Origin of the sequence: Actinosynnema sp. NPDC023794 (assembly GCF_040639675.1) — a bacterium.
Classification (GTDB): domain Bacteria; phylum Actinomycetota; class Actinomycetes; order Mycobacteriales; family Pseudonocardiaceae; genus Actinosynnema; species Actinosynnema luteola.
In genome coordinates, this window is the sequence record NZ_JBFAFR010000038.1 from 1 (window position 1) to 57,068 (window position 57,068).

The 57,068-nt window shown below is 70.2% G+C and carries 46 protein-coding genes, 10 tRNA genes and 1 pseudogene (1 of these 57 running past the window's edge); 40 read left to right on the forward strand and 17 right to left on the reverse strand.

All coding sequences use genetic code 11. From position 1 onward, the window contains the following. Positions 1-112: 112 nt before the first annotated feature. A complete protein-coding gene (locus tag AB0H12_RS39820; RefSeq protein WP_499630303.1) occupies positions 113-1,165 on the reverse strand; it encodes a fatty acid desaturase family protein in 1,053 nt (350 codons plus the stop codon). Positions 1,166-1,844: 679 nt separating this feature from the next. Between AB0H12_RS39820 and AB0H12_RS39825 the strand changes: the two genes are divergently transcribed. Further along, entirely contained in the window at positions 1,845-2,075 is a 231-nt protein-coding gene (locus AB0H12_RS39825) for an RGCVC family protein (protein ID WP_499630304.1), read from the forward strand. On the opposite strand, the gene AB0H12_RS39830 is transcribed toward AB0H12_RS39825, so the two are convergent. Further along, positions 2,043-2,522, reverse strand: coding sequence for an STAS domain-containing protein (locus AB0H12_RS39830; RefSeq protein WP_499630306.1), 480 nt, complete (start codon positions 2,520-2,522; stop codon positions 2,043-2,045). The two genes, AB0H12_RS39825 and AB0H12_RS39830, sit on opposite strands and share 33 nt — an antisense overlap. Before the next feature lie 360 nt (positions 2,523-2,882). Between AB0H12_RS39830 and AB0H12_RS39835 the strand changes: the two are divergent. From AB0H12_RS39835 to AB0H12_RS39845, 3 genes and pseudogenes are all read left to right on the forward strand, one after another. Next, positions 2,883-3,289 (forward strand): annotated as a pseudogene (locus AB0H12_RS39835) (DUF5994 family protein). A 337-nt stretch (positions 3,290-3,626) separates the two neighbouring features. Further along, positions 3,627-4,346, forward strand: a complete 720-nt coding sequence (locus AB0H12_RS39840) for a GAF and ANTAR domain-containing protein (protein ID WP_499630308.1) — start codon at positions 3,627-3,629, stop codon at positions 4,344-4,346. Between the two features lie 57 nt (positions 4,347-4,403). Continuing rightward, positions 4,404-5,150: a GAF and ANTAR domain-containing protein gene (locus tag AB0H12_RS39845; RefSeq protein ID WP_499630310.1), complete on the forward strand. Its 747-nt coding sequence runs from the start codon at positions 4,404-4,406 to the stop codon at positions 5,148-5,150. 21 nt (positions 5,151-5,171) lie between these two features. Here AB0H12_RS39845 and AB0H12_RS39850 read toward each other — a convergent pair whose 3' ends face one another. The 3 genes from AB0H12_RS39850 to AB0H12_RS39860 form a co-directional block, all read right to left on the reverse strand. Next, positions 5,172-5,936 carry an AfsR/SARP family transcriptional regulator gene (locus tag AB0H12_RS39850; RefSeq protein ID WP_499630312.1) on the reverse strand — a complete coding sequence of 255 codons (765 nt, stop codon included), beginning with the start codon at positions 5,934-5,936 and terminating at the stop codon, positions 5,172-5,174. Positions 5,937-6,309: 373 nt separating this feature from the next. After that, the gene (locus tag AB0H12_RS39855; protein ID WP_499630313.1) at positions 6,310-6,777 is read right to left on the reverse strand and encodes a calcium-binding protein; all 468 of its coding nucleotides are present in this window, start codon (positions 6,775-6,777) and stop codon (positions 6,310-6,312) included. 216 nt (positions 6,778-6,993) lie between these two features. Beyond that, a complete protein-coding gene (locus AB0H12_RS39860) occupies positions 6,994-8,307 on the reverse strand; it encodes a hypothetical protein (protein WP_499630314.1) in 1,314 nt (437 codons plus the stop codon). Positions 8,308-9,262: 955 nt separating this feature from the next. On the opposite strand from AB0H12_RS39860, the gene AB0H12_RS39865 reads away from it, so the two are divergent. Further along, positions 9,263-10,126: a hypothetical protein gene (locus AB0H12_RS39865; protein WP_499630315.1), complete on the forward strand. Its 864-nt coding sequence runs from the start codon at positions 9,263-9,265 to the stop codon at positions 10,124-10,126. Positions 10,127-10,350: 224 nt separating this feature from the next. Here AB0H12_RS39865 and AB0H12_RS39870 read toward each other — a convergent pair whose 3' ends face one another. Next, positions 10,351-10,734, reverse strand: coding sequence for an HPF/RaiA family ribosome-associated protein (locus AB0H12_RS39870; RefSeq protein WP_499630316.1), 384 nt, complete (start codon positions 10,732-10,734; stop codon positions 10,351-10,353). A 69-nt stretch (positions 10,735-10,803) separates the two neighbouring features. After that, entirely contained in the window at positions 10,804-11,751 is a 948-nt protein-coding gene (locus AB0H12_RS39875) for an acyl-CoA desaturase (protein WP_499630317.1), read from the reverse strand. 427 nt (positions 11,752-12,178) lie between these two features. Between AB0H12_RS39875 and AB0H12_RS39880 the strand changes: the two genes are divergently transcribed. From AB0H12_RS39880 to AB0H12_RS39900, 5 genes are all read left to right on the forward strand, one after another. Further along, positions 12,179-12,733: a DUF5994 family protein gene (locus AB0H12_RS39880; protein ID WP_499630318.1), complete on the forward strand. Its 555-nt coding sequence runs from the start codon at positions 12,179-12,181 to the stop codon at positions 12,731-12,733. Continuing rightward, positions 12,730-12,885: a DUF6307 family protein gene (locus AB0H12_RS39885; protein WP_499630319.1), complete on the forward strand. Its 156-nt coding sequence runs from the start codon at positions 12,730-12,732 to the stop codon at positions 12,883-12,885. The genes AB0H12_RS39880 and AB0H12_RS39885 overlap by 4 nt, the downstream gene beginning before the upstream one ends. 152 nt (positions 12,886-13,037) lie before the next feature. After that, positions 13,038-14,171 (forward strand): glycosyltransferase, encoded by a 1,134-nt coding sequence (locus tag AB0H12_RS39890; protein ID WP_499630320.1) that lies wholly within the window; start codon positions 13,038-13,040, stop codon positions 14,169-14,171. Continuing rightward, entirely contained in the window at positions 14,168-15,178 is a 1,011-nt protein-coding gene (locus AB0H12_RS39895; protein ID WP_499630321.1) for a hypothetical protein, read from the forward strand. Before AB0H12_RS39890 ends, AB0H12_RS39895 begins: the two co-directional genes overlap by 4 nt. Continuing rightward, entirely contained in the window at positions 15,175-16,656 is a 1,482-nt protein-coding gene (locus tag AB0H12_RS39900) for a glycoside hydrolase family 130 protein (protein WP_499630322.1), read from the forward strand. The genes AB0H12_RS39895 and AB0H12_RS39900 overlap by 4 nt, the downstream gene beginning before the upstream one ends. A 166-nt stretch (positions 16,657-16,822) precedes the next feature. On the opposite strand, the gene AB0H12_RS39905 is transcribed toward AB0H12_RS39900, so the two are convergent. Both AB0H12_RS39905 and AB0H12_RS39910 read right to left on the reverse strand, forming a co-directional pair. Then, complete coding sequence (locus AB0H12_RS39905) at positions 16,823-17,410, reverse strand: DUF1349 domain-containing protein (protein ID WP_499630324.1); 588 nt, start codon at positions 17,408-17,410, stop codon at positions 16,823-16,825. A gap of 265 nt (positions 17,411-17,675) precedes the next feature. Further along, positions 17,676-18,200 carry a GNAT family N-acetyltransferase gene (locus tag AB0H12_RS39910; RefSeq protein ID WP_499630326.1) on the reverse strand — a complete coding sequence of 175 codons (525 nt, stop codon included), beginning with the start codon at positions 18,198-18,200 and terminating at the stop codon, positions 17,676-17,678. 21 nt (positions 18,201-18,221) lie between these two features. On the opposite strand from AB0H12_RS39910, the gene AB0H12_RS39915 reads away from it, so the two are divergent. The 3 genes from AB0H12_RS39915 to AB0H12_RS39925 all read left to right on the forward strand — a co-directional run bounded on the left by AB0H12_RS39915 (position 18,222) and on the right by AB0H12_RS39925 (position 20,854). Then, positions 18,222-18,809 (forward strand): helix-turn-helix domain-containing protein, encoded by a 588-nt coding sequence (locus tag AB0H12_RS39915; protein WP_499630327.1) that lies wholly within the window; start codon positions 18,222-18,224, stop codon positions 18,807-18,809. Positions 18,810-18,972: 163 nt separating this feature from the next. Continuing rightward, entirely contained in the window at positions 18,973-19,980 is a 1,008-nt protein-coding gene (locus AB0H12_RS39920) for a TerC/Alx family metal homeostasis membrane protein (RefSeq protein WP_499630329.1), read from the forward strand. Between the two features lie 118 nt (positions 19,981-20,098). After that, on the forward strand, positions 20,099-20,854 hold the full coding sequence (locus tag AB0H12_RS39925; RefSeq protein WP_499630331.1) for a hypothetical protein: 756 nt from the start codon (positions 20,099-20,101) through the stop codon (positions 20,852-20,854). Between the two features lie 201 nt (positions 20,855-21,055). Here AB0H12_RS39925 and AB0H12_RS39930 read toward each other — a convergent pair whose 3' ends face one another. Beyond that, positions 21,056-21,544 carry a hypothetical protein gene (locus AB0H12_RS39930; protein WP_499630332.1) on the reverse strand — a complete coding sequence of 163 codons (489 nt, stop codon included), beginning with the start codon at positions 21,542-21,544 and terminating at the stop codon, positions 21,056-21,058. Between the two features lie 383 nt (positions 21,545-21,927). Here AB0H12_RS39930 and AB0H12_RS39935 point away from each other — a divergent pair, with 383 nt between their 5' ends. Then, the gene (locus tag AB0H12_RS39935) at positions 21,928-25,674 is read left to right on the forward strand and encodes an nSTAND1 domain-containing NTPase (protein WP_499630334.1); all 3,747 of its coding nucleotides are present in this window, start codon (positions 21,928-21,930) and stop codon (positions 25,672-25,674) included. Between the two features lie 153 nt (positions 25,675-25,827). On the opposite strand, the gene AB0H12_RS39940 is transcribed toward AB0H12_RS39935, so the two are convergent. Then, the gene (locus AB0H12_RS39940) at positions 25,828-26,847 is read right to left on the reverse strand and encodes a S66 peptidase family protein (RefSeq protein ID WP_499630336.1); all 1,020 of its coding nucleotides are present in this window, start codon (positions 26,845-26,847) and stop codon (positions 25,828-25,830) included. A 296-nt stretch (positions 26,848-27,143) separates the two neighbouring features. Next, positions 27,144-28,190, reverse strand: a complete 1,047-nt coding sequence (locus tag AB0H12_RS39945; RefSeq protein ID WP_499630338.1) for a saccharopine dehydrogenase family protein — start codon at positions 28,188-28,190, stop codon at positions 27,144-27,146. Between the two features lie 70 nt (positions 28,191-28,260). Here AB0H12_RS39945 and AB0H12_RS39950 point away from each other — a divergent pair, with 70 nt between their 5' ends. The 3 genes from AB0H12_RS39950 to AB0H12_RS39960 all read left to right on the forward strand — a co-directional run bounded on the left by AB0H12_RS39950 (position 28,261) and on the right by AB0H12_RS39960 (position 32,434). After that, a complete protein-coding gene (locus AB0H12_RS39950; protein ID WP_499630340.1) occupies positions 28,261-29,205 on the forward strand; it encodes a GlxA family transcriptional regulator in 945 nt (314 codons plus the stop codon). A gap of 413 nt (positions 29,206-29,618) precedes the next feature. Beyond that, the gene (locus AB0H12_RS39955) at positions 29,619-30,590 is read left to right on the forward strand and encodes an aldo/keto reductase (protein WP_499630342.1); all 972 of its coding nucleotides are present in this window, start codon (positions 29,619-29,621) and stop codon (positions 30,588-30,590) included. A gap of 362 nt (positions 30,591-30,952) precedes the next feature. After that, the gene (locus tag AB0H12_RS39960; protein ID WP_499630343.1) at positions 30,953-32,434 is read left to right on the forward strand and encodes a non-reducing end alpha-L-arabinofuranosidase family hydrolase; all 1,482 of its coding nucleotides are present in this window, start codon (positions 30,953-30,955) and stop codon (positions 32,432-32,434) included. Positions 32,435-32,568: 134 nt separating this feature from the next. Here AB0H12_RS39960 and AB0H12_RS39965 read toward each other — a convergent pair whose 3' ends face one another. Continuing rightward, positions 32,569-33,468, reverse strand: coding sequence for a DUF6801 domain-containing protein (locus tag AB0H12_RS39965; RefSeq protein ID WP_499630345.1), 900 nt, complete (start codon positions 33,466-33,468; stop codon positions 32,569-32,571). A gap of 136 nt (positions 33,469-33,604) precedes the next feature. On the opposite strand from AB0H12_RS39965, the gene AB0H12_RS39970 reads away from it, so the two are divergent. The 15 genes from AB0H12_RS39970 (at position 33,605) to AB0H12_RS40040 (ending at position 42,284) form a co-directional block, all read left to right on the forward strand. After that, positions 33,605-36,610, forward strand: a complete 3,006-nt coding sequence (locus AB0H12_RS39970) for a KAP family P-loop NTPase fold protein (RefSeq protein ID WP_499630347.1) — start codon at positions 33,605-33,607, stop codon at positions 36,608-36,610. Positions 36,611-36,671: 61 nt separating this feature from the next. Beyond that, entirely contained in the window at positions 36,672-37,283 is a 612-nt protein-coding gene (locus AB0H12_RS39975) for a TetR/AcrR family transcriptional regulator (protein WP_499630349.1), read from the forward strand. Positions 37,284-37,307: 24 nt separating this feature from the next. After that, a complete protein-coding gene (locus tag AB0H12_RS39980; protein WP_499630351.1) occupies positions 37,308-38,273 on the forward strand; it encodes a serine hydrolase domain-containing protein in 966 nt (321 codons plus the stop codon). Positions 38,274-39,119: 846 nt separating this feature from the next. Next, positions 39,120-39,194 (forward strand) — tRNA-Arg (locus AB0H12_RS39985). 34 nt (positions 39,195-39,228) lie between these two features. After that, positions 39,229-39,302, forward strand: a tRNA-Asp gene (locus tag AB0H12_RS39990). A 170-nt stretch (positions 39,303-39,472) separates the two neighbouring features. Next, positions 39,473-39,544, forward strand: a tRNA-Glu gene (locus tag AB0H12_RS39995). Positions 39,545-39,612: 68 nt separating this feature from the next. Further along, positions 39,613-39,684, forward strand: a tRNA-Thr gene (locus tag AB0H12_RS40000). 265 nt (positions 39,685-39,949) lie between these two features. Next, positions 39,950-40,038 (forward strand) — tRNA-Ser (locus AB0H12_RS40005). A 1-nt stretch (position 40,039) separates the two neighbouring features. Beyond that, positions 40,040-40,116 (forward strand) — tRNA-Lys (locus tag AB0H12_RS40010). A 3-nt stretch (positions 40,117-40,119) separates the two neighbouring features. Further along, a tRNA-Arg gene (locus AB0H12_RS40015) sits at positions 40,120-40,192 on the forward strand. Positions 40,193-40,208: 16 nt separating this feature from the next. Then, positions 40,209-40,285, forward strand: a tRNA-Asn gene (locus AB0H12_RS40020). A 19-nt stretch (positions 40,286-40,304) separates the two neighbouring features. Beyond that, positions 40,305-40,377, forward strand: a tRNA-Val gene (locus tag AB0H12_RS40025). 234 nt (positions 40,378-40,611) lie between these two features. Beyond that, positions 40,612-40,684, forward strand: a tRNA-Cys gene (locus tag AB0H12_RS40030). 207 nt (positions 40,685-40,891) lie between these two features. Further along, the gene (locus AB0H12_RS40035; protein ID WP_499630353.1) at positions 40,892-41,728 is read left to right on the forward strand and encodes an alpha/beta fold hydrolase; all 837 of its coding nucleotides are present in this window, start codon (positions 40,892-40,894) and stop codon (positions 41,726-41,728) included. Further along, on the forward strand, positions 41,721-42,284 hold the full coding sequence (locus AB0H12_RS40040; protein WP_499630355.1) for a TetR/AcrR family transcriptional regulator: 564 nt from the start codon (positions 41,721-41,723) through the stop codon (positions 42,282-42,284). The genes AB0H12_RS40035 and AB0H12_RS40040 overlap by 8 nt, the downstream gene beginning before the upstream one ends. Positions 42,285-42,387: 103 nt before the next feature. Here the strand turns inward: AB0H12_RS40040 and AB0H12_RS40045 are convergent, their stop codons facing one another. Further along, positions 42,388-43,932, reverse strand: coding sequence for an alpha/beta hydrolase (locus AB0H12_RS40045; RefSeq protein ID WP_499630356.1), 1,545 nt, complete (start codon positions 43,930-43,932; stop codon positions 42,388-42,390). A 396-nt stretch (positions 43,933-44,328) separates the two neighbouring features. Between AB0H12_RS40045 and AB0H12_RS40050 the strand changes: the two genes are divergently transcribed. From AB0H12_RS40050 to AB0H12_RS40070, 5 genes are all read left to right on the forward strand, one after another. Next, positions 44,329-44,853, forward strand: a complete 525-nt coding sequence (locus AB0H12_RS40050; protein WP_499630358.1) for a hypothetical protein — start codon at positions 44,329-44,331, stop codon at positions 44,851-44,853. Positions 44,854-44,983: 130 nt separating this feature from the next. Next, complete coding sequence (locus AB0H12_RS40055; RefSeq protein WP_499630360.1) at positions 44,984-45,505, forward strand: hypothetical protein; 522 nt, start codon at positions 44,984-44,986, stop codon at positions 45,503-45,505. 265 nt (positions 45,506-45,770) lie between these two features. Then, positions 45,771-45,974: a hypothetical protein gene (locus tag AB0H12_RS40060; RefSeq protein ID WP_499630361.1), complete on the forward strand. Its 204-nt coding sequence runs from the start codon at positions 45,771-45,773 to the stop codon at positions 45,972-45,974. A gap of 82 nt (positions 45,975-46,056) precedes the next feature. Further along, positions 46,057-46,473 carry a DUF6892 domain-containing protein gene (locus AB0H12_RS40065; RefSeq protein ID WP_499630363.1) on the forward strand — a complete coding sequence of 139 codons (417 nt, stop codon included), beginning with the start codon at positions 46,057-46,059 and terminating at the stop codon, positions 46,471-46,473. Positions 46,474-47,069: 596 nt separating this feature from the next. After that, positions 47,070-47,459 carry an ATP-binding protein gene (locus tag AB0H12_RS40070; RefSeq protein ID WP_499630365.1) on the forward strand — a complete coding sequence of 130 codons (390 nt, stop codon included), beginning with the start codon at positions 47,070-47,072 and terminating at the stop codon, positions 47,457-47,459. A 213-nt stretch (positions 47,460-47,672) separates the two neighbouring features. On the opposite strand, the gene AB0H12_RS40075 is transcribed toward AB0H12_RS40070, so the two are convergent. Next, positions 47,673-48,044 (reverse strand): STAS domain-containing protein, encoded by a 372-nt coding sequence (locus AB0H12_RS40075; protein ID WP_499630367.1) that lies wholly within the window; start codon positions 48,042-48,044, stop codon positions 47,673-47,675. 752 nt (positions 48,045-48,796) lie between these two features. Here AB0H12_RS40075 and AB0H12_RS40080 point away from each other — a divergent pair. Together AB0H12_RS40080 and AB0H12_RS40085 are read left to right on the forward strand one after the other, a co-directional pair. Continuing rightward, positions 48,797-50,014, forward strand: coding sequence for a PP2C family protein-serine/threonine phosphatase (locus tag AB0H12_RS40080; protein ID WP_499630370.1), 1,218 nt, complete (start codon positions 48,797-48,799; stop codon positions 50,012-50,014). A 159-nt stretch (positions 50,015-50,173) separates the two neighbouring features. Next, positions 50,174-50,446, forward strand: a complete 273-nt coding sequence (locus AB0H12_RS40085; RefSeq protein WP_499630373.1) for a GlsB/YeaQ/YmgE family stress response membrane protein — start codon at positions 50,174-50,176, stop codon at positions 50,444-50,446. A gap of 525 nt (positions 50,447-50,971) precedes the next feature. Here AB0H12_RS40085 and AB0H12_RS40090 read toward each other — a convergent pair. Together AB0H12_RS40090 and AB0H12_RS40095 are read right to left on the reverse strand one after the other, a co-directional pair. After that, positions 50,972-53,656 carry an ATP-binding protein gene (locus AB0H12_RS40090; RefSeq protein WP_499630376.1) on the reverse strand — a complete coding sequence of 895 codons (2,685 nt, stop codon included), beginning with the start codon at positions 53,654-53,656 and terminating at the stop codon, positions 50,972-50,974. 367 nt (positions 53,657-54,023) lie between these two features. Continuing rightward, the gene (locus AB0H12_RS40095; protein ID WP_499630379.1) at positions 54,024-55,826 is read right to left on the reverse strand and encodes a family 43 glycosylhydrolase; all 1,803 of its coding nucleotides are present in this window, start codon (positions 55,824-55,826) and stop codon (positions 54,024-54,026) included. 396 nt (positions 55,827-56,222) lie between these two features. On the opposite strand from AB0H12_RS40095, the gene AB0H12_RS40100 reads away from it, so the two are divergent. Further along, positions 56,223-57,068, forward strand: partial view of a VWA domain-containing protein gene (locus AB0H12_RS40100; protein WP_499630382.1) — the 5' portion only. It continues 1,146 nt past the right edge of the window; the window shows 846 of its 1,992 coding nt (coding positions 1-846); its start codon is at positions 56,223-56,225; the stop codon falls past the right edge of the window.

The window sequence follows — 57,068 nt, forward strand, 5'->3', positions numbered from 1 at the left end:
CGCGGTCATCGCCAAGGCGCCCACCGACGGCGGCGTCAGCTGCCTGACCCTGGCGATCGCCAGGCACACCGGCCCCGGTCGTGGTCGCTGGTGGAGTTCGCGTCCGCCGCTCTCAGCCCAACGGCGCGCGGTGCCCGGAGCGCAGGGGCGCGCCGGCGTCGTGCAGGTGGCGCAGCACTTGGGCGTAGGAGGACCGCAGGCCGGCCTTGCTGTAGGGGATGCCGTTGCGGGCGCAGAAGTCCTCGACGACGGGCTGCGCGCGGCGGAGGTTGGGGCGGGGCATGTGCGGGTAGAGGTGGTGCTCCACCTGGTGGTTGAGGCCACCGAGCAGCGCGTCGACCCACCGGCCACCCGTGACGTTGCGCGAGGTGAGGACCTGCTTGCGCAGGTGGTCCAGGCGCTGTCCCTTGGCGATGATGGGCATCCCCTTGTGGTTGGGGGCGAAGGAGCAGCCCAGGTATACGCCCATGAGGCCCTGGTGGACCGCGATGAACACGACCGCCTTCAGCGGGGACAGCAGCAGGAACACCGCCGTCAGGTACGCCGCCGCCGGGAGGAGCTGCAACGCGGCTTCCCGCCAGGGGTGCTTGAGCTCGCCGTGCCACAGCGCCTGCAGACCCGAGATCCGCAGCACGACCGCCTCGGCCAGCAGCAGCGGGAAGAACAGGAAGGCCTGGTACTTGGTGATCCACCGGTACAGGCCGCGCTTGTCGCCGGCCTGCTCACGGCTGAAGGCGATGGCGTGGATCTCGATGTCGGGGTCGTGGTCCTCGTGGTTGGGGTTGGCGTGGTGGCGGTTGTGCTTGCCGACCCACCACTGGTAGCTGATCCCGGTGACACCGCCGTGCAGGTGCCCCACGAGGTCGTTGTGGCGGTGCGAGCGGAAGATCTGCCGGTGCCCGGCGTCGTGGCCGATGAAGGCGAACTGGGTGAAGACCACGGCCAGGAGCACCGCGGTCAGCACCTGCCACCACGAGTCGCCCAGCAGCGCCATCGCCGTTGCGGCCATCGCGAGCAGCAGGACGTTGATCGCCATCCTCGTCGCGTAGTACCCGCGGCGCCTGTCCAGCAGGCCGGCGTCCTTGAGCTGCCGCGTCAAGCGGGCGAAGTCACTGCCCTGCCGGGCATCGGGAGGTCGTGCCTCGGCGGTGGGTGAGGAGGTCATGGACATCTGCTTTCCGGGTGGACGGACGCGTCCGCTCCACTACCCCGGTGTCCGCGACCTGGGGGTGGAGTGGGGCCTGGGAGGGGGAGGTGGGTCGGCCGGCGTGGCCGTTCGCGAGGATCACAAGGCCGCCCGCGGAACTGCGGGCCGTTGGACGCCCAGGGGTTTTCGGTGGGCGGGTGCGCAGCAACCGGATTTGCCCGTCATCGAGCCAACGCGGCCGACAGTCGGCCGGTTCCCACAATCGTCCCCGTGTGCCGCACGGCACATGCCGGTCCGTTCACCGCAAACCCCCGATCGCACCTGGTGTGTCCACAGGCCGCCAGGGTCCGGGGCGGGATGTCCCACGGCGGGCGACGCCGTTGAATCCCAGGGCGCCACCGCGGTGGACCTCTACGGTCGCACCGGCCGCTCGTCTCCGCAAGTGGAGCGGCTGCTCACCGATCGGACGACCGGGCGGGCGGACAACGACCCGCCGCGAAATGGCGGAAATGACGTCCGGCGATAATCGGTCGCGGTATTCGGAGTACCCTTGAGGTGTCGCCCCGGCCCCCGGCGAAGTCGATCTCATTCGATGTGTTCCCGGAGAACGAGTCGGGGGAATCCTCCCGCCCGCGGTCCCACGTCCGCGACGGCAGCGCATCGGACACCACGCCTCGACCACACGAAGGACGGACCGATGTCGACGACCCACGTGCCGATCGCCCCCCTGGCACCCGACGCCGCGAGGCAGGCCGAGGGGTCCTGCCCCGCGTGCCCGCATCCGGCGGACGCCCACGACGCCCTCGCACAGCGGTTCTGCGCCGCGACACGGGCGGGCGACCTGCACCGGGGTTGCCTGTGCTCCACCGAGTCGAGCAGCGCGACCTACGGCAAGTCAGGCCAGGGGAACGTCAGCGACCGCGCCTGATGCCGGCGCTGGACCTCGGCGCGCGGAGGACGCCTCAGCGGGACCCCGTGACGGCACGTCGTCGACTCGGGGAAACACCTTGAACTCGACGTCCAGTCCGGTGACGGCCAGCGGCCGCAGCACCGGACGGGTCCGTGCCACGACGTGCAGTCCCACCCCGGACGCCGCAGCCGCGGCCCTGGCTTCCACCAGGACGGTGAGACCGGCCGCGCCGAGGAAGCCCACCTCGCTGAGGTCGACCACCACGTCCGGACCGTGGGAACTGATCTGCTCCAAGAGGTGGTTGCGCAGGTGGGACGCGGTGGAGAGGTCCACTTCACCGGACACCGCGCACAGCACGGCGTGAGCCGACAGCGACCGCACCGCGACCGCCAGGAGTTCGCCGGGCGACGGGACCACGGCTTCCCGCAACGGCGGTCGAGCGGCACTTCGGACGTCGGCACTCACGGGCTCTCCTCGCCGAAGCGTGGCGTCCGCGGGGTCCGGGCGGCTGACGAGTTTCAGGTTTCGAGCGTATCGCCCGGCGAGATCCCCGCACAAGGCGTTTCCAACCTCATCCGAATGAATTTCGAGCACTCCGGACTCTTCTGCACCTCGTGCCGAACGCCTCGAAGATATTTTCGAGGCGTTCACCGGCGTAATGTGGGAAGTACCGGGGGCGCGTCGAGTGCCGGCATTCGAGCCGGCACCGCCTTGGGCGCACCGCGATTCCGGCCGGTCCGGCCGGAGACGGGAACGCCGAGTTGACCTCGAACCAGCCAGGCCCCCACCACCCGCCCGACCACAGGGCCTCGATGCCGGTGGGCGGTGAAACCTCACACCGGCGAGTCGGGCTCCGTCGACGGTGGCTGGTGGCCGTGGTCCACCGACCCGGCGACCGAGTTCCCCCCGCTGATCACCGCCATGGCCGCCCCGGGGCTGCCCGTGCAGCGTGTTTCCCACGACCTCGATGCGTGGGACGCCGCGGACAGCAACTCACCGTGCACGGCACGGTGGTGCGCATGGAAGGTTGCCGCACCACGCAGCCGCACACGGTCACCATGGTCGGACCTGACCGCGTCCGGACCCGGCTGCTGGTGATCCCGCCGGCCACACCGGGTGGCGCCGCACGGGCCGCGATGCGCGCCGCCGCCCTCCCGGGCCGGCGGACGGTCGAGCGCGGCCCTCGACGGGACATGCTCCTTCACGAGGACGAGGACGAGGCCGCGTCGTGACCGCCCCCACCCCGTCGGGGCGGAGGCAACGCCTCCTCCAGCGGCGGCGCCCGATTCACCGATCGGCGTCGTCGCGTCCCGCGCGCCGCTGTGGCGCAGGCGTGTCCGGGTGAACGTGAGCCGGCGTCGGCGACCGCCTCCCGCCCAGCGCTGATCGCCCTCGCCGGCCGTCCGGCCGCGCGGGTCGCACGACCTCGCCGCGCATTCGGGTGAGAGTTCCGGCGCCCCGCTCCGGTCGGCGGGTTGCGGGGTTGCGGCGCGTAGAGTGGGACGGTCGTGGTCCACGGTGCGGGAGGTCGGGTCGTGCCCTGCGACCAGGTGACTGGGAGGTCTCCGGATGGCCCGGTACACCACCAGTCGGTTGGCGCAGGTGAGCCGCTGGATCGCAGAAGCGGCCGCCGACCTGGGCACGCCCGTCTCGGTCGGCGCCCTCTGCCAGGCCGCCGTCGCGCGACTGGGTGTCAGCGGCGCCGTGCTCACCGTGGACACGTCCGGCTGGCCGGAGGTCAGGTGCGCAACGGACGCGATGGGTGAACGCCTGGCCGAGTTGCAGGTGACGGTGGGCGAAGGACCGGCCGTCGACGTCTGGCGCGGAGGCGGACCGGCGCTCGTCGCCGATCTCGACGCCCCGTCCAGCCAGGCCCGGTGGCCGATGTTCGCGCCGCTGGCCGTCGAAGCCGGAGCCGCCGCGCTGTTCGCGCTCCCGCTGTGCGTCGGCGCGATCCGGGCCGGGGTGCTGTCGCTGTACCGGCTCGACGTCGGCCACCTCGCCGCCGCGGCGCTCACCGACTCGCTGGCGTTCGCGGAACTGGCCCTGCGGCTGCTGCTGGACGAGCAGGCCGACCTGAGCCCGGCGGACGTCGCCGAGGACGGCCTCCCCCTGCACAACCCCCACGTGCACCAGGCCACCGGGATGGTCGCGGCGCAACTGGACCTGGGCATGGCCGACGCGTTCGCCCACCTGCGCGCCCGGGCGTTCGCCGAGCAGGTGCCGCTGAGCGCGCTGGCGGCCGACGTCGTGGCCCGCCGACGGCGATTCGCCCGCGACGGAGGATGACAGTGAACACGTACGGAACAAGACCGCGCTCTGAGCACACCAGCGGAGGTGGCTGCGATGGACGGTGACCGTCTCGTCGACACGTTCGTCGAGTTGGCCGACACCCTGGTCGACGACTTCGACGTCATCGACTTCCTGCACATGCTCGTGGACCGGTGCGTCGAACTCCTCGACGTCGACGCCGCGGGGCTGCTGCTGGCCGACCAGCGGGGCAGGTTGCAGCTGATCGCGTCGTCCAACGAACAGGCCCGGCTGCTGGAGCTCTTCCAGCTCCAGAACGACGACGGACCCTGCCTGGACGCGTTCGCCACCGGCATCAGGGTCAGCCACCCCGACCTGGCGGAGGCGGGTGAGCGGTGGCCGCGATTCACCGCGGTGGCCGCCGAGGCGGGGTTCGCCGCCGTGGACGCCGTGCCCATGCGCCTGCGCAGCGAGGTGATCGGCGCGCTCAACCTCTTCCGGAACCGGCCCGGCGAGCTGGACGCCGGCGCGTTGCGCACCGCCACCGCGCTGGTCGACGTCGCCACCATCGGCCTGCTGCAACAACGTTCGATCCACCACCACCAGGTGCTGACCGAACAGCTCCAAGCGGCGCTGAACAGCCGGGTGGTCGTCGAACAGGCCAAGGGGCTGGTGGCAGAACGCCTCCAGGTCGACATGGACACCGCGTTCGCCGCGCTGCGCAGCTATGCCCGAGGGCACAACCTCAAGCTGAGCGGCGTCGCCCACGACGTCGTCGCGGGCGACATCGACACGCCGCAACTCCTCGACGCGCCCGCCAGGACCGGACGGCTTCGACGCTGACCGGACGGCGGCACGGGCCGGTCAGCGGCGCGGTGGCCTCGTCCGGCCGCCGACCAGGTCTCGGAGCTGCGGGGTGGGTGCCAGACCCAGGTCCACGTGGAGGAGGCGGCTGAACCGGTCGAACGCGTGCACCGCCTCGGACTGGTTGCCCTCGGCCAGGTGGACGCGGATGAGGGCGGTCTGCGCGCTCTCCCGCAACGGGTCGGCGCGGACGACCACGCTCGCGGCTGCCGTGGCATCTCCGAAGCGCCTCGCCTCCACCAGACCGTCCACCACCGCCTCCAACGCGTGGAGCCGGAGTTGGCGCCAGTCCTCGACCTCGAAGGCGAGCCAGTCGTCGTACCAGAGCGGCAGCAGTTCCGACGACAGGGTGGCGACCGCCTCGACGCTCAGGTCCCCCACGGCGTGCGGACCGGCTTCGAGCAGGCGGTGGGCGAGCGCCTGGGCGTCGCGCAGGTCGACCGAGACACCGGGCGCGAGCTCCAAGCTCGACGGCGTGACCAGCAGCGTGTCCCGGCAAGCGCGGTTCATGCGGATCAACGTCGACCTCAGGGCCGCGTAGGCGTGGCCTTCGGTGGCGTCCCCCCACAGTGAACTCGCCACGAACAGCCGCCCCACCGCCCGCCGGCGCATCGCCATGAACGCCAGCAGGCGCTCGGCTCCGCCCGGGACCGGAATGGCGTCGGCTCCCCCGGTGAGCCGGAACCCGTCGAGGAGCGCGACGTGCAAACCCGCTTGGTGCCCGTGGGACGCGAAGCGCGCTCCCGGCGCCGCGAGTGCGGTCATGAGCCCGGTGTCGAGGTTGTGTCGAAGAGGCCCGGAAGAATGATCACGGAAGACCTTTCGGCTTTGACTTGCAGGTGTGCGCGGAGCTGCGCGCTCGCGGCCGAATCGGAGCCGGCTGCGGTGGAACCGTCGACTGACGTCCTGCGGACCAGCTTACCAGCGCGGGCACGGGCGAGCGGCCCCACTCGGGGGTCAAACCCTTGCCACCGCTGGAATCCGTCCTGTGTGAGGCAGGGTGCGCCGCCCCTCAAACCACCCGTTCGGGGGTTCGCTGCCGGAGCCCGGACGACACGAGGAGCGACCCGGTCCCCATCCGGGGCCGGGTCGTCGACGGTCTGTCGTGTTCACGCGTCACTCGGTGGGTGCCCGAGCGCTACGACTCGCAGCTGCTGCGGAGGTCCGGCGGCACGCCGACGGGTCCACAGGAATCGGTGTTGTCACCGCCGTTGAGGGTGTCCTGCGCGGCATCGGTGCCCGGACCGCTGAGCGTGTCGTTGCCCGCGGAGCCGTTCAGCGTGTCCGTGCCGAGGTCCCCGTAGAGCAGGTCGTCGCCGACCTGGCCGGTGAGCGTGTCGTCGCCCGCGCCGCCGTAGATCGTGTCGATGTAGGCGGTGCCGGTGATGGTGTCGTTGCCACCGCTGCCGTAGACGGTCTTGCCCGGGTTGGCGCTGGTGCAGTCGATCGTGTCGTTCCCACCGGAACCGAACACCGTGGTGTCGTTCTGCGTCACGTTGGGACCGATGGTGCACGGGACCGCCGCCGAGGCGACGCCGGTTCCCATGAAACCGCCCACGACCAAGGCGCCCGCTGCCAGGATCGGGTAGAGCTGTCGAGTTCGCATGTCGTCCTCCGCTTCGTCTCCGGGAATCCGGATGACCACAGCGTGTTCCCTTGGGCGTTACCGGCGCGTGACGCCGTCGCGGCGCCCGCCGAGGACTGGCGGAGTCGACACTTCGTCACGTTCGGCGCGCGGGGCGTTAGCGCGTCGCGCCGGTCGGGCCCGGGCTCGCGGCGGCGTGGCCGGCGAGCCCGGGTGCTTCCGCGTGACCGCGGTCGATCAGCAGGAGCAGATCCCGCCGTTGTTGACACCGGCTGCGCCGTTGGGGCCGACGGAGCCGCTGCTGCCGTTGACCACGGTGGTGCCGGCTTCGACGGTGCCGGTGTTGCCCGGGCCGCCCGCGCCCGCGGCGCCGCCGAGGCCGCCCGCGCCACCGGGACCGCTGCACCCGGTGCCGCCGTTGCCGCCCGCACCGCCGTTACCCCCGTTGCCACCGGTGACGGTGATGACGTCGACACCCGCTTCGCCGTTGACGGCTCCCGAGTTGCCGGCGCCACCGGCGCCGCCCGCACCCCCGACACCACCAGCGCCACCGGGCTGGGTCGCGCTGATGCCGTTGCCGCCCTTGCCACCGACGCCGCCGGCACCGGCGACGCCTCCGTTGGCCTTCAAGGTGTCGACTCCGGCGCCGCCGTTGACGGTCCCGCTGTTGCCGATGCCACCCGCACCCCCGGCTCCGCCGACGCCACCCGCTCCGCCGCCGCTGCCGCAGCCGCCGACGCCACCCGCGGCGCCGGATCCACCCGCACCACCGGTCGCGGTGACGGTGTCGAGACCGGCGTCGGTGCCGCCGTTGACGGTTCCGGAGTTGCCGACGCCGCCGACACCCGCAGCACCACCGATGCCACCGGCGCCCGCGCCTCCCGCGACGAGGCCGCCGTTGCCGCCCACCGCGCCGAGGCCGCCGTTGCCGCCTCTGCCCCCGGTCGCGTTGACGGTGTCGTTGCCCGTGCCACCGTGGATGGTCCCGGTGTTGCCCGCACCGCCGACACCGGCTACGCCACCGTTGCCACCGGCACCACCGGCACCACTGTTGAGGCCGGTCCCCCCGGTGCCACCGTTGCCGCCGTTGCCGCCCGCACCACCGGTGACGGTGATGCTGTCCGTACCCGTGCCGCCGTCGATGATCCCGGAGCCGCCCACCGCGACACCGCCCCCGGTGCCGACGCCGCCGTTGCCACCGGCGCTGCCGGCCGGGGTGCCCGCGGTGCCGTCCGCTCCGGGAGCGCCGTTCGAGCCGGCGACGCCCGCCACTCCGGTGACGGTGATGGTGTCGTTGCCTGCGAGCGAGTTGACGGTCCCGTTCACCGGTCCGCCGGTGATGGTGATGGTGTTGTTCGCCGACGTGCCGGTGAGGACGTCGCCGGCGGGAATGCCCGCCGTGCAGACGAAGTTGTTGCCGGTCTGGGTGCACCCGACCGGGAGGGCCAGGGCCGTGCCCGGAGCCACCAAGGCGAAACCGGCCACCGTGCCCAACCCGACCAGGACGCGACCCCAGCGCGCGGCCGTGCCGGTGCGCAAGTTCAATTTCATGATCAATCTCCACCCGTGAGGTGGGTCCGAGCCGATGCCGCGGACCCGCGGGGGGGTGATCGGATGACCGGGGTCCGGGGTCACGTATCCGGTGCCGATGAACGAGGGCACCGGGACGACCAACACCCTCGAAGGCTCAGCGTGCGCGTCTCTCCGGAACCAGCGAAAGGCACAACGCCGCCGGTCACCCGAATGCGATACGCACTCCCCTGAATGCGAACGAGTCCGCAGTTGGAGGGTTGTTCCCGACTATCCGTGCGGACGAATACCGCCCATCACCCGATCAACAGGTCATGGGCTCACTGGTCGGGTCGACCTGTTCCGAATCGCGCGTTGGTCCGATCACCACCGGTCAACAGCCGCACACCCCGCTGTGGGACTGCGGGATGTTCCGGTCGTTCGCCCGGACCCCGGTGAACCACCGTCGTGTCGTCTCGTCGGCCCGCGCGCGGGACGACTCAATTCGGACGTCGGACGAGCCCGTGCCCGCCTGGGGCGGCGTTCTTCGCCGCCACCGACTTCGCCGCGATCACCGGTGTCGTCTGCACCGAACCGGCCCGGCCCGCGGACCCGCGGTACGTCGGGTTCGCGGCGGCCGTGCTGTCGACCGCCGTCCACGGCTACGCTCGCGCTGCCGCGCCTTCCGCCCGCCCCGCCACACGGGGAGGGGCGGCGACGCGAGCCGGCGGGCCGGTCCCGTCGGGACGTCGACGACCGTTCGGGTGAACAAGGAGTCGCCCGTTCGGCCGATGGTATAGATTGGGCATTGTTACCCCGGACCCCGGTGGCGAAACACCTCCCGCGCAGATCGCAGAGGTGTTTGGCGAGCCGGGGTTTTTGCACGGGCGAGAAGCACCAGCCACTCGAATTGCGGTGGTGCCCGGGCATGCCGGACGCACCGGCTCCGCCGCGCCACGCAGGTCGCCCTCAATCCTGCTCCAGGAAATGAATTCCGATGCGACACATCCGCACCACCGTCAAAGCCTTGATCGGCGCCACCGTCATGACCGGGGGCCTGATCGCCGTCACACCACCGGCGCAGGCCATCACCATTCCGGTGGCGTGCGGCGAGAACGCACTGGTCGCGGCGGTGAACCTGGCCAACTCCACCACCACCGCCGACACCCTCGCCCTGGCGGGCGGTTGCACCTACAGCATGACCACGGCGCACGGTGGCGCGTCCAACGCGCTACCGGTGATCACCACCCCGATCGAGATGATCGGGCCCGCCACCGTCACCAACGCCTCCCGGCTGGGGCTGTTCCGGATCGCCGAGGTCGGCCCGACCGGCAGCCTCACCCTCACCACCGGCGTCGCGTTCACCCGCGGCAACGTCGTCGGCCACGGCGGCGGCATCCTCAACCGCGGCGCGGTCACCCTCACCGGCAGCACCCTGACCGGCAACACCGCCTCGGGCAACGGCGGCGGCCTCGCCAACGTCGACACCCCGTCGGGCACGGCCCCCGCGGCGACGTTCACCAACAGCCCGGTGTCCGGCAACACCACCCCGCTCGGCGAGGGCGGCGGCCTCTACAACGGCCTGCGCGGCACCCTCACCGTCACCGGCGTGACCGGCAGCCCGCTGTTCATCACCGGCAACAGCGCCGGCCGCGGCGGCGGCATCTCCGCGATCAACTCCACCGCCACCACCCTCACCCAGACCGCCGTGACCGACAACCACGCGCTGTCAACCCTGGGCCAGTCCGGCGGCGTCTACCGCCGAGGCGGCACCATGACCACCACCGACTCCCCCATCACCGCCAACACCCCCAACAACTGCGTCGGCAGCACTCCCGCGGTCCCCAACTGCACCGGCTGACCGCTTCCGGTGGCACACCGGGTGAGTGAGCCAGGCCGAGGCCGGGCGGAAAGGCCGATCGACGGCCTCCCGCCCGGCCCGCGTCGTGCCGGGAGCGGTTCTTCCCCGTCGGGGAACGAGTCGTGATCGTCGAGCCGGCCCACGAAACGGCGGCGACAACGCCAACCGAGCGCTTGGCCAAGGTCCTGACCGGGGCCGGTGCGGGGAGGGTCGTTCGTGGCCGCCTAGTCGTGCTCGGGCAGCGTGGGCACCGACCTCAGCGCGCGGTTGTGGCGCGGTTCGGTGCGCGTCTTGGCCTCGTCGACCTGTCGGATCAACTCGTCGCGGACCTCGCTCAGCGCCGCGGGCAAGTCCCGCTTCGAGGACGTGGCGACGAGGTGCAGGCGAGGGCTCCGGTTGATCCAGCACTCCAGGGTGACCCGCTGCTCGGCGCCCTGGCGGTCCTTCAGGCTGATCTCCAGGTCGACCTGATCGGCCCGGAACGACCGCAACCGCGATCCGAGGGAGGCCAGGTGTCCCGAGACCCAGTCGTGCTCGGACGCGAGGAAACCGGTCGCGAGCTGAAGGCGCTGAACGATGACCGTCGCGCCTTCGGGGGCGTCATGCATGCACTGTCCGTCCTTTGTGGAATGCGGTCGGCGTCGACCGGGGAACCGGTCCGCACCGGACCGCGGTTGTCAGGCCTTGTGGGTCCGGGCCAGCCGCTCCGGCCGCGGCCAGCGGACGTTGGTGGCCCAGCCGAACACCTCGAAGACCCGGATCAGCCGCGCGGAGATGTCGATCTGGCCGCGTCGCACGCCGTGGCGGGCGCAGGTGGGGTCGGCGTGGTGGGAGTTGTGCCAGGACTCGCCCATCGACAGGATCGCCAGCGGCCAGAAGTTGGCGGACTTGTCGCGCGAGGCGAAGGGGCGGTCACCGATCATGTGGCAGATCGAGTTCACCGACCACGTGACGTGGTGCAGCACGGCGACGCGCACCAGGCCGGCCCAGAAGAACCCGGTCAGCGCACCCCACCAGCTCCACGTGATGAGGCCCCCGGCGAGCCCGGGCGCGAGCAGCGTCACCACGGTCAGCGCGGGGAACCAGCGGTTGACGCGCTGGATGTCCTCGTCGGCGAGCAGGTCGGGGGCGAAGCGGGCGGCGTTCGTCAGCTCCCGCTCGAACAGCCAGCCCATGTGGGCGTGCCAGAAACCTTTGGCCAGCGCGCCTGCCGACGTCCCGAAGAGCCACGGGGAGTGGGGGTCGCCTTCGCGGTCGGCGTAGGCGTGGTGCCTGCGGTGGTCGGCGACCCAGCCGATGACCGGGCCCTGCATGGCCATGCTGCCGACCACCGCGAGCGCGATCCTCAGCCCGCGGTTGGCCCTGAACGCGCCGTGGGTGAAATAGCGGTGGAACCCGATCGTCACCCCGAGGCAGGTGAGGGTGTAGAAGAAGACGGCGAGGCCGATGTCGACCCAACCCAGACCCCAGCCCCACACCAGCGGAACCGCCGCGGCGAGCGCCAGCGCCGGGATCACCGCGAACAACTTGACCAGGAACATCTCGGCCGGTGACTTCACCCCGGCCAGCACGGGCTGCGGCGCTGTATCGGCTCGCAGGACGTCCGATCGGACTTTCGTGCTCATGTTTCGTACCTCCGGCAACGGCATTGTTCTCCGTCGCCGGGGTCCGGGGCGATCGGTGTGGGGGTTGGGCGGGTGCCGCGACAGGCAGCCCCGGATCACACCGGTCGGGTACCCGTGGCACGACGTCGGCAAACCCGCGTGGCGGCACCGGCGCTCTCGATCTTCGAGCAGGCTGTGCCGTCTGGCGACCACCGACCCGTTGAAGGGTCACCACCCCGGCAGGGCCGAAATCGCCGGCAATCTTCCAGATATTCTTCGACCGTGACCGGCACCAGCCGGAAATCGCTCGACACCATTCCGATCGATCATGCCAAAATGAGTGTAGGGTGGAGTTGTCGAGAACATCCCGCACCTGGGCGGTCAAGCCCATGTCGTACTCGGTGAAAACTGAAACCGGCCTTTTCCCGGCTGGAGACGGGAGTCCGACGTGACGTCGGCACCCCACCCTCTCATCACCGCTGTCACCGAGCAGCCCGCGCACCCCCGGCGACTGCGGCTGCGGCCGAATGCCTCCACCGCGGGGCACGTCGACGGCGCTTGGTGGCCGCGTTCCCGGGACCTCGTCGCCGAACTCCCCGCGTTGCTCGCGGTGCTGGTGGTTCGGCTGGGCGACGTCATGCGGGTGAGCTACAACCTCTCCGAGTGGAGCACCGCGCCGCGCCGCGTCACCGCCGACAGCGGTCAGGTCCGGCTCGACGGGTTCACCTCGCGACCCGCCCACACCGTCGACCTGGTCGCAGCGGACAGGCACCGCCTCACGCTGCTCGTCGTGCCGTCGGACACCGACCCGGTCGCGGCGCACCGCACCATGGCGCTCGCGGCGGATCGCGACAACGTCCAGACCGTGCACGACCTGCTCACCGCAGGGGTCAGCACAACCGCACCGACACGGCAGGCGACCGACCCGGCCCACATCGCACTCCTGGGCTGGGAAGCGGACGGCGGCCGAGTCCCCGAGCAGACGAGCAGGCGCACCTCATGACGACACCGACCTACCTGTCCGCGTACGAGCGCAGGGTCGAACTGGTGCAGGAAGTGCTGTCAGCGCACTCCGCGCTCAGCCGGAAGGACGCACGGGGTCTCGCTGTGCACGTCCTGCACGCGCTGGACCGCATCCCGGAGAAGGTCCGCTGACGGACCCCGACGGCCGTCCACGCCGCAAAGGGCTCCCGATCCTGCCCGGCGGTGACGCGACGCCCTCACCGGCAGCACTCCCCGACCGCACCGCACGGCGTGGTCCCGCCGTGCGGCGCAGGCCCGCGTTCCGCCTGACCTGAAAGGCCTGCATGTCCCGCACCTACGGATTCCTGAGCACGTACCCGCCCACCCAATGCGGACTGGCCACGTTCACCGCCGCCCTGCTGCACCACCTCACGGCGGTGACGCCGGGTGGCGGGGGCAGGGTGGTCCGCGTCCTCGCGGGACCGGACGACGAACCCGCGGTCGCCGACGGGACGGCGGTGGTGCACCGGATGGTTCCCGGCGCGGTCGAAGCCGCGGCCGAGGTCCTCAACGGGTGCGACGTGGTCGTGGTGCAGCACGAGTACGGGATCTACGCAGGCCGCGACGGTGAGGACGTGCTGGGCGTGCTCGCCCGCCTGAGGGTGCCGGTGATCGTCGTGCTGCACACGGTGCTCACCATGCCCTCGCCCGGCCAACGGCAGGTGCTCGACGAGGTCGTCGGCCACGCCCACGCGGTGGTGACCATGTCCGAGGCCGCGCGCCGCCGACTCGTGGACGGCTACACCGTCGAGCGGCCCGACGAGGTCGTCGTGATCCCGCACGGCGCGCTGCCCGTCGAGCCACCGGCCCGCGAACCGTCCACCGACCGGCCGCTGATCCTCACCTGGGGTCTCCTGGGCCGTGGCAAGGGCATCGAGTGGGGCATCTCCGCACTGGGTGCGCTGCGCGACCTGAAGCCGCGTTACCTGGTGGCCGGCCAGACCCATCCCAAGGTGCTGGCGCACGAGGGCGAGACCTACCGCAGGAACCTGCGCAACCGCGCAGCCACGTACGGCGTCACGGACCTGGTCGAGTTCGACCCGATCTACCGCGACGTGGACGCGCTGGCGGAGCTGGTCGGTCAGGCTGATGTCGTCCTGCTGCCCTACGACTCGTCCGAGCAGGTCACCTCCGGGGTGCTCGTCGAAGCCCTGGCCGCTCGCAAGCCGGTGGTCGCGACCGGGTTCCCGCACGCCGTCGAACTGCTGGCGGACGGTGCGGGCCTGCTGGTGCCCCACCGCGATCCGGCCGCCATCGCCGCGGCCCTGCGGCGGGTGCTGACCGAACCGGGACTCGCGGCCGGGATGAGCGACCGCGCGGCGAGCCTCGCTCCCGAGCTGAGCTGGACCGCGGTCGCGAACCGGTACCGGGGCTTGGCGGAAAGCCTGCTCGCCGCCCGCGTCGTCGTGACCACGTGACCGGCCCGAGCTTCGCCCACCTGCTCCGGCTCAGCGACGACACGGGTCTGCACGAGCACGCCGACGGGCCGCTGCCCCGCAGGGAGCACGGCTACTGCCTGGACGACGTCGCCCGCGGCCTGGTCGTCCTGTGCCGCGAGCCGGAGCTGCCCGCCGACCTGGTCGTGCTGGTGGAGCGCTACCTCGCCTTCACCGCACACGCGCAGGTCGATGACGGGCGGTTCCACAACCGGCTCGGTCCCGACCGCGAGTGGCGGGACGAGCCGGGGCTGGGCGACTGGTGGGGACGCGCGCTGTGGGGGCTGGGCACCGCCGCGGCTCGCTGCCACGTGCCTTGGATCCGCACGGCTGCCCTGGCCCGCTTCGAGGTGAGCGCCCACCACCGACCGCCGTCGGTGCGCTCGATGGCCTTCGCCGCACTGGGCGCCGCCGAGGTGCTGAGCGTCGATCCCGACCACGCCCTCGCGGCGAAACTGCTCGGCGACGTCGCGGCGCACGTGGGCGAACCGAGCGAGGTCCCAAACTGGCGCTGGCCCGAGCGGCGGTTGTTCTACGCCAACGCCGCGCTGCCCGAGGCGCTGATCGCGGCGGGCGACCTCCTGGAGAACCACAAGATCCGCGAGGACGGCCTGCGACTGCTGGACTGGTTGCTGATCATCGAATCGCGCGACGGTCACCTCTCGCCGACCCCGGCCGGCGGTTGGCGCGTCGGCGAACCCCGTCCGGCGTTCGACCAGCAACCCATCGAGGTCGCGGCGCTCGCCGACGCTTGCGCGCGCGCCCACGTGGTGACCGGCGACCGGATGTGGCTCACCGGCGTGCGCCGTGCGGTCGCGTGGTTCGAGGGCGACAACGACATCGGCGTGCCACTGCGTGATCCGGAGACCGGTGGTGGTCTCGACGGACTGGGACGCGAAGGGTGCAACCGCAACCAGGGCGCCGAGTCGACCCTGGCGCTGATCTCCACGCTGCAACACGGCCGCACCCTGCTGGGGAGCACTGGGTGAGGGCCATCGTCACCCGCGCCTCGCCGCGGTTGCGGCCGGACCCCCGCCGGGTCATCACCAAGATGTTCGTCCCCGGAGAGGAACGGCCCGAGCACGAGTCGAGGTCCGCTGCCGTGATCCGGCGGGTGCTGGCGCTCCACGAGGAGACCGCGTGCGCGGCGCTGACCCGCACGCTCCACCTGTTCGAGGGTCGGCACCGCGACGTCCGGGCGACCTTCGCCGACCACTTCGCGAGCGTCAGCCACCGCCTCCCCTCCGGCGTCGAGCTGTCCGAGTCCCGTCGCCTGCTCATCGGCGCGTACTTCACGCACGAGTACGCCGTCGAGGGCGCCGCGCTGTGCAACCCGTCCATGGTCGCGCACCCGGATCAGCACGGGGTGGAGCCGGGGCACGTGAAGTTCGTGCTGAGCGTCCGCGGGATCGGCGAGGGCCACCTGTCGTCGATCGGCTTCCGGACCGGCGTGGTCGGGCCCGGCGGCGCGCTCACCGTCGAGCCACCCCGGGAAGTCGTCACCACGGGACTGCGCCGGGACTCGGCGTACGAGAAGACCCTCTTCCTGACCAAGCTCGCCGAGCTCGGCCACGACGACGAGGTCTCCGCCGTGCTGAACCGGTGGTTGCCCACGCGGTTCACCGACGCCGAACTGGACCGGGTGCTGGCCGACCTCCACCCGCGGCTGGTCGCCCGTCAGGAGGCGCACCGGACCGTCGAGCTGATCCGGTGGATCGCCGCGTGCAACTACACCTCGGAGTTCCCCGACGACACCGACGTCAGCGGCCGAGTGCTCTGGCCCACCGGTCCGTCGGAGCGCCAGGGTATGGAGGACGCCAGGTTCGTGCGCTTCACCGATGACGACGGCGGCCAGACCTACTACGCCACCTACACGGCGTACGACGGCACCGATGTCGCGCCGCAGCTGCTGCAGACCGACGACTTCCGCACCTTCCGGGTCACGCAGATGACCGGCTCGGCCGCGCGCAACAAGGGCATGGCGCTGTTCCCCAGGAAGATCGGGGGCCGGTTCTTCGCGCTGTCGCGCGGCGACGGGGAGAGCACGGCCGTGGTGGCTTCCGACCACATCGGGAACTGGAACGATCCGCGACCCGTCGAAGGTCCCGGCGAGGACTGGGACCTCGTCCAGGTCGGCAACTGCGGCTCGCCGATCGAAACCCCCGAGGGCTGGCTCGTGCTGACCCACGGGGTCGGCCCGATGCGGGTCTACTCGATGGGCGCGATGCTGCTCGACCTGGACCACCCGGAACGGGTGTTGGCGAGCCTGCCCGAACCGCTGCTGCTGCCCACGGCCGACGAACGCGACGGCTACGTGCCCAACGTCGTCTACTCATGCGGCAGCCTGCGGCACGGCGACACGCTGGTGATCCCCTACGGCGCGAGCGACTCGACCATCGGGCTGGCGACCGCGTCCCTGCCCGACCTGGTGGCCGCCTTGACCGGACGCCGAGCCGGGTCCCGCTGACGGCCCACCGACGGACCAACCGCTTCCAGCGACGGGTCGGCGCACGAGATCTCGGCACGACGACTCCGAACGGTCCGCTGCGGCGGGACGTGCCAGGTCCCTGAGCGCCGCCTGCGGGGCGCGGGCGAATGACCGGCTCGAGACCCGCGCTGGGAAGGAAGGGGGTTCAGCGGCCGTCGAACAGGTGCGGCAGCCGGCTCTCCGTCAGCTCCACGTGGTCGAAGACCACCTCGCAGCCCGCGCCGACCGGTGACTGGACCTCCAACCCGACGCGCACGTCGCCGTCCAGGGCGAACTGCCGCTCCAACCGCCACGTCACCCCGTCGGCCGACGAGTGGAAGGCGTACCCGCCGTCGAGGCTGCTGATCCGCAACCACGCGGTGTCGCCCGCGACCGCCGCCCCCACGGCGTCGTCCGACCGGCCGTCGCGGGTGACCACCGAGAAGATCGAGGGCGTCCCACCGGGGGCCAACTCCAGGTTCACCTTCGCCCAGGTGTGCTCGCCGCTCCAGAGGAACAACGCCCCGGCGTCCCAGTCGGCGTGGAAGTCGACCCTCAGTCGAGCCCGCAACTGCCAGTCACCGCGCGGCGGGTCGGTGAGCGCCCGCGCGGCGTTGTCCTTCACCTGCGGCCCGAGGGGACTGCGGAAGATGTCGGTCTCGGCTGCCGCGACCGCCGTCAGGACGTCGTCGACGACTTCCCACGATGCGGGCTCGACGTCCCAGGCGAACGACGACCGGCCGAGCGTGAACACGGAACCTCCTGAGTGCCGATTCTACGATTCCAGTGCCGCAACCGGTCCGGCAGGGCCGCCAACCCGACGACCTCGACCGAACCGACCATGTGCCTCGGGACACCGGGGTGACCCAGCACGCCGGATCGCCGAGGCGGTCCAGGTCGCAACCGGTCAACGACAAAAACTCGGGGAACAGCAACAGCCTCGCGCCCGAGTCCGCCGCGGCGGCGACCACCACCTTCTCGGAGCCCACGCCGGTGATCATTCGACGCGAGCTCACGCGTCAGTCCTCGGTGGGTGTCGTGACAGTGAGGTCGAGCGCCATGAACACACTCGTCGGATCCGGGCGGTAGTCCGCGAACGGCGGGCACGACACGAATCCGTGCCGGGCGTAGAGGCGGCGGGCCGGCGCGAAGAAGTCCTGGCTGCCCGTCTCCAGGCTGACCCTGCGGTAGCCGCGCCCGCGGGACTCCCCGATCAGGAAGGCGAGCATGTGCGCGGCCACACCACGGCCACGGGCCTCCGGCCGGGTCCGCATCGCCTTGATCTCCCCCTCGGACGGGGAGAGCTCCTTCAGCGCGGCGCACCCGAGCAGGACCCCCTCGCTCCACGACGTCCAGAACGACACCCCGGTCTCGCGCAGTCCCGCGTGGTCCAGGGCGTACACGCTCTCGGCGGGCGAGGTCGCGTACATGTCGGCGAGGTGCTCGGTGATCAGGTCTCGAACCGGCTCGCGGGTGAGGTCGTCGGGTTCGATCGTCAACGCGAGCACGGCCGGCGTTCCCGGCAGCGCGTCGTGGTGTCCCATATCCGGGATAGTATCCCCTATATGGGACACCAGGAAGGTGGCGCCGGCCACGACAACCCGCTGGAGCTGCGCCTGGCCGCCCGGCTCGCCGAGCTGCGCACCGAACGGGCGTGGTCGCTGGAGGACCTGGCCCAACGCGCCGGAGTCAGCCGATCGACGCTGTCCCGACTGGAACGCGCGGAGATCAGCCCCACCACGGCGCTGCTGGGCAAGCTGTGCGCGACCTACCAGCTGACGATGTCACGGCTGCTGGCCGAGGTGGAACCGGCACCCTCGCCGCTGGTGCCGGCCGACCGGCAGGCCGTGTGGCGGGACGACGACGCCGGGATCACCCGCAGGTCCGTGTCGCCGCCGTCAGCCGGACTGCGCGGCGAGGTCATCGAGGTCACCCTGCGACCCGGCGCGGACATCGCCTACGACGGCTCGCCCGTACCGGGCCTGGAACACCACGTCTGGATCCTGGACGGCGCGCTGGAGGTCACCGTCGACGGCACGGCGCACGAGGCCCGGACCGGGGACTGCCTGCGCTTCCGGCTCTGGGGCGGCTCCCGGTGGCGCTGCCCCGGCCCCGACCCGGCCCGCTACGCGCTCACGATCGTCCTCCCCTGACCCGACCCCCGAGCCGACGAGGACCACGGAGCTCCACGCGGCCACCACCGCCGCGCCATCCGCGAAGACCCGGCTCGATCGTCGAGGCGTGCGGCTCAGCGGCGCCGAGCAGTGATCCGCTGTGACGAGTCCGACCCGGACAGGTCTGGTCTACTGTGGACCCATGCTGCAGATCAGCGGTCTGACGTGGACGGTCACCCTCGCACTGATCGTGCTGCTGCTCGCGGTGGACCTGGTCCTCGCCGCCGCACGGCCACACCGGGTCGGGTTCCGGGAAGCGAGCCTCTGGTCGACCTTCTACATCCTCGTCGCCGTCGGGTTCGGCATCTGGTTCTGGTCCGCGCACGGCAGCGGGTTCGGGACGGAGTACTTCGCCGGCTACATCGTCGAGAAGAGCCTGTCGGTCGACAACCTCTTCGTCTTCGTCATCATCATGACCACCTTCGCGGTGCCCGAGGAGCACCAGCACAAGGTGCTCACCTTCGGGATCATCCTCGCGCTGCTCATGCGCGCGGTGTTCATCGCGGTCGGGGCCACCCTGCTGGCGCTGTTCTCGTTCATGTTCCTGCTGTTCGGCTTGCTGCTCATCTTCACCGCGGTGCAGCTGTTCCGGCACCGCGACGAGGACCCCGACATCGAGAACAACGTGGTGGTCAAAACCGCGCGCCGGATCCTGCCGCTGACCGACGACTACGTCGGCGGCAAGATCCTCACCCGGATCGACGGCAAGCACGTGGCCACTCCGCTGTTCGTCGTGCTGGTGGCCATCGGCGGTGTCGACCTGCTGTTCGCGCTGGACTCCATCCCCGCGGTCTTCGGCGTGACCGAGGAGCCCTACATCGTCTTCACCGCGAACGCGTTCGCCCTGCTCGGCCTGCGGGCGTTGTTCTTCCTGGTCAAGGGCCTCCTCGACAGACTGGTGTACCTCTCGGCCGGGCTCGCGCTGATCCTGGCGTTCATCGGCGTCAAGCTGATCCTGCACTGGGCCCACGTCGACATCGACGAGCGGGTGCCCGAGATCCCGACCCCGGTCAGCCTCGGCGTGATCGTGGTCGTCCTGCTGGTGGTGACCGTGGCCAGCCTGGTCAAGACCAGCCGCGACCCGTCGGCCAAGGCACACGCCGGCTCCCTGCGGGCCCATCCGGACGAGGCCCGCGAACGCGAACGGTGAGGCCACGCCACCGGGGCAGCCGACGCGTCGGCCGTTGCCGCGTGCAGCCGCTCCCGCAGTCGCGCGTTGCCCGTCACCGCCGGCGAGTTGCCCGCCCGAACGCGATCGAATCCGCGACATGGGCGCACGGGAGGCCCTCCACGACCGCGAACAGGCTGGGTGGATCCGCCGCGAGCTGCCGCTCCCCGGCTACTACGACGAGCTCGACCTCGGCGTCCACACCCTGTTCGACGACACCGCGGTGGTGCCGGACGCCGTCACCTCACCGACCCCGGGTGGGACGACGTCGCACCATGCCGCTGACCGGGTGCTCCGGGAACGCCCGCTTCTGCCGACGAGCGCAACGGTCGGGGAGAACTCGACGATAGGGAGGGCGGAGCGATCAAGCCGGAGGAGCGCCATGACGGGGCTGGACGCGTTGGTGGACGAGGCGGGGTGGCGGCCGGGATCGACGACGTGCGCCGCGGTCCTGAGCGTGCTCGTCGGGATCGGGACGCTCATCGGCAGCGTGATCGCCGGTGTGGTGCTGCCCGAGCCGACCGGGACGGGCTGGTTCGCGCTCCTCGCGTGGTCGGTGGTCGTCACCCAGGTCGCGGCGGCGGTGCTGTTGATCGCGGGCGGGGTGCGGCTCGCGGTCGGCTGCGGGCGGCGCGCGCTGGTCACCGGTGCCGCGCTGGAGCTCTGGGTCTGCACGGGCTACCTGCTCCACGCCCTGGTGGTAGTGGCACCTGATGCCGGCGAACCGACGAACGCGGCCCTGGTCTTCGTCGCGGTTCCCGTCGTGGTCGCCGCCGCGGCGGCGTCGGCCCTGTTCCTGGCGCTGCGCCCGATGACCGCCGAGTACCTGCTCCTCAGCCGGTGCGTTCCCTCCTGACCCGCACCGATCTCACCGCCGACTTCCGCTTCCGCCGATGTGCGCACGTTCACCGCCGCGGTGGGCTTGTTCGGTGACGGGCCGCCGCCCGCGAGACCCCGGCTGCGGCTCCGCGTCGTGGAGCGGACCACCCGCACCGACCTGGCCGGCCGACCTGCTGACCAGTCCTGCCGCCGGGGATCCGTTGGGGCGATACGGGGTTCAGTTGTCTTGCTCAGCTCTCACAGCGCCTGCGACCCCCCATTCGCAGACGCTGTCGCCGCGGTAGCAGGTGACATAGTCCAGATAAGTAACCGCGTTCTCGTCGGCCATCCCGACCACGACCGTGGTGGCCCCGCCGGCGACGTTCGCGTCAAGGGGGATGGACTGCGTCCTCAGGTGGTTGCACCAGAGGGCGGAGTTGCCCCAGTCCAGTCGGCGGGTGTTCGCCCACGCTTCCCCGTACACCCGCCGGCATCCGACGGTGTTGAACGTTCCGGTGATGCCGACCGACCGGTTGTACCAGGTGACTGTGCCGGAGTAGTAGCTCCCTTTGCTGTCCCAGACGTAGAAGTCGGTGGTGGGGTAGGCGGCGGCGGTGGCGGGTGCCGCCGCGAGGAGCATCCCGGCAACCGACACCATCGCGGCCACGGCCGCGCCGAGCTTCCTCGTGCGACTCTTCGTCGTCGCTTTGTTCTTCGGCTTCACCATGCTGACAACACTCCCGTTCTTCGAGTGACGGGCGCACGCCCGGCCACAACAAGTCATCATGCGATTACAGATCGTTACACCCGGTCGCATTGTCGCTGACAACCCCGAGGGGTTTCCTGCTTGCCGCCGGGTGGGTCCACCCCGGTTGCGAGGGGCATTCCACCGCCGCGAACGTCGCGCCCACGACCCGGGTGCGTCCGCTCAGGGACAAGTCCACGGGATGCGATCCCGCCGAGACCCGGCCCCGGTCGTCCTGACGCCGGTTCAGGAATTCGCGGACAACGAGGCTGATCTTGCAGGTCGGGCGTTGTCCGGCGCCGGGGGCTGGACGCCGGACATCAACGTCCGGACAATCCACGTGCTGGTTCACAAGGGGTGGGGACATGCCGCGCGCTGAACGTCCGCTGGACATGAACGGGTCGCCGCTCTCGGAGTTCGCCGCCGACCTACGGAAACTCCGCAAGAAGGCGGGGAACCCGCCTTACCGGGAGTTGTCACGACGCGCGCACTACTCCTCCACGACCCTGTCCGACGCGGCCGGCGGGCATCGGCTGCCCAGTCTCGAGGTGACGCTGGCCTACGTGGCGGCCTGCGATGGCACTCCCGACGAGTGGAGAGTCCGCTGGCACGCCGTCTCGGCACAACTCACCGACGACCGCGACGAACGTCGCCTGGGCGTGGTCGACGCTCCCTACGTGGGGCTTCGGGCCTACGGCCCGGCCGACGCGGGGCGCTTCTTCGGACGTGAGCGTCTCCTCGACGACCTCATGACACGGCTCGACCAGCGACGCTTGCTCGCGGTGTTCGGGCCCTCGGGAGTGGGTAAGTCCTCGATACTCCGCGCCGGACTCATTCCGAGACTGACCGATGCCGGATCCGGCCGGGTGGTGCTCCTCACGCCGGGGACAACGCCCGTGAGCGAGCTGGCGTCGCACATGGCGGCGCTGTCGACGAGGACCGTCGAAGAGAACGGCGCGGGTCTGCTGGTGGTCGTCGACCAGTTCGAGGAGGTCTTCACCCTCTGCGACGACCCGGCTGAACGATCCCAGTTCATCGAACTTCTGATCGCCGCGGCCCGCGCGGATGACCGCGGATGCCGCGTCCTCATCGTCACCCGCTCGGACTTCTACGCGCGATGCGCTGCGCACCCCGACCTCGCCCAGGCCATGAGCGACGGCCACTTCGTGATCGGCGCCATGAGCACCGACGAGTTGAGGGAAGCGATCGTCCGACCGAGCGCCGCGGCGAACTGCACAGTCGAAACCGCGTTGGTGACCCGTTTGATCAGCGAAGCCACCGGCCGACCCGGCGTCCTCCCCATGGTCTCCCACGTCCTGCTCGAAACCTGGAGAAGAAGGCGCGGCAACTCTCTCACCCTCAGCGGCTACGAAGCCGCAGGCGGCATCGAGCGCGCGGTGGCCGTCACCGCCGAGCAGGTGTACGAGGAACTCGACGAGGCCCAGCAACAGCTCGCCAAACACCTGCTGATCCGCCTCACCGCCTTGGGCCAGGACTCCGACGACACCCGACGCAAGCTCCACCGCAAGGAACTGGACGAGAGCGGTGACCTCACCGTCGTCCTCGACCGGTTGACGCAGGCACGTCTTCTCACCGTCGACCACGACTCGATCGAGATCGGCCATGAGGCACTGCTCCGGGCGTGGCCGCGGCTACGGGCGTGGCTGGCCGAAGACCGCGAGGGTCTGCGCATTCACCGCCAACTGGCGGAAGCGACCACCACCTGGATCTCCCTGGACCACGACCCCGGAGCCCTGTATCGGGGCGGTCGACTCACGAGCGCGGAGGAATGGGCAGCCAAGAACGGTCACGCGCTGACCAACGCCGAACGGCAGTTCCTGAACACCAGCCTCGACACCGATGCGCGAGCACACGCGGCCGATCGCCGAACCGCGCGACGCCTGCGCTCGCTGGTCGCGGTGCTCTGCGGCCTGCTCGTCGTGGCGTTCACGACATCGGTTCTCGCAGTCAGATCACAACGGGCGATGCACGATCAGCGGGACAACAGCCTGGCGCAGAAGGCACTGCTGGAAGCCGACAGAGTGCAGTCCGTCGATCCGAGGCTTGCCACCCAGCTCCGGCTCGCCGCACACCAGATGGTTCCCAGTGCGTCGAGCCGAGACGGCCTGCTCAGCCATCCGACCCTGTCCGCCGTCCGCCTCCTCGGCCACGACGACGCCCTGTCCGAAGCGGGCTTCAGCCCGAGCGGCACCATCCTCGCCACCAGCAGCAAAGACCACACCGTCAAGCTCTGGAACGTCGCCGACCCGTTCGCGCCGCAGGTGCTGTCAGTGCTTCGGGGGCACGCAGGCGCCGTCCAGTCGGTCGCCTTCAGCCCGGACGGGCTCGTCCTCGCCACCGCCGGCCAGGATCGAACGGTCCGCCTGTGGGACATCACGAACGCGAGCGAGCCGCACCACGCGGACACCCTCACCGGTCACACGGATCAGGTTCTGTCCGTGTCCTTCAGCGTGGACGGGAACACCGCCATCACCACGAGCAAGGACACCACGGCGCGGCTGTGGGATCTGACTTCGGGTCGCCCGTTGTCCGTGCTCACAGGCCACACAGAGCTCGTCCGTGAAGGCAGGTTGAGCCCGGACGGTCACACCGTCGCCACCGCCGGGTGGGACGGCACCACCCGGCTCTGGGACGTCTCCGACCACTCGAAACCCGCGCAGATCGCCGTCCTCCCCAACCCGACCGGACGCGCCCAGGCAGTGGCGTTCAACCCCGACGGCAGGCTTCTCGCCACCGGTGGCGAGGACGGCATCACCCGCGTCTGGGACGTGTCAGGCCCAACCGCACCCAGCCAGGTGGCGGCTCTCGGGGGCAGGCAGTCCAGTGTCGAGGGCGTGGAGGCAGTCGCCTTCAGCCCCGACGGCGCCACACTCGCGGCCACCGGATGGGCCAGGCACGTCCGGCTGTGGGACGTCACCGAACCTCGCTCCCCCCGAGAACTTGGCATCCTCACCGGCCACAGCAGCGTCGTCCGGTCTCTGGCGTTCAGCCCCGATGGCCGAACGCTCGCCTCCGCGAGTGACGACAGAACCGCCCGGTTGGAGGATCTGCGCGACCTGCGAGCGCACAGCGGCCACACCGATGTCGTCACCGCAGCCGCGTTCAGCCCCGAAGGCAACGTCCTGGCCACTGGCGGGGTCGACAGCACGGTGAACCTGTGGGCCACCGGCCCAGACGGCCACCTCCGCCGGCTCGCCAGAATAGATGATCATCCCGATGGGGTGTGGTCGCTGGCGTTCGATCGCACGGGAAAGACCCTGATCACCGCAGGCAGCCAGGGGAACATCCTGCTGTGGGACGTGTCCAGCCCGGCCAAACCGGTCCGCGTGACCGGCTTCGTCGGACACGCCGCCGGTGTCAACTCACTGGTCGTCAGCCCGGACAACCGCACATTGATCACAGCGGGTTCGGACGAGACCATCGCGGTGTGGGATCTTTCCGAACCCGTCCGTCCACGAGAATCCGCCCGGCTCCGTGAGCATGACGTGCCGGTTCAAGCAGTGGCCATCACCCCCGACGGGCGAACCGCCGCGACCGCGGGGGCGGACAAGCTGATCAAGCTCTGGGACGTCACCGACCCCCGGAACCCCCGCCCGCGCGGCTCGCTCGACAAGCACACGAGCGGTGTGGGAGCCCTCGCGTTCAACCCGACCGGCACGATCCTGGCAAGCGGCGGCGGGGACCAGACCGTTCGATTCTGGGACACCACGAATCCCAGCGAGGTCCACGAGATCGCCACCATGCCTTTGGGCAGTCCGATCGAGACACTCGCCTTCAGCCCCGACGGCACGCGCTTCGCGGTCCCGGGCCCCGGCCAAGCGATCCAACTGTGGAACGTGGCCGACCCGCGCAACCCGACCGAGGCGGGAACACTGAGCGGCCACACCGGCACCGTCTACGCCGTCGCGTTCAACCCAGCCGACCGCACCCTGGTGACTACGGGCGCTAACCAGGCCATCCGGCTCTGGCAGTCCGACCTGAACCTCGCCCGCGAACGCTTGTGCACGATGGCCGCACCGGTGATCACACCTGACGAGTGGAAGACCCACTTCCCCGACGCGGACTACCAACCGCCCTGCACCGGCAACTGACAGGCGTGCACCGCGCCGGGTTCGACAGAGACTCTGATGCGCCCCGGGTTGCGTGAGTCGGCTGTCTGGACTCGAGGCCACGGTTGGGACGGTGTGAAGCCGTTCGTGCTCGATGGGGATGAGCGTGCCGAGGGCACTGTGGCGGCGCGGCGCTCAGCTGACCCGTCCCGTCATCGCGTGCGGCCCCACCGCCGGTTCGAGCAGCGACAACGTCCGCTGCTGCGCATCGAGACCGACGCGGATGCCGACCGGCATCGGCAGGTTCGGGCCGGCATGCCCGAACTCGACGTTGCCCAGGACCGGGATGTCACGGTCGCCGAGGACGTCGAGGACCATCTCGGGCAGGGTCGGGGAGGCGCCGGGCTCGAGTCCGCTGATCTCGCGCGGAACGCCAACGACCATGCCGGAGATCCGATCGAGGATGCCGCAGTGTCGCATCACCTGCAGATAGCTCCACACGTACGATGCCAGGCCGCCCATCTCCTCCCAGAACAGCACCGCACCATCGAACCACTCGAGCGGCAGCGCGAAACGCGTCGCCTGCGCCAGCACGATGCGATTGATCACCCCGCCGATCAGCCGCCCTTCGACACGACCGGGACGCCAGCACTCCCACGACGGGCTCACAGGCAGCGCACCGATCGCCGCGGTACCGGTCAGCAACCTGGAGTAGAGCTTCTCGAGTTCCGCTTGGCGCGCCACGGGCGCAGACTGCCAGTGCCCGCCGAAGCCAGGGACCGCCATGTCGGCATGGAACCCGACCAGACCCGTGCGCGCATAGAGCACCAGGTGCAGCAGCGAGATGTCGCTGTAGCCCAGGATCGGCTTGGGGTCGGCCCTGATCGCCTCGACGTCGATCAGGTCGAGGTAGCCGAACGCCGTCTGGCCACCGTCACTCGCGATGATCGCGCGCACCTCAGGATCACGCAGAAGGCCGTTGAGCTCCCCGGCGATCTCCGCGGGCGTAGCCGCGCTCCACCAATGGCGCCGCCCTACTTCGAGCAGCGGAGCCCGACGCACGCGGAATCCCATCCGCTCGAGCACGACCACCGTCCGCTCGACGTTGGGCTCGTGAGCGGCCGGCAGCGGACCGGACAGCGATGCGATGACAACGAGATCCCCGGGCCTCAGGGCACGCGGTCGAAGCAGTTGAGGCGGTGCGGAACCGGTCATGGCGTCAGTGTCGCCAGTGCCCTTGGTGGGGTCACGCGATTTTCGCCGGTCGTCCGCCCCGGCGCATGGCGGGCGTTGGTGTTGTGCCGGCACAGCCAAGGGCCCGGTCCAACGCGGTCCCGAGGTTCCAGGCGCGGCAGCGAAAGGTAGTGTGCGCCACTACTTTCGAGTCGTGGTCGGTCACCACCACCACTTGTTCGGGATCGGCCAGGCCGATCCCGACGATCGCGTTGCCGACCGGCGCCGGCGCCCGCAGGCGAGTCAGTCGGGCGTTGCGGTTGCGATCCGCAGGTCGGCTATCGCTTCGTCTCGCACGGTTCCTGGTCGGACCGAACCGCGATGGCACGGGCATCCTGTTCCAGGGTGGCGAGGACGCCGGCGGCGTCGAATGCTTGGCCGGGGGCCGCGGCGCCCGAGCCGCGGTGGCGTCCGTCGAGGAGTCGGACGGCGCCTTCGACGACGATCGGCGCGGTGACGGCGTAGATGTCGCGCCCGGTCGCACTCGTGCGCCTGGTGTCGGCGCCGTGGCGCACGAGGACGTCCACGACGAACCGCTGTGCCGATCGTCCGTGCTCGTCGGTCGGGGCAGGCGGCGGCGTGGCGTCGTCGTGGAGGTCCTCGAGCGGGGCGGTGTTGAGGTAGGAGCGGAGCTCGCCCACGTCGAGGTGTCGATCGATGGTGATCACCTCGGAGAACGGCAGCTGCACGACCGACTGCTCACCCAACGGCGACGGGTAGGACCAGGTGCCGGACGGTGCGGGGCTCTCCAGTGCGGTCAGCGCGCCGCCGCGGATCACCAGGCGGGTCGCGGTGTTGCGCGCCCCGGTGACCCGGGTGCCTGCGGTCGGCCACCAGCGATCCAGACCGATCGCGACCTCGACCTCGTCGGCGCGCGAGCCGCCGTCGAGGGTGGCCGTGACCAGCAGGTCGGCCAGGCCGCCGTAGAAGGCCATGGCGGGGACGACGGCGACGCCCGCGGCTCGGGCGGGGGCGTCGAGGTCGCGGTAGAGCGCCTGCACGACCGGCTGCTCGGCGGTGACGTCGAGGTAGTGGGCCCCGGCTTCGACCGCGGCGCGGGCGAGGGGCAGCGCGGTGTCGAGGAACGGCCCGGCGCAGTTGATGACCGCGCCGACGCCGGCCACCGCCCGCCTGAGCAGGTCGGGATCGTCGATGCCGACGACCCGGTGTTCGAGGGCCGCGTGTCGCGGTGGGACGGCGGCCAGGCGCTCGGCGCTGCGGCCGGCCGGCACGGGAACGAGCCCGCGCCGCAGCAGCTCGTCGACGACGAAGCGTCCCGTGTGACCGGTGGCGCCGTAGACGAGGACTCGATCGGTTGCGTTCACAAGACCATCGTCGGGCGGGACGCCGTCCGGGACGAGTGTCCGAAACGACGTGGACCGTACAATATGAGACATGCTCAGGGTCGCGCTCGTCCTGCACGGCTCCGCGATGCTCTACGAGATCGCGATCGCGTCCGAGATCTTCGGCGTCGACCGTTCGGACCTGTCCCCCACCGGCCAGTGGTACGACCTCGTGGTCTGCACCGCCGACGGCGCTCCGCACCCCTGGCTGGCACACCTGCCGACCACGTCGTACGCCGGGATCGCCCACGTCGACACCGTCGTCGTGCCCTCGTCCGACGACCTCGGCGACAACCCCGACCCCGAGCTCCTCGACGCACTGCGCGCGGCCCGCGACCGCGGCGCCCGCATCGCCTCCCTGTGCACCGGCGCGTTCGTCCTGGCCGCCGCCGGAGTGCTCGACGGCCGGGTCGCGACGACGCACTGGATGCACGCCGAGGACCTCGCCCGCCGCTACCCGCAGGTCGACGTCCGGCCCGACGTGCTCTACGTCGACGAGGGCGACGTGCTCACCTCGGCCGGCAAGACCGCGGCACTCGACCTCTGCCTCCACCTGGTGCGGCGCGACCTCGGCGCCTCGGCCGCCAACGGGATCGCGCGGCGACTCGTCGTGCCCGCCCACCGAAGCGGCGGTCAAGCGCAGTTCACCGCCCCACCCACCCAGCCACGACGCCAGGACGGTCTGGCACCCACCCTCGAGTGGGCACGCGCCCGTCTCGACCAACCCCTGACCGTGAGCGACCTCGCCGGACACGCCAACCTCAGCACCCGCCACCTCGCCCGCCGCATGCAGGCCGAACTCCGGACCAGGCCGCTGGACTGGCTCCACCACCAGCGGATCGCCCGCGCCCAGGAACTCCTCGAACGCACCGACGCCTCGATCGAGCAGATCGCGACCAGCTGCGGCATGGGGACCGCCACCACCCTGCGCCGACACTTCCACCGCGTCCTCGGCGTCACCCCCACCGCGTACCGGGCGACATTCCGCCCGGAGTGACACCGCAGAGCAACAACCAGACCTGCCGCTGGATCGCACCTCCCGACGAACGCCGGGTCTGCTGTTCCTTCGGCCTGCTGCAGGACAACGTCCTCGACCGTCGCACCCGGCCACGCGCCGATCTTCACCTGCGGGTAGGCAGTGGACAGAAGCAGGAAGACATCGCAGTTGACCAGGACGCTCGACGGATTCGGCGGAACTGCGCGGACATCCGACGTCGGCCGGCCGTCGCCGACGTTGACAGCCGCAGGAGATGTGCGCAGAGTCGTCCCGACCGAAGGTCCTGTGGCAGGGGTGAGTGCCCCGTGCTCGACCCGACCACCCGAAGGAGGAGGCGTGGAAGTCCGGCGCAACAACCGGGTGGCCTCGGCGCCCCCGACCGGGAGCACGCCGTCCGCGGCGGGGTGGCTGTGATGGCCGAGCCGTGGTTCACCGAACGGGCGTCGTTGGGTCGCTCCGGTGTCAGCGTGACCAAGCTGGGTCTGGGCACCTCACCTCTCGGTGGGTTGTCCGCGCCGGTCGACGAGGCCGAGGCGCGAACGGCGCTGGCGGAGGCGTGGGAGGCGGGCATCCGCCTCTTCGACACCGCGCCGCACTACGGGGCAGGTCAGTCGGAACGGCGTCTCGGCGCGTTCCTCGCCGATCGGCCACGCGCGGACTTCGCCGTGTGCACCAAGGTCGGTCGGCTGTTGGTGCCCGGTGACGCGCCACCCGGCGACTGGGGTTTTCACGGCGATCCGGGTCTGGTCAGGGTGAACGACTACAGCGCCGAAGGTGTCTACCGCTCGCTGGCGGACAGCCTGCAGCGCTCGGGCCTCGACGCGTTCGAGGTCGTCCTGATCCACGACCCCGACCACCACTGGGAGCAAGCGGTGACCGGGGCGTACCCGGCGCTGGAACGGCTGCGCGCCGAAGGTGCGGTGCGTGCCATCGGTGCGGGCATGAACCAGGTGGGGATGCTCACCCGCTTCGTCACCGAAACCGACATCGACTGCCTCCTCCTGGCCGGCCGGTATTCGCTGCTGGACCGGAGCGCCGACGACGAACTGCTTCCGCTGTGCGCGTCACGCGGTGTCGGTGTGCTGGTCGGCGGCGTGTTCAACAGCGGCATCCTCGCCAACCCGACGGCCGGGGCCGGCTACAACTACGCCCCGGCGTCCGACGACGTCCTGCGGCGCGCTCAGACCCTGGCCGCACGGTGCGCGGCGCACGGCGTCCCCCTCGCCGCCGCGGCGATGAGGTTCCCTCTGCGCCACCCCGCCGTGGCCGGCGTCGTCATCGGCGCTCGGAGCGCCAGGCAGGTCACCGAGAACGTCGTGAACGCGCGAATCGCCATTCCCGAGGAACTGTGGGCCGAACTCGACCTGCCGACGGACACGCGGTGAGACGTGCCGCGCAGCGAGGCGGCGAAGGATGCCGGGCTGCGGAAGGCTGAGGTCAGGTTGACGGCCGCCGAGCCTCGGCGACGCCCCAGCGTCTCATCTGGGACTTCTCCGGAAAACCTTCCCGTCACATCTTGACGCGGGTCGTTGTTATCGTTCACAGTTCGCCATGGCACGTTAGAGCGCATTGCTGACTTCCCCCCCTATCGACCATATATCCACATATTCCCACCCGGACCGCCGCCCCGGCGAATGTTAGCGCTAACACGAGGTTCCCGTTGGCCCGTGCACGTGGTTGTCGTCGGCGTCCGCGCCGACGCGCCCCGGTGCCTGTCGACGGTCCCCATGACGAAAGGAAAGACCCTATGTCGGTTGGGTTTGCGCGCACCGCGAGGTGGCGTAGTCGGTTGCGGTCGGGGTTGGCCGCTGCGGCTGCCGCGGCGTTCGCGGGCGGGCTGCTCACGGTGGCCACGACGCCGGCATCGGCCGCCACAGTGGACACCAACGCCTGGTACGTGCTGGTGAACCGCAACACCGGCAAGGCCCTCGACGTCAACGGCGCGTCCACCGCCGACGCAGCCAACCTCGTCCAGTGGGCCCGCACCAACGCCAACAACCAGCAGTTCCAGTTCGTCGATTCGGGCAGTGGCTACTACCGGATCAAGGCGCGGCACTCGGGCAAGGTGCTGGACGTGTCCAACTGGTCGACGGCCGACCACGCCGCCATCCACCAGTGGACCGACCACGGCGGCGTCAACCAGCAGTTCCGGCTGGCCGACTCCGACAGCGGCTACGTCCGGCTGGTCAACCGCAACAGCGGCAAGGTCGTCGAGGTGCAGGGCGCTTCCACCGCCGACGGCGCGAGGGTGGTGCAGTTCAGCGACTGGGGCGGCAGCAACCAGCAGTGGCAACTCGTCCGGGTGGGCGGGGGCAGCGGCACGTGCACGCTGCCGTCGTCGTACCGCTGGACGTCGACCGGCCCGCTGGCGAACCCGAAGTCGGGGTGGGTGTCGCTCAAGGACTTCAGTGCCGTCGTCCACAACGGCAGGAACCTCGTCTACGGCACGTCGCACGACACCGGGGAGAGCTGGGGAGGGATGAGCTTCAGTCCCTTCACGAACTGGTCCGACATGGCCACCGCCACCCAGCACACGTTGTCCTTCAATGCCGTCGCGCCGACGCTGTTCTACTTCGCCCCGAAGAACATCTGGGTGATCGCCTACCAGTGGGGTTGGCCGGACACCTTCTCCTACCGCACCTCGAGCGACCCCACCAACCCCAACAGCTGGTCCGCGCAGCAGACGCTGTTCACGGGCACCCTCCCCGCCGGGGCGCCCATCGACCAGACCCTCATCGCCGACGACACGAACATGTACATGTTCTTCGCCGACGACCTCGGCAAGATCTACCGGGCCAGCATGCCCATCGGGAACTTCCCGGGCAGCTTCGGCTCGAACTACACCACGATCATGAGCGACACGAAGGAAAACCTGTTCGAAGCGGTTGAGGTCTACAAGGTCCAAGGCCAGAACCAGTACCTGATGATCGTCGAGGCGATGGGGGCGAACGGACGCTACTTCCGCTCGTTCACCGCCTCCAGCCTGGACGGCACGTGGACCCCGCAGGCCGCCACCGAGAGCAACCCCTTCGCCGGCAAGGTCAACAGCGGTGCGACCTGGACCAACGACATCAGCCACGGCGACCTGGTTCGCACCAACCCCGATCAGACCAAGTCCGTCGATCCCTGCAACCTGCAGTTCCTCTACCAGGGGCGCGACCCCCGCTCCGACGGCATGGACTACGGCAAGCTGCCTTACCGGCCGGGCGTGCTGACGCTGCAGCGCTAGTCAGTGGTGTGACACAGGTCCAGCACCGGTGTTCCCGGCGTACGCCGAACCGGGTGAGCGATCGGGAACAGGTGGAGCTGGAGCGGGCGGGCTCGGCACCAAGCCGAGCCCGCCCGCGCACGCAGTCGTGCGGGTCAGGCCCGTGGCAGGGTGAAGATCAGGCCTTGGCTCATGGTCGAGCGGATGCCCTGCACGTCCACGGTGACGACCTTCGCCCGGTGCTGCTTGTCGGGGGTCAGCCCGGTCAGCGTGACCTGCTCCTCGGTGACGAGGCCGGTGTGCCCTCCGTCCAGGTACACCTCATAGCCCCGGGTGGGGTTCCACCAGGGATAGCCTTCCCAGGCCAGCGTCACGGACGTCGGGGTCGTGGAGACCACCCGCAGCCAGCTCGGGCGCGGCGGGCGCTCGAAGTGGGCCGCCTGCGACATCACGGTGCCCAGCAGGTCGTTCTGCGCCGGGTCGTGCGAGCAGGACGCGGTGACCGTGCCGAGAGGCGTGCCGTCGGCGCGCTCGGGGCGCAGTGTCAGCGCCAGGTCGTCCACGCGCAGGTCGTAGTTGCCCGGTGTGCTCAGCCGCTGCACCGGGAACGCGCCCGCGGCCCGCACCGCGGTCCTCTCGGTGGTCGTCAGCCACGTGGGCGCGAGGGTGAACGCGGCCTGGGTGGTCCGCGTCCCGTCCGGGCCGATGATCCTCGCGTCGAGCGTCGCGGTGCTGTCGCCGTCCAGGCGCACCCCGCCGGCGAAGGTCAAGGCCGGGCGCAGCTCGCGCAGGTCCAAGTCCACGTCGATGTGGGCGTGGTCGTGGCTGGCGACGGTGTTCAGGCCCGCACCTTCGTCCGGCAGGCCGCCGACGACCCACACGGTCACCTGGGCGCTCGGCCCGAGGGAGGTCGTGCAGGCGTAGTCCATTCGCACCGCGGTCGTCTGCGCCGACGCCGGACCCGCGGCCCCCGTCAACGCCCCGGCGGCCACCAGGGCCGAGACCAGGGACAGGGCGGTGACGCGGGATGGGTTCCATCTGTTGCGCAACTTCATGCCTCTCCGTATACGCTCGCCCACGGACAGTGTTCCGCACATCGACGTCGTTGCCTGTGGACCATTCGGTCGCTGAAACGGATCGGCTGACCGCTCCGATGCACCTGCCGTACGACTGAACGGAGGTGCGATCCGGGTGACTGATCGGAAAACCGCCTCGGCCGCTATCTCGGACGCCCCCACCGCCGACGACAAGCTCGGCTTCGAGCGGTTCGCGGAGCCGTTGGCCGCGAACATCGCGGCCATCGAGCGCGGGCGGACCCCGTGGACCGTCGGTGTCTACGGGGAGTGGGGCAGCGGGAAGACGAGCTTCCTCAAAATGGTGGAGAAGGCGCTCAAGCAGTCGGGGATCCAGCCGATCTGGTTCGACGCGTGGAAGTACGTCCACGACGACAAGCTGTGGGCCGCGCTGATCCAGACCGTCTTCGAAGGCGCGAAGAAGGCCATCCCGCGGCGGCGGCGCTGGTGGATGCTGCTGAGGGTCTGGGGCAAGTCGCTGAACCTGCGGACGGGCTTGTGGGAGGTGGCACGCAAGTCGTCCGTCCTGCTGTTCCGGATCGCGATGCTGGTCCTGCTGGTCCTGGCCGCGGTCAGCCTGGTGCCCGTCGCCGGCAACCCGGTCAACAGCTCGCTGACGGACTTCCTCGCGGGCGGCTGGCTGTCCACCGCCTGGCAGTTCCCCGGCACGAAGGCACTGGTGGGAGTCGGAGCGCTGCTCGGGATGAAGCCGGACGCGCTGCTGAAGTTGTTCGACATCAAGCTGGGCGCCGACTTCACCAAGTTCCGCCGCAGCCGCTCGCACCGCGAGCAGTCATCCGTGCTGGAGGACTTCAACACCGAGTTCCGCCACCTGCTCGAAGTGGCCTACCGCGACAAGCCGCTGGTGGTCGTGATCGACGACCTCGACCGCTGCCTGCCGGAGCACACGCTCCAGATCATCGAGACCCTCAAGCTGTTCCTGGACGAACCCGGTTGCGTGTTCCTGCTGGCGGTCGACCGGGAGGTCGTCGAGCAGGCCATCGCGGTGAAGTACAAGGACCTGTCCGACGCCGACACCCGCCGCCGCCTGGGCGAGACGTACTTCGACAAGGTCGTGCAGCTGCCGTACTCCCTGCCGCCCGCCGCGGAGAGCGCGGTCGAGGAGTTCGTGCGCAGCCTGTCCGCCGACCCGGACGTGCACGCCTGCGTGCCGATCCTGCGGGGCACGCCGCCGTACAACCCGAGGCGGATCAAGCGGAGCGTGCAGGCGTTCTCGCTGCTGAAAGACCTGGCGGGGCCGGCACTGGTGCCCGCGGTGCTGGCCAAGCTGGTGATCATCCAGGCCCAGTTCGTGCAGGTGTACCGGGCGGCGGTCGACGACCCGGCGCTCTTGGGCAAGCTGGAACGCGCCTACCGCGACCCGGAGGCGACGGACGAGACGGACATCGTGTTCGTGGAGCAGGTGAAGCAGTTCTCGCAGCGCTACCCGGCGTTGCGGGCGATGATGTGCCACGAGGTCACGGAGGACGACTCGTTCGAGGGCGTCTCCCTCGACCGGTACCTGTCCTTCGTGGACGCGGTGACGGTGGTGGAGCAGGTCACATCGGCGGTGACCGAGGACGGCCTCGACCGGGTCCTGGTCAGCTGCGTCCGGTCGGACGCCGGCTGGGGCAGGTGGGTGCGGGAGCTGCTCGCCGGGCGCGGGTTCGCGGTGTCGGTGACCGATCCCCAGGTGCCCGACCCGGACCGGGACATGGCGTCGTTCGACCACGTGGTCGGCATCCTCAGCGCGAGATCCGCCGAATCGGCGGGGCACCAGCGGGTGCTGGCCGCCGCCATCGCGGCCAAGACGAGGGTCGTGGTGGTGCGCGTCGAACGCTGTGACGTCCCGGAGGTGCTGGAGTCCCAGGCGCTGGTCGACCTGGTGGGGCTCGACGACGACGCCGCGGGTGAGGTGCTCGTGCGCGGGTTCAGGAGGCCGGTCGACGGGTCGTCGGCGGTGCTCGGCGACGGGGTGATCGCGGCCGGTGGCGGAGCGGTAGCGGCGGGAACGGTCCACGGGCGTGTCCAGGTCCACTACCCCGGCAGCGGCGCCGCGCTCAACAACGTTCCACTCGCGCCGATCCACCTGGTGCCGCGTCCCGATGTCGAGCAGCGCATCTCGGCGTGCTTCGCCACGTCCGAGGAGGTCAGGAGGCCCACGATGTGCGTGCTCTTCGGCTTGGGCGGCAGCGGCAAGACGACGAGCGCTCTGAGCTATGCGCACAGCCGCGCCGCCGAGTACCAGATCACCTGGTGGGTGCGGGCGGAACAGGCGGGGAACGATCTCGTGGACCTGGCGACGGCGTTGGGCGTTCCCCGCACCGGGTTGTTCCACGAACTCGCCTCACGCAGCGGGTGGTTGCTCGTCTACGACGATGCCGACCGGCTGGACGACGTGCTCGACCTCCTGCCCCGGACGGGCAACGGCCACGTGCTGATCACCTCCCGGAACCGGAAGTGGGACGAGTACGCGACGATCGTCGAGGTGGGGCCGCTGCGCGACGAGGAAGCCGTCGAGCTGCTGACCGCGATCTCCGGCTCGGAGGACATACCGGCGACGAAGGCACTCGCCGCGCGGTTGGGCCACCTCCCCCTCGCGCTCTCGTCGGCCGGCGCCTACCTCCGCCACTCGGGCCTGAATCCCGGCGACTACCTCACGCGCTTGGACGACCTCAGCTCGACACCGCCGCAGGAGACCGTGATGCTGACGTTCCAACGGTCGTTCGACCTCCTGCGCGAGGCCAACCCCCGGGCGGAGGAGGTCCTCCAGATCCTCGTGCTCCTCAACGCCGTGCCGATGCCGAGGGAACTGGCCGAACGCCTCGTCCCGGGTGGCCGGACCGCGTTCGACGACGCGATCGCGACGCTGAACCAGTACGGTTTCGTGAGCCTTCTTCCAGCGGGGCTCGTGATCCACCCCATCGTGTCGCAGGCCGTCCACGACGGCCTGACCTCGGCACGCGAGCGGGAACTCGTCACGGATGCGGTGAACCGCTTGGTCGAGTTGCCCTCGGACGCGCTCGAACGGTTCAAGCCCTACGTGATGGACCTGATCGCCCACGCCCGCGCGAAGAAGATCGCCCCCTCGGAGACCGCCACGCTCGAAGGCATGTTCCGCTGATCATCGCCCTGCTCCGGGCGGGCGCCCGCCGCCGTCAGGTCGACTGAGCTGGGTTTAGGTTGTGCAACCTAAACCCAGGTCGGGCGGCCAAACGTTCACCGAGGGCGCCCGCCGCAGGCAGATCGTCACGGCGGCGATCGAGACGATCGCCGAGCTGGGCTACGCGGGCGCCTCGTTCGCGCAGATCGCGAAACGCGCCGGGCTGAGCAGTCCCGGGCTGATCTCGTACCACTTCGCCGACAAGGACGAACTGGTCGGCCAGGTCGTGGCGGAGGTCTACCGCACCGGCGGCGCGCAGATCCGCCCGAGCGCGGCCCAGGCCGGGTCCAGCGCGGACGCGTTGCTCGCGTTCGTGCGGGGCAGCGTCGCGTTCTACGACTCGCACCGCGCTCACATGCGAGCGCTGATCCAGATCCTCAACGGCCACCCGCAGGCACGCGAGCGCTGGGTGGACCAGGCCAACAACGCAGAGCTGGACGGCATCGAGCAGGTGCTGGCCCGCGGTCAGCGCGACGGCGAGTTCCGCGGCGACTTCGTGCCCCGCGTCGTGGCGGTGATCATCAGGGACCTGCTGTCCGGTGCCCTGATGCGGCTGCTGACCACGCCGGACCTGGACGTGTCCGCCTACACCCGCGAACTGGTCGCGCTCTGCCGACGTGCGGTCGGCGCATGAACCACCACCACTCGGAGGAGCACAGTGCCTGAGATCGACGGTTACACGGCCCCCAGTTTCGAGCCGGTCGCCGAGGCGTTCGCGGCGAACTTCGCCGAGGGCGCCGAGGTGGGCGCCGCGGTCAGCGTGTTCCTCCACGGCCGCCCGGTCGTCGACCTGCGGGGCGGGCTCGCCGACCCGGCCACCGGCCGGCCGTGGGAACGCGACACCACGCAGATCGTCTACTCCACCACCAAAGCCGCCACCGCGGTCTGCGCCCTGTTACTCGTCCAGCGCGGCGAACTGGACCTGGACGCACCGGTCGCGCGCTACTGGCCGGAGTTCGCCGCGGAAGGCAAGCAGGACATCCCGGTCCGCTGGCTGCTGACCCACCAGGCGGGCCTGGTGGCACTGGACAGCCCGGTCGCCCGCGCCGACGCCCTGGCCTGGCACCCGATGGCCGAAGCGCTCGCCGCGCAACGTCCCCAGTGGCGGCCGGGAACCCAGCACGGCTACCACGCGCTCACCTTCGGCCGGCTCGTCGGAGAGGTCGTCCGCCGCGTCTCCGGCCGAAGCCTCGGCACCTTCTTCCGCGACGAGATCGCCCAGCCACTCGGCCTGGACTTCCACATCGGACTGCCCAAGGCCGAACAGCACCGCGTCAGCCGGCTCGTCCAGCCCGAGCTCGACCTCGACGCGGCCGCGTTCGACATCGACCACCTGCCCGAACCGATCCGCGCCATCGCCGCCGCCACCACCGGACACACCTCAGGTCCCGACCTCGTCACGCTCCAGCCGTTCCACGTCGGACTGGGGTTCGGCCTACCCGCCCCCGCAACCGCTTGGCACTCGCCGACCTCGTTCGGGTTCACCGGCCTGGGCGGCTCCCTCGGCTACGCCGATCCGACGACCGGCATCGCCTTCGGCTACGTCGTGAACAACATCCGCAACACCCCCACCGCCGACCAACCGTCCACCAACCTCGTCACCGCTCTGCGAAGCCTCGTCTGACCGCAGCTCCCCGCCTCAGGTCCCGCCGCCCGACACACCGGTGTTCCATCCCGGGATCGGCGCCCGTCCGGTCCGGCCGCCCTGATCGATCTCAGCGCGGCCAGGCTGTGGTCGCCGCCTTTGCGACGGCGGGCCACGCCCCGACATCCGCGCCCCCACCGTCGCCGACATGGCCACCGGTGTCATCGGCTCCGACCAACGGCGCATCGGGGTGGCCCAGTCCCGCTGAAGAAATAAATGCGTTGCGGCAGCCGACACCAGTGATGCATGATCAAGGCACACCACGAGACGAGGAGCCGAAGTCATGACGAGCACGTGGAAGCGAGGGTCGCAGCGCTCGAGTCAGCGTCCCGCGATCGGCGCCGAGTGCCCGTCCCTCGATCGGCACAACACCGTCTCGATCCGGCGTGAAATGCCGCTGAACGGCGCGGACTCCCCACCCTGACCCGGGATCGGGTCATGTGGACAGGGAGCCGCCCATCGGGAAACCGATCCGGGCGGCTTCTTCGTTCGCGGCGCCGGTAATCATTTTCCTGGCGACGCAGCCAGGAAGCCAAACTGCCTCCAAAACCGTTGCCAGAGGGTTCACCCCTTTCCGTCACTGCTGAATGCCGCCCGTTTCCCGATGGGTTCGGCGTGTTCGTTGACAACTCCACAGCGGAGCAGACATTGATCAATGCGCCTCGCCTCTGGTCGTCACTCGACCCGAGGCGGCGCGGGGAAGAGCCGACCGGGACACCCCGGGCGTGCCGATCCTCCTGGTGGAGACGGGCGGTACCGCCCGGCCCGACTGCGATCGGGCGCCTTCCGGCGTTGCCCGGTCGGACTTCCGGCCTCCACCACCGAGCCCCTGTAGCTCAGTCGGACAGAGCGCCGCGCTACGAACGCGGAGGTTCCCAGGTTCGAGTCCTGGCAGGGGCACGTGCCGGCGTCCGCGGGACGGCGGCGTCGAGATGCTCACGTGGCCCAGCGGCAAGGGCACCGCATTGTCGATGCGGCGATCCGCGGGTTCGAGTCCCGTCGTGAGCGCGACCCCGCCGGCGACAGCCGTCGACGGGGCAGACGGATGCGAGGGGCACGGCGACCCCACCTGATTTGGGATCAGGACGCACCGCGTTCGACTCGCGGGCATCCGACAAGGCACCGAGCGGCGCAAGCCATCCGGGTGCCGGTGCACCCCGCCGCGGGGTGTTCACCACAGCGCGTTGGTCCAGGGGAACGGATACCGGATCCTCACTCCGGTGACGCGGGTTCGAATCCCGTACGCGCTACGAGCCGGGTCGAGGGTGGCACCTCGAGGTACGGGTCCGGCATGCCGCCGCCCCACGACGGCCCGCCTGCCTCTTCAGCTCGACAGGCCGAGCACCCGCCTCGTAAGCGGGAGGACCGGGTTCGAGTCCCGGGAGAGGCTCGCAGCACACTCGCGCCGGAGACTGCGGCACACGGTCCTGGCGCACCGGCGCTTGCAGCCCGACGGAGAAGGCAACGCGCTCAGCACGCGTCGAGTCCAGGTTCGAACCCTCGACCGGGAGCCGGCCGAGCGGCGAGGTGCCGGATCGCAGGAACGACGAGGTGGTACGGCGGTCCGTGCGGCACTCTGATGAAGTGTCCGAACCAGGTTCGACACCTGGCACCTCGACCACCACGACAACATGGCCGAACCCGTTGTCGTGCAAGGAGGATTGGCCGAGTCCGGTAAGGCAGCCGTCTCGAAAGCGGTAGTCGGCGCGGGAGCGTCGCGCGGGTTCGAATCCTGCATCCTCCGCGGGTCGCTAGCTCATCAGGCCAGAGCAGTCGCCTCTTAAGCGACGGGTGCGGGGTTCGAGTGCCCGGCGACCCACCACAAGCCCTCGTGGTCCAACGGAACACGACACCGCCCTCCGACGGCGGAGATGCAGGTTCGAGTCCTGCCGGGGGCACGCGACGCCATTCCCCTGAAGTGCACCAGGCCGCATGCCCGACTGTTGCTCGGGAGGACCGGGTTCGAGTCCTGGTACGCGCACTGTCCACCACCTGATCACGGGGTGGTGACGTCCCGTAGCTCAGCCGGCAGAGCATCCGCCCGACGTGCGGAGGGTCCCAGGTTCGACTCCTGGCGGGACGACTGTGACCGAAGCCGAAGTTGACGAGGCGCCAGATCGTGGCTCTGGTCGAAGCCGGTGCGAGTCCGGTCGGTCACCCCAACCACGACCCGTGCCGGGAGCCCTCGGCACGGCTGGTCGACGCGCGTGACCCGGCGGTCACCCGGAGCTCATATCTCCGGGGTGCCTGGTTCGACACCAGGACGCGCGACCGGATCGCGACCCACGCCCTCCGTGACGTGGGTCGCGATCGTCCCGACCCACGTCACGACGGTCGTGAGGCGGCCTGCAAAGCCGTCGACGTTCCGGGTTCGACTCCCGGGTGGGTCTCGTTCACTCCGTCTGCTCCGCTGTGGGGAAGGCGCGTTGCCCAGGAACTCCCGTTCGGATTCATCTCGGTGTTCGTCCGCCGACCGGCCGACGACGACCCATCACACTCGGGGTCGGCGCGGCGGTTCCGCCCACAGGAGCCGGTTGACACCCGAGGCTAATGGCATTAGCTTTTAAGCTACCTTCATTAGCTGTCAGGGGATCGACATGACGCAGTTCCTGGAGCTGGACGGCGGCCGGCTCGCCTACGACGTGATCGGCGAGGGGCCGCTGATCGTGCTGGCCCACGGCATGGGCGACAACCGGGCCGCCTACCGCGAGGTGGCCGTCCGACTGGCCGACGCCGGCTACCGAGTCGCCGGCGTGGACCAGCGCGGCCACGGCGAGTCCAGCACCGGCTGGGCCTCCTACAGCCGCACCGACTCGGCGGCCGACCTGCTCGCCGTGGTCCGACACCTGGGCGGTCCGGCCGTGCTCGTGGGCCACTCGTTCACCGGCGGCTCCGTCACCATCGCGGCCGCGCAGGAGCCCGAGTCGGTCAGCGCCATCGTGCAGATCAGCCCGTTCACCCGGGCGCAGAAGGTCGACTTCGGCGGTTTGCTCTCCAATTCCCGCTACCGCAAGGGAATGGCGCTGCTCATGGGCGCGGGGGTGTTCCGCAGCGTCGGGCTGTGGAAGCGCTACCTCGACCACGCCTACCCCGGCGCCAAGCCGGCGGTCTTCGCCGAGCACGTCGCCGCGCTCGACGCGGACCTTCGCAGGCCCGGCCGCATGGCGGTGGTGAGCAGCATGGGCATGTCCGCGCCCACCGACGCGGGCGCCCGGCTCGGCGACATCCGCTGCCCCGCGCTGGTCGTCGAGGGCTCCCTGGACCCCGACTGGACCGATGCCCGCGCCGAAGGCGAGGGCATCGTGGCGGCCATGCCGCCAGGGCTGGGCCGGGTCGAGGTGATCGAGGGGGCGGGCCACTACCCGCACGTGCAGTTCCCGGCCGAGGTCGCCGCGGCGGTCGTGACCTTCCTCGGGGCAGGCGCCCGTGGCTAGGGCGGCGCTGTCCGCGGACGCGGTGGTCGCCGTCGCGCTGCGCTTGGTCGACGAAGAGGGGCCAGCCGCGCTGACCCTGGCGGCAGTGGCCTCCCGCGCGGGCGTGGCCACGCCGTCGCTCTACAAGCACGTCCGCAACCTGGCCGAGCTGCGCGCGCTCATGTCGGTGCAGATCATGGACGACCTGGCCGAGCGGATCGGCGGGGCGGTGCTCGGTCGATCCGCCGACGAGGCGATCCGCGCGCTCATGACAACCTGGCGCGAGTACGTGGCGGAGCACCCACACCGCTACTCCGCGCTCGTCCAGACACCCGAGCCGATGGTGGCGCGGGCCGGGCAGCGGCTGGTCGACATCATGTTGGCCGCCCTGCGCGCGTACGGCATGGAGGACACCGAAGCCATCCACGCGACCCGCTGCCTGCGCGCGGCCATGCACGGCTTCGCGGTGCTGCAAGCGGAGAACGCGTTCCAACGACCCGAAAAGCTGGACGAGACCTACGACCTGCTGATCCACATGGTGGTCACCGGGCTCCGAACACCCCTCCGCCGCACGTGAACCTCACCCACCAGGATCACCGGGACTGCCTGGATGCCGAACGGTTCGTCGACACCGTCATGCGCGAAGTCACCGACCGATCACTTGCCACCGGCAACCGCGGTCACCGCGGGGCGACGTCGGTGCAGTCGACCTTCTCGTCCGGCAGCCGACCGGTCGTCAGGAACGTCACCGTCGCCTCGTCCACACACGTGGAGCCCTGGTGGTAGACGTAGTGCCCGCCGTTGTCCGCGCCGACGAAAGCCGCTCGCTCGCCGAGGACCTCGTACAGCCCGAGGCCGTCCTCCCACGGTGTGGCGTTGTCCCTGCGGTTCTGCAGGATCAGCGTGTTGCGCGGTCCCCTGTCCGTCACGCGGACGGGCTCCTCGATCGGCTTCGGCCAGAACGCGCACGCCCGGATGTTGGCGGGCATCCCCGCGGTGAGCGGCCAGGCCGCGCGGTCCTCGGCGGTGCGGCGGGCGTACTCGTCGACCTCGTCGGACCACGGCGCGTCACCGCAGGTCAGTGCCAGGAACATGGTGGCCTGGTTGTCGGCCGGCACGCCCGGGGTCGGCGGCGGCGTGGTGAACACCTGCTGCAGCACCTGGCCGTCCGCCTCGGTGAGCACGCCGTCGGCCAGCCCGGCGGCGGCCTTCCAGAACTGCGCGAGCACCGGGAGGGTCTCGTTGTGCAGCAGGAGGCTGTAGGTGACGGTGCGCAGCGTCGAACCCGTCAGTGCCAGTGGGGTGCCGGGGATGGGCGCGGGGGTGCGGTCGAGGCGGTCGGCGAGTGCGAGGTACTTCTGGGTCACCTCGTCGACGGTGCCTCCCAGCCCGAGCGTGGCGTGCCGCGCTGCGGCGACCCTTGCCGCGTCGGGGAAGCGTTCCGACATGGCCTTGCCCCAGTTGTCCGTCGCCCTGACCCAGACTTTCGTGGGGTCGACGTTGCCCTCGAGGACCACCCGGTCGGCGTGCTCCGGGAACAGCGACTCGTAGACGGTGCCGAGGTACGTGCCGTAGGACTGACCCCAGTAGGAGATCTTCTTCTCACCGAGCGCCGTGCGGATGCGGTCCATGTCGCGGGCCGTGTTGGCGGTGGTGAAGTACCGGAGCTTCTTGCCAGCGTTCGTCGCGCACCGTTCGGCGTCGGTGCGGGCCTGGTCGACGTTCGCGGTGATCGAGCCGTCCGCGGCCGGGTACGGGAAGAGACCGGCGAGGGACGGGTCATCGAGGCCGCAGCTCTGCGGGGTGCTGTGCTCGACCCCGCGCGGGTCGAAGCCGATCAGGTCGTAGGCCGCCAACACCGACGGCGGCAGGGTCGGTGCCACGACGCCCGGTGTGCCCAGGCCTGGCAACGCCGGGCCGCCCGGGTTCAGCAGCAGGACACCGCGGCGGTCGCGGGACTTCGCTGCCGGCAGCTTCGAGACGGCCACCTCGATCTTCTCGCCACCGGGGTTCCGGTAGTCGAGCGGAACCTCCACCGTTCCGCAGGTGAGCCGGGGGTCGCGACTGGCGCCCTCGGCCAACTCCGGGCACGTGTCCCAGGTGATGCGCGGCGTGTCTGCCGACTCGGCGACGACCGGTGGTGCGTCCTCACCCCTCGCGTCTCCTTCCGCGGCGGCGTCACAGGCCGCCACCGCGGCGACGGTGAGCGTCACCGCGATCACCACCCTGGTGAACCTCCCGGGGATACCGGCTCCCGCTGACCGTTGCACTTTCCTCAACGCCCTTGCCCTCCAGTTCTCGGCGTGCCGCAACACACTGACGCCGTCGCCACCGGAACCTATGGGAGACCGCGGTGCCACGAATCCCCTTGGTGTGGACACTTTCCTGTAGTCCTCACGGGGGACAGCGGCCTGCGGCCGACCGGCCGTCGGTCATCCCACCGGGAAACCTCACCGCCACCGGGGGAAGCACTTGTGCGCCAATCGACTCCGCAGTTGGGCGGCACGTGGCAAGGGACATCCACGGACAGTGTTCCGCCGCAAGCCTTTCAGCCGATTGAGGACGGAGGATCGAGCCGCGAGACTCGTCCCCCGGCACACTTCCGAAGAACGGGAATCCTCATGCGTCTGCGTTCATTGATCGTCGCTGCGGTCGGCGCCCTGCTCGGTGCTACGGGGCTGTTCCACGTGCCCGCTTCCGCAGCCGTGGTGGACGTCAACTGCGCTCTGGGCACCCAGGTCGGCACCTACTCACCCGGCATGACGCTGCTGCCCAGGCACATCGACTTCAGCGCCACCGGCACGCTCGGTGGCTGCGTGTCCCCCGGCCACCCCGACCTCACCGGCGCGACCTTCACCGCCCTGGTGAGCGGCACGTTCAGCTGTCTGTCCGGCTCCACCACCAACACCTCGACCTACCACTGGAACACCGGGCACAGCAGCACCGTCCGGGGCGGCTTCGAGATCAACCTCAAGCCCGGCGGCACCACCGTCCTGGTCCTGACCGGCACCGTGGTCGACGGGCTGTTCCTGGGTGCCACCGTCGTCCAGACCAAGGTCCTGCCCGCCACCGACCTCACCGCCTGCCTGACCCCACAAGGCCTGACGAGCGTCAGCGGCACCGCCACCTTCACCGCCGTGCTGTGACCCGACGGGCGGCGGGGGCGGCGGAGCCGCACGGCGCCCGCGCACCGGTCGATGTCGCCATGGATCGCAGTCTTCTCACGCGCCAGGGTGTTGCGTACGTTCGGTGGCCCATCCTATGGAGGTGCTAGCTGTGGGACGCATCCGAGGTCTGCTCGTCCCGGTCGCACTGATCACGTCGTCCCTGCTGTTCCCACCGTCCCTCGCGCACGCGGCGCCGGGCGACCTCACCTGCGTGGAGAACGAGTCGGTGACCTATTCCCCCGGCCTGCTCACCACGCCTCGGCCGGTGGACGTGAGCGTGTACAACGTCCTCTCGTGCACGTCCCTCGCCGATCCGGCCGTGACAGGAGGGCACGTGCAGGCGACCATCCGCGGCCTCAACCGCTCGTGCGGCGACCTCGCGGCGGCAGGCAGCGGCTCGTACACCATCACCTGGAACACCGGTGAAACCAGCACGATCGCCTACAACCGGTCCGCCAACTACGTCCTGGGGACCCTGGTCATCGTGGAGAACGGGACCGTGACGGCGGGCAAGTTCACCGGTGACTCCACCACGCACGTCGTCGAGCTGCTCAACCTCAACCTCCTGGCCTGCCTCGCGGAACCCGGGCTCACCACGGCCTCGGGCAGCGGCACCTACGTCTTCGCCTGACGTGCCCGCCCCACATCGGTCGTCGGCGGCCAGGCCCGCTCCTCCTTGACCTCTGCGGAGACCCCTGGCAACACCGGCTTTCGGTCACCAGCGCGTTCGTCGAGCGGACCGCGACGGAGAGCACGCCGACTCCCCGTGCCGCGCCTGGCACGGAGAACCGCGCCCGGGACCACCGGCCCGTCCACGGCGAACTACTCGTGCTCGGGATCAAGCCGCCCACGCCGACGGTTCCGCGGCCACCGGGAGGAAACCGCGAAGCTGCGGCATGCTGGTGCAGTGGTCGTCCCGACTGGCGGCCTTGCCGCTGGTCGGGACGAGCGCCGCGCTGAGCGCGTGCGGCTCGGACGGCTCGGACGGCTCGGTGGCCGGGCCGGCCGGCAGGGAGTGCGTGGCGATCGCCTCGGCGTCGGTCGTCCCGGTACAGCCGGCCGCCCCGCTGGGAACCCGCGAGGTCGTGCACCTGACCTGAGGCCCGGCGCCACGGCGCCGGATCACTGTTCTGAACATGACTTCCCGGTCGGCGGTGTCATCGCCGCCTATATGGTTCGGCTATGAGCCAGCCGATCCCGTTCACCGACCTCAACTTCAAGCTCGCCGTCGTCCAGGAGCTGATGTACAACCAGGGCCTCTTGCCGAGGTTCGACCTGCGCGAGCACGCCGCCGAGCAGGGCTTCACCTACGACGACGGGAGCGTCGAGGCGGTGCCTGGGGCTCTGGCCTACTTCGAGGCGCTCGAGGTCCCCGTCGAGCTCGCGGAGAAGGTCACCGAGATCGAGATGGACGGCGGCAACGAGATCTACCTCGAGATCGCGCCGAACTGGGACGGCGAGGACGGACTGTTCGACGTCGACGAGTTCGCCGACCTGCGGCACTTCCCCAACCTGAAGTCGATGACACTGTTCTACACGGGCAACGAGGAGGCGCTGGAGACGCTGCGTGCCCGCGGAATCGAAGCAGACTGGCTCTGAACCGGCCGCCACCGCTCGGGCACGTCCAGCAAGAACCACGGGCCACGACCACCATGGGTTTCACCGACGCTGAGCACCTTCCCGTCGACGGGAGTGGTGCAGGTGGCCACCAGCTCGGCGTCGTTCACGCAGTCGATGTCGTGGTGGCTGATCGAGAAGCGGTGGGTAGCGCAGCGGTCCGGCGGTGCCGCGCGGGTTGACGGTGGTGGTCACGGTGACCCTCTCGGCCCCGGAATCGACGGGGCCCGCCGATGATCAACCAGCGCGCCGACCCGGTGCGCGTCCACACCACCCCGCACGGCACGGCGCACGTCTCCTGCGCATCACTCGCCAGGTCCAGCGAGGTCCAGCGCGCCGCGGGGTCGCCTCTGCCGGGCAAGGCGGGGTACCCGACGATCAGGGCCGCAATCGCGGTGGGTGCGCACGGGTCGTCGTGGGCTGGTGGCCCGCATCGGGTGATCACGACGCGGGTGTTGTCGATCAGCTGCGGGGGTACCAGGTCACAACGTTCCACGTCTTCGGCAGGAAGGACGATCATGACGGCCGGTGACGCCGCCTACCTACCCAGACCTCGACCCGCTGAGCCACTCGAAGCGATGACGCTCGAACTGACGGGCGACGTGCCCGATCTCGTCGAGACACGGCAGTGGACCAGCGATGTCCTCGCCGACCTCGCAGAGGACGAGATCGCCGACGCCAAGCTGGTGGTGTCCGAGCTGGTCACCAACGCCTACGAGCACGGCCAACACCCACTGCACCTGCGGCTGCGACGCAGCCGCGACCTGATCCGCATCGAAGTGACCGACCTGTCACCACAGGTACCGGTGGTGGGCGACTCGTCGGTGCGGGCGACACGTGGTCGCGGGATGCTGCTTGTGGACCGGATCTGCCGACAGTGGGGAGCCGTGCGCCACGCGGTCGGCAAGACCGTGTGGGCCGTCCTGGCCCACCACTCCCGCCGCCCGAGCACCGTCCTCTCCGGTTGATCGCCCCGTGCGAACTAGGCGGTGATGTGGCTCACGGAGTGGCGACGCAGCGGGGCGCTGCGCCCCTGGTGGCTCGACCCTGCCGAGCGAGGTCCGCACTGGACCGCCGTCCACACCACGGCCCCACATCGTCGCCGCTCTTCAACCGCGAGACCGCCCGGGAGTCGATCCCGCTCGCATCAGACCGCGGGAGGGATCGACTCCGTTCCAGTTCTACAGAGCGTCCGCTCGCACGTCGGCCAGTGCTTGTTCCAGCGTCTCGTGCAACGGCAGCAGCTTGTCCATCGCGGTAGCCGTCAGTGAACGGCGCACAGCGCGGCTGGCCACCACGTGGACCGGTCCGCGCTGGAGCGAGGTGTTGTGCGCACGGATGTGGCCGAGCGCGGCGATGCCGGAGGAGGCGAAGAACGTCACCCCGGACAGGTCGATCACCAGCGCACCGGCTCCGCTGTCGAGCAGTTCCAGGCAGCGGTCGCGCAGATCGTCGCTGTTGGCCATGTCGATGTCCCCGACAACGCGGACGATCATCGCGTCACCGTGCGAGTCGGTGGTCAACTCCGGAGTGGGCGAGTCAGCAGCATTCACTGCACCATCATGACCGCTGCCCGTAGCCGACGCAGCCCCTGCCCAGACCTGACCTGCGGAAGCGGCCGGCCCGGTCCGTGGTGACGGCCGCCGGTGCGGGCTCGAGGAGGAACACGCTGCCCGCGTCCTGCGTCAAGCCATCTCCGACACGAGCCGATCCGAGGGCGGGAACCGGGGAGTCCGTGACGTGGTGGTGGGCCAGGGTCGAACCCGGGGTCGCCCGTGGTCACGACCACCGCGCGGGCGTCCGGGACCAGCGTGACGTGCCGGCCGGCCCAGCAGCCTGCGAACGGGCCGTGCTCGTCGATCCGCCGCAAATGGCCGAACGGGCGCCCTTCGGGATCGCCACCGGAGTTCTGCGGTCGCGGACCGGCGGAGGTGCGCCCATCCCACAGCGAGCCCTTCGGGGTCCGCGGACCACTCCCAGTCGCTGATCCCCGGCTGGGAGAACAACCGGGCTGCCGCGTACTCGGTCACCGGCACCCCGATCAACCGGGTCGGGGCGGCGCCGAGGAGGTGCGCTGCCCCGTTGTCGTACCGCGGAACGCTCGCGGCAGGACGCGGGAAGGGTCTGCTGGACGCAGCCGATCCGCATCGGCGTCCGATCGCCGAGCCGGCCCGCGGTGGAACTCGTCCGCGGGCCGTATTACGGTCACGGGTACACCAGTCGTTCCGCGCCGGCTCGCATGGCTCCTGTCACACGCTCGTGCTGTCCTTCGGGTGTGCACCGACGATCAGGGCGGAGTGGGCGGATGATGGATGCCGGGCGGTTGGCTCGGCGGCTGCAGGTGCTGGAGGCGATCACCGACAGCGGGCTGCGCGAGCTCGACCTGGACAAGCTGTTCGACGTGCTGCTGCAGCAATTGCGGTCGCTGTTCGAGGTCGACACCGCCACGGTGCTCCTGGTGGACTCCGGCGGCGGGCACTTGGTGGCCAGGGCGACCTCCGGCCTGGAGGAAGAAGTCCTCCAAGGCGTGCGGATACCGGTGGGCTCGGGGTTCGCCGGCACGGTCGCCGACCGTCGGGAGCCGGTGCAGATCGACCACGTCGATCCCACCACCGTGGTCAACCCCCTGCTGTGGGAGCGCGGTCTGCAGGTCATGCTCGGCGTGCCGATGGTGGCCGAAGGCAGGCTGATCGGTGTGTTGCACATCGGCAGCACGGCTGCGCGCCGGTTCACCGACGAAGACGTCGACCTGCTCCAGCTCGCGGCCGACCGGCTGGCGACCGCGGCGCACCTGCACCGCTCGCGGTCCGAACTGGCGGCGGCGGCCTTGCTCCAGGAGAGCCTCCTGCCCGGCCGGCTGCCGACCACGCCCGACTGGGAGTTCGCGGCGCGCTACGTGCCGGGCGCGGAGAACGGTGTGGGCGGCGACTGGTACGACGTGTTCACGCTGCCCGGCGAACGCATCGGCGTGGTCATCGGTGACGTGGTCGGCAGCGGGCTACCGGCCGCCATCGTCATGGGACGACTGCGCAGCGCCCTGCGCGCCTACGCCCTGGAGTTCCCCGACCCGGCGGAGGTGCTCGGCAAGCTCGACCGCAAGGCCAGCCACTTCGAGGCCCACACCATGGCCACGGTCGCCTATGCCGTGATCGACACCACCGCCGCCCGCGTCGACCTGGCGCTGGCCGGCCACCTGCCACCCGTGCTGGCCATCCCCGGCGAACCGTCCCACCTGGTCCAGGCTCCGGTCGGACCGCCCATCGGACACCACCTGGCCGTCACCGGCCGCCAGGGCACGACCCTCGACCTGCCCCCCGGCGCGCTGCTGGCGTTCTACACCGACGGGCTGGTCGAACGCCGCGGCACCGACCTCGACAGCGGACTCGAGCAGCTGCTCGGGCACGTGTTTCCGGCCACTGCGGAGATGGTCTGCGCCGAGGTCATGGCGAGCCTCGTCGGCGCCCAACCCGCCACCGACGACATCGCCGTGCTCGTGACCCGCCACCGCCCCGGACCCGCCTGATCGGCTGGTAGTGCACGACCCAGCTCGCCGTCCGCCGGCGCCGGCGTGACAGCGAGGAGCTCACACAGGTGTGAAACCGGTGAGAGTTGGGCAACCCGGTCCCTGTAGCGATCACGCCGCGTCGCAGAAGGCGCCGTGGCACGAGGACAAGGAACCACCGTGGGCATCCTGGGTTGGATCGTTCTGGGTCTCATCGCCGGCGCCATCGCCAAGGCCATCATGCCCGGCAAGGACCCCGGCGGCATCATCATCACCATGCTCCTGGGCATCGTCGGCGCCATCATCGGCGGATTCATCGGCCGCGCCATCTTCGGCTCCGACATCGGCAGCTTCTTCGACCTGAGCACCTGGCTGCTCGCCATCCTCGGCTCGCTGATCGTGCTCGGCATCTACCACGTCGTCACCAAGCGCGGCCACCACGCACACAGCTGACACGACACACCGAACCACCCGGGCCCGCCGGTCAACCACCGGCGGGCCCGACCCATTTCCTGATGCCGCACACAGTGGCACCGCACCACCCATCGACGCACGGGACACCCAGCGGGACGAACTTCGGGTCAACCGACTGGCTCATTGATGTCCACCCTGGACACGTCAACCGCGCTGAGAGCTCGTGGGCGGCGCCCCGTGGACGCCGCCTATGGCGTGTGAAGGGACGATTCAGCTGTGGTGCCGGTCAGTTGATGGTCGCAGCGCAGGGTGCGGATCCTGGCTCTTGCGCATGCGGCGAGTCGGTCGGAGGCGTGGTGGGCGTCGGCGCTGAGGTGGTCCTGGAGGCTGGGCGCTCTCGGACGTGCTCGCTCCGCGCGAGCAGGGCGCGAATGCGCGGGCCGGCGTCAACCTCAGGAGTCGGAGAACGGCGGTAGCTGCTGTTGGTCCCCGACCAGCACCGCCCGCCGTGCGGGCACCAGCGGCACAACAGGTCGGCGGTGCCACCACCGACGACGACCCTGATCAGCCGCCGGATTGTTCGCGGGCACCGGGTCGCCCGGCGTCGGCCGCGTCCGCGAGGAGGCTGTTGAGTTGTCGTTGAATCCGGTCCGCGGCGGTTCCGCGGCCCTGGCGGCGGTAGAGGCTCAGTGCTTCCTGCCACGCGGCGAGCGCTTCGTCGTCGTGGCCGAGGGCGGCGTGCGAGTGGCCGAGGTGGTCGAGGGTATCGGCGGTCGCCCCGGTGTTGCCGTGCCTGTGGACCAGGGCGAGAGCCTGTCGGAAGCAGCGGATGGCCGTTTCGTACCTGGCAGTCTGGTGCTCGATCCAGCCCAGGCCATCCAAGGCGATGGCCTCGCCGTCGACGTCGTCGTGCAGGCGGTGCAGGGCGAGGGCGGCTTGGCAGTGCTCGCGGGCGATGTCGAAGTCGTGCAGTTGCGCGGCGTACCAGCCGACCATGCTCAACGCGGCCGCTTCCCAGACCGGGCGGTCGAGCTTCCGGTAGAAGGTCAGCGTGCGCCGGGCGTGCCGCAGGGCTCCCTCGTCGTCGCCTCGACGCCCCAGAGCCAGCGCCAGGAGGCGGTGGATGTGGCCCTGCTCGGCGGGGTCGCCGTGCCGGTCGGCCAGCGACAGCGCCCGTCGCAGGTGCCAGAGCGCCTTGACGTGGTCGCCCAGTCGGGAGTGGGCGTTGCCGAACAGTCCGTGGGCGCGGATGGGCGTGACCGGATCGGACAGGTGCTCCGACGCGGCGAGCGCCGCTTCCCACACGACGAAGGCTTCGCGGAGGTGCACTCGCCACCGGTGATAGGTCCTCAGCTCCATCGCGATCTGCCACACGACCCGGTGCAGGTGTTGGGCGGCGGCGACGTTCTGCGCGCCGAGGAGGTTCGTGTGCTCGACGTCGAACCAGGCCAGCGCCTCGAAGATGTCGGTCAGCGGGTGCGGCCGGATGCCAGGTGGCGAGGACAGGGTCTCCAGGGGCGGCTCGTGCGGCTCCAGCAGGCGGTTGGCGACGTGCGCCGTCTGCAGGTAGAAGTCGACGGCTCGGCGCAGTGCCGCTTCGCGCACCGCCGCGGGCAGCTCGCGCTCCGCGACCGCGCTCCCGTACCCGCGGACCAGGTCGTGCATGGCGTAGCGGCCGTTCGGGCTCCGGCTGACCAGCGAGGCGTCCCCGAGACCACGCAGCACGGTGCGGGCGCGGGCCGGTGCGAGGCCGATGAGGTTCGCGGCGGCGGGAAGTCCGGTGTCCGGCCCCGGCGCGGTGCTCAACAGCAGGAATGCCTCGCGCAGCTCGGTGGTCAGGCCGCGCAGTGACCACGACAGCACGGCGGGCAGGCTGGCACCCGGTTCGCCCCGGTCCAGCGCCTCGACACCCAGGTCCCGCAACTCCTCGGCCAGCAGGGCCAGCTTCGACCGCGGATCGGTATGGGCGTGTCCGGCGACGATCGCCAGCGCCAGGGGAAAGCCCCGGCACAGCTCGACCAGTTCACCCACCGCGGCGGGTTCGGCATGCAGGCGTGCCGCCCCGAGGCGGTCCGCCAGGAGCGCGCGTGCGTCCGCCGGGGCCAGCACGTCCAGCGACAGGTGGTCGGCTCCCCGGCCGACGACCAGGCCGGGGAGGCGGTTGCGGCTGGTGACGACCACGGTGCAGGTCGGACTGCCGGGCAACAGTGCCTCGACCTGGGCGGTGTCGACCGCGTTGTCGAGCACCACCAGCATTCGCCTGCCGTGCGCCAGGCTGCGGAACAGAGCCGACCGGGAATGGAGGTCCACAGGAACCTCACCGGGCTCGGTGCCCAGGGAATCGAGGAATCCGCGCAATGCCACCGCGGGTTCCATCGGCGCCTCATCCGGGCTGAATCCACGCAGGTCGACGAACAGCTGCCCGTCGGGGAAGCGGTCCAGGTTGCGGTGGGCCCAGTGCAAGGCCAACCAGGTCTTGCCCATCCCTCCCGTTCCCCCGATCGCGTGAATCACCACCGTGGCCGGTTCGTCGCGCAGCGCCGCGTCGAGCCGGGTCAGCTCTTCCGCCCGACCCACGAAAGGCAGCGGCGCGACGGGGAGCTGCCGCGGCACGACGGTCGGCATGGCCGCACGTGTCCGATCGGCCGGCGAGTTGTCGTCGGGGTGCGGGTGGTCCGGCAAGGCGACCCAGGCAAGGTCGTCGGTTTCCTTCACCCGCACCCGAACTGCGCGGAACGTGCCCGGCCGCAGCACGGAGGAGTGCCGCACGACCTCGTCGAACATCCAGCGGGACACCACCAGCACGACCGCTCCGGGTGAGCCCGCCAGCGCCTGTTTCACCGCCTCGGCGTCCAGCAGCCGGAATGCCGTGGTCAACGCCGTCGCCGCCGCCCCGTGCCGGTCGAACGCCACCTCCCCCGCGTGCAGCGCCATCCGCACCCTGACCTGCCGCTGCGGCGCGGCGGACGAGTTGTGCTTCCTGAGCGCCCCGGCCAGGGCGCCGGACACCGACTCGACCAACCGCGCTTTCGGAACCTCCGGCGGCACCAGGACGAACAGGCCATCGCCACGGTCCTCGTGGTAGCAGTCCTCCCAGCGCACACCGGCCGTCTGGAGCGCGCCGACGACCGACGCGTAAAGCACCTCGCGGACGGCCAATTGGTCGGGCAGATTCCTCCGCTGGTCGCCGAACCCCTCCACGTCGAACACCGCAATAGTGCGATGCAACGCCGGTGTCGATTCCGTCATCACCACTCCGCGGACGAAGCCGGGCAAACGCGAGCCGGTCGTGTGGTGGAAGCGGTTGCCGTGCTTTCACCTTCGGGATCGCTCCAGTCTGCCGACCGGTGCCTCCGGTTTCAAGGCGCAACTCGCGACGGAATCCGCAATACGCCTTTCGACACAAGCGCGCCGAGTTACATGAGAAAGACTCTCAATCTGCCGGATTGTGGAACGTTTCGAAGCCGGAAGCCGAGCACGGGGCGTGGTACGACCACAGTGCCGGCCCGAGGGGCCTACCTCGGCGTGACCCACCCGTTCGGGCTACTGCGAGTGCTGCCTGATCCCAGGCCGTTCGCCGACGCCGTCAGCCCGAGGTAGGACCCGTCCTCCGGCATCAGGGCACCACCACTTCGAGGCGAACGTCGGCCAGTTCCTCTCGGAGGTCGCGAGCCGGGCTGAGGTTGAAGACGGGAACTCCGTCCCTGCCGAAGTGGACTCGGTGCATCGCGGACGAGACCACACCGTGACCCACGGGCGAGGCGACCGCGTGGTAGCAGATCCAGGTGTTGCCGTCGTAGTCGGTGAAGAGAGAGTTGTGCCCGGCACCATAGAGCCCTTCCACCGACTGGTAGTTCAGGACCGGCGTGATCGCCTTGGACCATGCGGGGGCATCCAGGTAGTCACCGCCTCGGGGAATACTCAGCATCCCGATGGAGTAGGTGTAGCCCCTGGCCGCTCCACCGGAGTACGTGATGTACACGGTCCCGTCGGTCAGGAACGGGTACGGGCCTTCGTTGTTGATCGTCCCCTGCACGTTCTCCCAGCCGTACAGCGGGCGCGTCAGCAACACCGGTTCGCTGATGAGACAAGTGGGATCAGCCACGGTCGTCTCCGCGATGTAGATCATGCTGCCCGAGTCCATCGGCGAGTCAAGGCCCGTCCGGAATGACCAGACGAGGAAGCACCTCTCGTCAGCTTTGAAGTAGGTCATGTCCAGCGTGATGCTGCCGCTCTCGGCCAAGTAGGAGCCGTCGGCCTTCCGGACCCGCACGGGGGTCTCCCAGCTGTCGGCCTGCATGATGTCGTGCCCCTTCTTGAGTCGCATCACGTGGCACTGTGGCCCCCACTCGGCGCCGCTGACAGCGAACAAGATGTAGAGGTCGTTGCCGATCTGGTGGAACTCAGGGGCCCAGAAGGTCTGCACGAAGCCCTTGCTCTCGTCCGCGTCGAGGATCACCTCCTCGCGGAACCCCTCGTCGAACAAGCCGTTGATCGTCTCGGACCCTCGGACGTAGAGGCCGATGTCGTCCACGTTGTCGTTGGTCGCGATGTAGTAGTACTTCCCTTCCCAGGGCAGGATCACCGGGTCCGCGTACCCGCGCGCCAATGGGAAGGGGTGAACGGGAGTCTGCACCATGCCGGGGACCCGGTAGGTTCCCGGCACCGAGAAGTCCACTGCACTGGTGTCCCAGGCGACGGACTTGCCGACCGTAGAGCCGTCGGAGTAGACGGCCGTCGCCTTCACCGCGGCCAGTTCCGACGGGGAGGACGCGACGACAGTCTTGGGGACGCGGGTTTCCGTATGCGTCAGGGGCGTCCACCGGTCCCGAACGGCTTGCGCGATTGACGGTTCCACCGCGAGCACGTTCCCCGGGTCGATGCCCGTCAGGTTGCAGGGGTCCGCAACCCGCGGGAACCGGGATGCCGGCCGAGGCCCCTTTGATCCTCCTCCTGCGAGGTCGACGACCTGGTTCACGTACGTGTTTCCGTCGGCGTCTCGCCACAGGAACTCGTACGCGCCGACCGCCTCGTCGTACTGACACGCGACGGCATCCACATGCAGGGAGTCGTGCAACCGAAGGAGCCCTCGGGATCGGAACTCCGTCAGATCGGTCGACGTCCACACCAGGACACAGCCACGGCTTTCCCCGTCCCGCGCTCCCCGGGGTGCGACACGGACGGCGACCAGCCCGAACCCGCCTTCTCTCGTGCGGAACAGGAAGGGGTTCCTGGCGCCCTTCTCCAGGATCGTGTTGTGCTCGCTAACCGTGGCTTCGGGAAACACGATCCCGTAGTTCCGGTTGAGCGGCTCGAACGGTGCTCCGTCTTCGCTCAACGCGAGGTGGATGCTGTTGCTCAGCGAGTCGGTGTACTCGTCGAGCGGCGTTCGGGTGTAGACGAGAACTCTGTCTTCCATGACGTACCTGTGCCGTTCAGTGTCTGGCGTCGAGGAATGGCCTCTGGATCCGACGACGGTGTTGAACGAAGGGCGACGTGCAGTCGGTGAACAATCCTATACCGTTATTGCAAAGTCCACTAGAGAATTTCGGCACGCGACGGCAATAGCCTTCCTGCTCGACGAGCCGGTCCCACCCGTCAGGCACTGCGCCCCAACGGGTGGTGGCGCGGACAGCCGCCTCGGCCCGGCGGTCATACCCGTTCAGACTGATCGAAAGCCACGGGCCGATGCCCTGCCGGCCGGTCTGCGCTGCCCCGCCGGCATGCTCGATCGAGTGAATCCCTCCTCCCGCCGTAACAGATTTCTGATCACCCTGGACACCCATGGCGTAACGTTCCGCGAGGGAGGACGGCGATGGGTATCGGGAGACTCGACGGAGGCCGATTCAACCTGATCGTGTCCGTTCGGCACAACGCCGACGGCGTGCGGCTGGGCGAATGGCGGGCTTCGTTCGAGCGTGCGTCGGCACTCTTGTTCGACGCGACGGATGGGCAGCACCAGTTCGGCACGATCTATGTCTGCAACAACTCCAGCGGGGGCCGGAATGCAGACGCCTGGTTGCTCGATGCGGACGGGCGCTCCTCGTCGAGCGTGCGCGGGCTGGGCAGGGAAACCGCGCGGATGAACCTGTCTGGCGACGAGCGTTTCAAGCCATTCGTCATCATTCACGAGTTCGGACACTACGGCTACGGGATGCGGGACGAGTACGAGGACGTCAACGGCAGTGCCGCCGAGTGCATCGGCGGCACGACGAGTGACGCGTGCGTGATGGAGGCGGCCTGGAACGAAGGCGACCGGTTCGGCAACCGGGCCACCGGCGGCGCGCTCGTCACGGGCCGAGTCAGCGAGTTCTGCGTCCCAGGCAACCACGACCCGGACCGGGACACCGAGCAGCACGACATCAACGGCGAAAGCTGTTGGCAGACGATGGTTGGCGCATTCCCCGGGTTGACCATGCCGGGAGGCACGCCCACCGGGCCGGCACCCGGCGGTGCCACACCGATCAACTGGGTGGTCCTTGCGCCAGAGCAGCGTCTCGTGCTCGTGATCGACCGGTCCGGCAGCATGGCCGGCAACAAGCTCTCGGAGGCGAAGTTCGGTGCCGACTGGTGGGCAGACAGCGCGACGGCAGGCGACCGCCTGTGCGTCGTGTCGTTCGCCCACGACGCACGTACGGACTTCGCGCTGACCCCGATCACC

What these genes read in the sequence shown, in the direction of transcription:
- AB0H12_RS39885 (WP_499630319.1), top strand. Translation starts at nt 12,730, where the DNA reads ATGACGACACCGACCTACCTGTCCGCGTACGAGCGCAGGGTCGAACTG.
- AB0H12_RS39920 (WP_499630329.1), top strand. Translation starts at nt 18,973, where the DNA reads ATGCTGCAGATCAGCGGTCTGACGTGGACGGTCACCCTCGCACTGATC.
- AB0H12_RS39855 (WP_499630313.1), bottom strand. Translation starts at nt 6,777, where the DNA reads ATGCGAACTCGACAGCTCTACCCGATCCTGGCAGCGGGCGCCTTGGTC.
- AB0H12_RS39950 (WP_499630340.1), top strand. Translation starts at nt 28,261, where the DNA reads ATGCTCAGGGTCGCGCTCGTCCTGCACGGCTCCGCGATGCTCTACGAG.
- AB0H12_RS39820 (WP_499630303.1), bottom strand. Translation starts at nt 1,165, where the DNA reads ATGACCTCCTCACCCACCGCCGAGGCACGACCTCCCGATGCCCGGCAG.
- AB0H12_RS39825 (WP_499630304.1), top strand. Translation starts at nt 1,845, where the DNA reads ATGTCGACGACCCACGTGCCGATCGCCCCCCTGGCACCCGACGCCGCG.
- AB0H12_RS40070 (WP_499630365.1), top strand. Translation starts at nt 47,070, where the DNA reads ATGACGCTCGAACTGACGGGCGACGTGCCCGATCTCGTCGAGACACGG.
- AB0H12_RS39890 (WP_499630320.1), top strand. Translation starts at nt 13,038, where the DNA reads ATGTCCCGCACCTACGGATTCCTGAGCACGTACCCGCCCACCCAATGC.
- AB0H12_RS39955 (WP_499630342.1), top strand. Translation starts at nt 29,619, where the DNA reads ATGGCCGAGCCGTGGTTCACCGAACGGGCGTCGTTGGGTCGCTCCGGT.
- AB0H12_RS39910 (WP_499630326.1), bottom strand. Translation starts at nt 18,200, where the DNA reads ATGGGACACCACGACGCGCTGCCGGGAACGCCGGCCGTGCTCGCGTTG.
- AB0H12_RS40090 (WP_499630376.1), bottom strand. Translation starts at nt 53,656, where the DNA reads ATGACGGAATCGACACCGGCGTTGCATCGCACTATTGCGGTGTTCGAC.
- AB0H12_RS40035 (WP_499630353.1), top strand. Translation starts at nt 40,892, where the DNA reads ATGACGCAGTTCCTGGAGCTGGACGGCGGCCGGCTCGCCTACGACGTG.
- AB0H12_RS39935 (WP_499630334.1), top strand. Translation starts at nt 21,928, where the DNA reads ATGCCGCGCGCTGAACGTCCGCTGGACATGAACGGGTCGCCGCTCTCG.
- AB0H12_RS39860 (WP_499630314.1), bottom strand. Translation starts at nt 8,307, where the DNA reads ATGAAATTGAACTTGCGCACCGGCACGGCCGCGCGCTGGGGTCGCGTC.
- AB0H12_RS39875 (WP_499630317.1), bottom strand. Translation starts at nt 11,751, where the DNA reads ATGAGCACGAAAGTCCGATCGGACGTCCTGCGAGCCGATACAGCGCCG.
- AB0H12_RS39845 (WP_499630310.1), top strand. Translation starts at nt 4,404, where the DNA reads ATGGACGGTGACCGTCTCGTCGACACGTTCGTCGAGTTGGCCGACACC.
- AB0H12_RS40065 (WP_499630363.1), top strand. Translation starts at nt 46,057, where the DNA reads ATGAGCCAGCCGATCCCGTTCACCGACCTCAACTTCAAGCTCGCCGTC.
- AB0H12_RS40060 (WP_499630361.1), top strand. Translation starts at nt 45,771, where the DNA reads ATGCTGGTGCAGTGGTCGTCCCGACTGGCGGCCTTGCCGCTGGTCGGG.
- AB0H12_RS40080 (WP_499630370.1), top strand. Translation starts at nt 48,797, where the DNA reads ATGATGGATGCCGGGCGGTTGGCTCGGCGGCTGCAGGTGCTGGAGGCG.
- AB0H12_RS39915 (WP_499630327.1), top strand. Translation starts at nt 18,222, where the DNA reads ATGGGACACCAGGAAGGTGGCGCCGGCCACGACAACCCGCTGGAGCTG.
- AB0H12_RS39965 (WP_499630345.1), bottom strand. Translation starts at nt 33,468, where the DNA reads ATGAAGTTGCGCAACAGATGGAACCCATCCCGCGTCACCGCCCTGTCC.
- AB0H12_RS39865 (WP_499630315.1), top strand. Translation starts at nt 9,263, where the DNA reads ATGCGACACATCCGCACCACCGTCAAAGCCTTGATCGGCGCCACCGTC.
- AB0H12_RS39840 (WP_499630308.1), top strand. Translation starts at nt 3,627, where the DNA reads ATGGCCCGGTACACCACCAGTCGGTTGGCGCAGGTGAGCCGCTGGATC.
- AB0H12_RS39930 (WP_499630332.1), bottom strand. Translation starts at nt 21,544, where the DNA reads ATGGTGAAGCCGAAGAACAAAGCGACGACGAAGAGTCGCACGAGGAAG.
- AB0H12_RS39940 (WP_499630336.1), bottom strand. Translation starts at nt 26,847, where the DNA reads ATGACCGGTTCCGCACCGCCTCAACTGCTTCGACCGCGTGCCCTGAGG.
- AB0H12_RS39960 (WP_499630343.1), top strand. Translation starts at nt 30,953, where the DNA reads ATGTCGGTTGGGTTTGCGCGCACCGCGAGGTGGCGTAGTCGGTTGCGG.
- AB0H12_RS40095 (WP_499630379.1), bottom strand. Translation starts at nt 55,826, where the DNA reads ATGGAAGACAGAGTTCTCGTCTACACCCGAACGCCGCTCGACGAGTAC.
- AB0H12_RS39850 (WP_499630312.1), bottom strand. Translation starts at nt 5,936, where the DNA reads ATGACCGCACTCGCGGCGCCGGGAGCGCGCTTCGCGTCCCACGGGCAC.
- AB0H12_RS40050 (WP_499630358.1), top strand. Translation starts at nt 44,329, where the DNA reads ATGCGTCTGCGTTCATTGATCGTCGCTGCGGTCGGCGCCCTGCTCGGT.
- AB0H12_RS39870 (WP_499630316.1), bottom strand. Translation starts at nt 10,734, where the DNA reads ATGCATGACGCCCCCGAAGGCGCGACGGTCATCGTTCAGCGCCTTCAG.
- AB0H12_RS39925 (WP_499630331.1), top strand. Translation starts at nt 20,099, where the DNA reads ATGGGCGCACGGGAGGCCCTCCACGACCGCGAACAGGCTGGGTGGATC.